The 53,910-nt window shown below is 67.7% G+C and carries 58 protein-coding genes (1 of these 58 running past the window's edge); 24 read left to right on the forward strand and 34 right to left on the reverse strand.

What is annotated here, in order from left to right; translation table 11 throughout:
- Positions 1–56: 56 nt before the first annotated feature.
- A complete protein-coding gene (locus tag DBY63_RS08590; protein ID WP_007160189.1) occupies positions 57–266 on the reverse strand; it encodes a cold-shock protein in 210 nt (69 codons plus the stop codon).
- 268 nt (positions 267–534) lie between these two features.
- Between DBY63_RS08590 and DBY63_RS08595 the strand changes: the two genes are divergently transcribed.
- On the forward strand, positions 535–4,005 hold the full coding sequence (locus tag DBY63_RS08595; RefSeq protein WP_108582234.1) for an acyl-[ACP]--phospholipid O-acyltransferase: 3,471 nt from the start codon (positions 535–537) through the stop codon (positions 4,003–4,005).
- Between the two features lie 93 nt (positions 4,006–4,098).
- The gene (locus DBY63_RS08600; protein ID WP_108582235.1) at positions 4,099–5,730 is read left to right on the forward strand and encodes a methyl-accepting chemotaxis protein; all 1,632 of its coding nucleotides are present in this window, start codon (positions 4,099–4,101) and stop codon (positions 5,728–5,730) included.
- Between the two features lie 13 nt (positions 5,731–5,743).
- Here the strand turns inward: DBY63_RS08600 and DBY63_RS08605 are convergent, their stop codons facing one another.
- From DBY63_RS08605 to DBY63_RS08635, 7 genes are all read right to left on the reverse strand, one after another.
- Positions 5,744–7,162: an MFS transporter gene (locus DBY63_RS08605; RefSeq protein WP_108582236.1), complete on the reverse strand. Its 1,419-nt coding sequence runs from the start codon at positions 7,160–7,162 to the stop codon at positions 5,744–5,746.
- A 139-nt stretch (positions 7,163–7,301) separates the two neighbouring features.
- Positions 7,302–8,252 carry a sugar-binding transcriptional regulator gene (locus DBY63_RS08610; protein WP_027600541.1) on the reverse strand — a complete coding sequence of 317 codons (951 nt, stop codon included), beginning with the start codon at positions 8,250–8,252 and terminating at the stop codon, positions 7,302–7,304.
- 174 nt (positions 8,253–8,426) lie between these two features.
- Positions 8,427–9,227, reverse strand: coding sequence for an SDR family oxidoreductase (locus tag DBY63_RS08615; RefSeq protein ID WP_027600542.1), 801 nt, complete (start codon positions 9,225–9,227; stop codon positions 8,427–8,429).
- Between the two features lie 54 nt (positions 9,228–9,281).
- A complete protein-coding gene (locus DBY63_RS08620) occupies positions 9,282–10,046 on the reverse strand; it encodes an SDR family oxidoreductase (protein ID WP_027600543.1) in 765 nt (254 codons plus the stop codon).
- 14 nt (positions 10,047–10,060) lie between these two features.
- Positions 10,061–11,566 (reverse strand): sugar ABC transporter ATP-binding protein, encoded by a 1,506-nt coding sequence (locus DBY63_RS08625; RefSeq protein WP_027597269.1) that lies wholly within the window; start codon positions 11,564–11,566, stop codon positions 10,061–10,063.
- Positions 11,567–11,785: 219 nt separating this feature from the next.
- Complete coding sequence (locus DBY63_RS08630) at positions 11,786–12,718, reverse strand: sugar ABC transporter substrate-binding protein (RefSeq protein ID WP_027597270.1); 933 nt, start codon at positions 12,716–12,718, stop codon at positions 11,786–11,788.
- A 55-nt stretch (positions 12,719–12,773) separates the two neighbouring features.
- Positions 12,774–13,718 (reverse strand): ABC transporter permease, encoded by a 945-nt coding sequence (locus tag DBY63_RS08635; RefSeq protein ID WP_186353941.1) that lies wholly within the window; start codon positions 13,716–13,718, stop codon positions 12,774–12,776.
- Between the two features lie 387 nt (positions 13,719–14,105).
- On the opposite strand from DBY63_RS08635, the gene DBY63_RS08640 reads away from it, so the two are divergent.
- From DBY63_RS08640 to DBY63_RS08650, 3 genes are read left to right on the forward strand one after another with little or no spacing between them, the layout of a single operon-like run.
- Positions 14,106–14,942: a transketolase gene (locus DBY63_RS08640; protein WP_027600546.1), complete on the forward strand. Its 837-nt coding sequence runs from the start codon at positions 14,106–14,108 to the stop codon at positions 14,940–14,942.
- Entirely contained in the window at positions 14,932–15,888 is a 957-nt protein-coding gene (locus DBY63_RS08645; RefSeq protein WP_108582237.1) for a transketolase C-terminal domain-containing protein, read from the forward strand. Before DBY63_RS08640 ends, DBY63_RS08645 begins: the two co-directional genes overlap by 11 nt.
- Before the next feature lie 38 nt (positions 15,889–15,926).
- Positions 15,927–17,399, forward strand: a complete 1,473-nt coding sequence (locus DBY63_RS08650) for an FGGY-family carbohydrate kinase (protein WP_108582238.1) — start codon at positions 15,927–15,929, stop codon at positions 17,397–17,399.
- 468 nt (positions 17,400–17,867) lie between these two features.
- On the opposite strand, the gene DBY63_RS08655 is transcribed toward DBY63_RS08650, so the two are convergent.
- Both DBY63_RS08655 and algB read right to left on the reverse strand, forming a co-directional pair.
- Entirely contained in the window at positions 17,868–19,658 is a 1,791-nt protein-coding gene (locus tag DBY63_RS08655; RefSeq protein WP_044341215.1) for an ATP-binding protein, read from the reverse strand.
- Positions 19,655–21,004 carry a sigma-54-dependent response regulator transcription factor AlgB gene (algB, locus tag DBY63_RS08660; RefSeq protein ID WP_027597276.1) on the reverse strand — a complete coding sequence of 450 codons (1,350 nt, stop codon included), beginning with the start codon at positions 21,002–21,004 and terminating at the stop codon, positions 19,655–19,657. Before algB ends, DBY63_RS08655 begins: the two co-directional genes overlap by 4 nt.
- A gap of 443 nt (positions 21,005–21,447) precedes the next feature.
- Between algB and DBY63_RS08665 the strand changes: the two genes are divergently transcribed.
- From DBY63_RS08665 to DBY63_RS08675, 3 genes are read left to right on the forward strand one after another with little or no spacing between them, the layout of a single operon-like run.
- Positions 21,448–21,702 (forward strand): hypothetical protein, encoded by a 255-nt coding sequence (locus DBY63_RS08665; RefSeq protein ID WP_108582239.1) that lies wholly within the window; start codon positions 21,448–21,450, stop codon positions 21,700–21,702.
- A gap of 10 nt (positions 21,703–21,712) precedes the next feature.
- Positions 21,713–21,934, forward strand: coding sequence for a hypothetical protein (locus DBY63_RS08670; RefSeq protein WP_177411438.1), 222 nt, complete (start codon positions 21,713–21,715; stop codon positions 21,932–21,934).
- A 29-nt stretch (positions 21,935–21,963) separates the two neighbouring features.
- A complete protein-coding gene (locus tag DBY63_RS08675) occupies positions 21,964–22,125 on the forward strand; it encodes a DUF1328 domain-containing protein (protein WP_007160206.1) in 162 nt (53 codons plus the stop codon).
- Positions 22,126–22,441: 316 nt separating this feature from the next.
- Here the strand turns inward: DBY63_RS08675 and DBY63_RS08680 are convergent, their stop codons facing one another.
- From DBY63_RS08680 to DBY63_RS08695, 4 genes are read right to left on the reverse strand one after another with little or no spacing between them, the layout of a single operon-like run.
- A complete protein-coding gene (locus tag DBY63_RS08680) occupies positions 22,442–23,341 on the reverse strand; it encodes an HlyD family secretion protein (protein WP_077171263.1) in 900 nt (299 codons plus the stop codon).
- Between the two features lie 10 nt (positions 23,342–23,351).
- On the reverse strand, positions 23,352–23,552 hold the full coding sequence (locus DBY63_RS08685; protein WP_007160208.1) for a DUF1656 domain-containing protein: 201 nt from the start codon (positions 23,550–23,552) through the stop codon (positions 23,352–23,354).
- A complete protein-coding gene (locus tag DBY63_RS08690) occupies positions 23,542–25,698 on the reverse strand; it encodes an FUSC family protein (protein ID WP_044341213.1) in 2,157 nt (718 codons plus the stop codon). The genes DBY63_RS08685 and DBY63_RS08690 overlap by 11 nt, the downstream gene beginning before the upstream one ends.
- On the reverse strand, positions 25,695–27,197 hold the full coding sequence (locus DBY63_RS08695) for an efflux transporter outer membrane subunit (RefSeq protein WP_256594364.1): 1,503 nt from the start codon (positions 27,195–27,197) through the stop codon (positions 25,695–25,697). Before DBY63_RS08695 ends, DBY63_RS08690 begins: the two co-directional genes overlap by 4 nt.
- Before the next feature lie 255 nt (positions 27,198–27,452).
- Here DBY63_RS08695 and DBY63_RS08700 point away from each other — a divergent pair, with 255 nt between their 5' ends.
- Together DBY63_RS08700 and DBY63_RS08705 are read left to right on the forward strand one after the other, a co-directional pair.
- On the forward strand, positions 27,453–28,406 hold the full coding sequence (locus DBY63_RS08700; RefSeq protein ID WP_027597281.1) for a LysR family transcriptional regulator: 954 nt from the start codon (positions 27,453–27,455) through the stop codon (positions 28,404–28,406).
- A 386-nt stretch (positions 28,407–28,792) separates the two neighbouring features.
- Complete coding sequence (locus tag DBY63_RS08705) at positions 28,793–29,782, forward strand: DMT family transporter (protein WP_027597282.1); 990 nt, start codon at positions 28,793–28,795, stop codon at positions 29,780–29,782.
- Here DBY63_RS08705 and ubiA read toward each other — a convergent pair.
- The 3 genes from ubiA to DBY63_RS08720 are packed head-to-tail and all read right to left on the reverse strand — an operon-like array spanning position 29,767 to position 31,900.
- The gene (ubiA, locus tag DBY63_RS08710) at positions 29,767–30,714 is read right to left on the reverse strand and encodes a 4-hydroxybenzoate octaprenyltransferase (RefSeq protein WP_037006596.1); all 948 of its coding nucleotides are present in this window, start codon (positions 30,712–30,714) and stop codon (positions 29,767–29,769) included. The two genes, DBY63_RS08705 and ubiA, sit on opposite strands and share 16 nt — an antisense overlap.
- A gap of 30 nt (positions 30,715–30,744) precedes the next feature.
- Entirely contained in the window at positions 30,745–31,347 is a 603-nt protein-coding gene (locus DBY63_RS08715; protein WP_108582242.1) for a chorismate lyase, read from the reverse strand.
- On the reverse strand, positions 31,331–31,900 hold the full coding sequence (locus DBY63_RS08720; protein ID WP_027597285.1) for a DUF2780 domain-containing protein: 570 nt from the start codon (positions 31,898–31,900) through the stop codon (positions 31,331–31,333). Before DBY63_RS08720 ends, DBY63_RS08715 begins: the two co-directional genes overlap by 17 nt.
- 127 nt (positions 31,901–32,027) lie before the next feature.
- Between DBY63_RS08720 and DBY63_RS08725 the strand changes: the two genes are divergently transcribed.
- Positions 32,028–33,257 (forward strand): spore maturation protein, encoded by a 1,230-nt coding sequence (locus tag DBY63_RS08725; RefSeq protein WP_108582243.1) that lies wholly within the window; start codon positions 32,028–32,030, stop codon positions 33,255–33,257.
- Here DBY63_RS08725 and DBY63_RS08730 read toward each other — a convergent pair.
- Positions 33,239–33,907, reverse strand: coding sequence for a hypothetical protein (locus DBY63_RS08730; protein ID WP_042135074.1), 669 nt, complete (start codon positions 33,905–33,907; stop codon positions 33,239–33,241). The genes DBY63_RS08725 and DBY63_RS08730 overlap by 19 nt on opposite strands.
- Before the next feature lie 147 nt (positions 33,908–34,054).
- On the opposite strand from DBY63_RS08730, the gene DBY63_RS08735 reads away from it, so the two are divergent.
- Together DBY63_RS08735 and DBY63_RS24985 are read left to right on the forward strand one after the other, a co-directional pair.
- Entirely contained in the window at positions 34,055–34,285 is a 231-nt protein-coding gene (locus tag DBY63_RS08735) for a DUF1161 domain-containing protein (RefSeq protein WP_027597286.1), read from the forward strand.
- A 103-nt stretch (positions 34,286–34,388) separates the two neighbouring features.
- A complete protein-coding gene (locus tag DBY63_RS24985; protein ID WP_007160219.1) occupies positions 34,389–34,565 on the forward strand; it encodes a hypothetical protein in 177 nt (58 codons plus the stop codon).
- Positions 34,566–34,607: 42 nt separating this feature from the next.
- Here the strand turns inward: DBY63_RS24985 and DBY63_RS08740 are convergent, their stop codons facing one another.
- A complete protein-coding gene (locus DBY63_RS08740; protein ID WP_027600560.1) occupies positions 34,608–35,042 on the reverse strand; it encodes a hypothetical protein in 435 nt (144 codons plus the stop codon).
- Positions 35,043–35,076: 34 nt separating this feature from the next.
- A complete protein-coding gene (locus DBY63_RS08745; protein ID WP_007160221.1) occupies positions 35,077–35,499 on the reverse strand; it encodes a hypothetical protein in 423 nt (140 codons plus the stop codon).
- Between DBY63_RS08745 and DBY63_RS08750 the strand changes: the two genes are divergently transcribed.
- Entirely contained in the window at positions 35,498–36,622 is a 1,125-nt protein-coding gene (locus DBY63_RS08750) for an aminopeptidase (protein ID WP_108582244.1), read from the forward strand. The genes DBY63_RS08745 and DBY63_RS08750 overlap by 2 nt on opposite strands.
- Here DBY63_RS08750 and DBY63_RS08755 read toward each other — a convergent pair.
- Entirely contained in the window at positions 36,619–37,965 is a 1,347-nt protein-coding gene (locus tag DBY63_RS08755; RefSeq protein ID WP_108582245.1) for an MFS transporter, read from the reverse strand. The genes DBY63_RS08750 and DBY63_RS08755 overlap by 4 nt on opposite strands.
- A complete protein-coding gene (locus DBY63_RS08760) occupies positions 37,962–38,756 on the reverse strand; it encodes a siderophore-interacting protein (protein WP_108582268.1) in 795 nt (264 codons plus the stop codon). Before DBY63_RS08760 ends, DBY63_RS08755 begins: the two co-directional genes overlap by 4 nt.
- 54 nt (positions 38,757–38,810) lie before the next feature.
- Here DBY63_RS08760 and DBY63_RS08765 point away from each other — a divergent pair, with 54 nt between their 5' ends.
- The 3 genes from DBY63_RS08765 to DBY63_RS08775 all read left to right on the forward strand — a co-directional run bounded on the left by DBY63_RS08765 (position 38,811) and on the right by DBY63_RS08775 (position 39,962).
- Positions 38,811–39,227, forward strand: a complete 417-nt coding sequence (locus DBY63_RS08765; protein ID WP_044341206.1) for a MarR family transcriptional regulator — start codon at positions 38,811–38,813, stop codon at positions 39,225–39,227.
- Between the two features lie 65 nt (positions 39,228–39,292).
- On the forward strand, positions 39,293–39,526 hold the full coding sequence (locus tag DBY63_RS08770) for a hypothetical protein (protein WP_044341205.1): 234 nt from the start codon (positions 39,293–39,295) through the stop codon (positions 39,524–39,526).
- 163 nt (positions 39,527–39,689) lie between these two features.
- On the forward strand, positions 39,690–39,962 hold the full coding sequence (locus tag DBY63_RS08775) for a cupin (RefSeq protein WP_108582246.1): 273 nt from the start codon (positions 39,690–39,692) through the stop codon (positions 39,960–39,962).
- On the opposite strand, the gene DBY63_RS25185 is transcribed toward DBY63_RS08775, so the two are convergent.
- Both DBY63_RS25185 and DBY63_RS08780 read right to left on the reverse strand, forming a co-directional pair.
- On the reverse strand, positions 39,959–40,087 hold the full coding sequence (locus tag DBY63_RS25185; RefSeq protein WP_256594365.1) for a hypothetical protein: 129 nt from the start codon (positions 40,085–40,087) through the stop codon (positions 39,959–39,961). The genes DBY63_RS08775 and DBY63_RS25185 overlap by 4 nt on opposite strands.
- Before the next feature lie 114 nt (positions 40,088–40,201).
- Entirely contained in the window at positions 40,202–40,630 is a 429-nt protein-coding gene (locus DBY63_RS08780; RefSeq protein WP_007160229.1) for an OsmC family protein, read from the reverse strand.
- A gap of 118 nt (positions 40,631–40,748) precedes the next feature.
- On the opposite strand from DBY63_RS08780, the gene DBY63_RS08785 reads away from it, so the two are divergent.
- Entirely contained in the window at positions 40,749–41,729 is a 981-nt protein-coding gene (locus tag DBY63_RS08785; protein ID WP_058791826.1) for an aldo/keto reductase, read from the forward strand.
- A 262-nt stretch (positions 41,730–41,991) separates the two neighbouring features.
- Here the strand turns inward: DBY63_RS08785 and DBY63_RS08790 are convergent, their stop codons facing one another.
- Positions 41,992–42,594: an NAD(P)H-dependent oxidoreductase gene (locus tag DBY63_RS08790; RefSeq protein WP_027597294.1), complete on the reverse strand. Its 603-nt coding sequence runs from the start codon at positions 42,592–42,594 to the stop codon at positions 41,992–41,994.
- Positions 42,595–42,705: 111 nt separating this feature from the next.
- Here DBY63_RS08790 and DBY63_RS08795 point away from each other — a divergent pair, with 111 nt between their 5' ends.
- From DBY63_RS08795 to DBY63_RS08805, 3 genes are all read left to right on the forward strand, one after another.
- Positions 42,706–43,614: a LysR substrate-binding domain-containing protein gene (locus DBY63_RS08795; protein ID WP_074583265.1), complete on the forward strand. Its 909-nt coding sequence runs from the start codon at positions 42,706–42,708 to the stop codon at positions 43,612–43,614.
- A gap of 133 nt (positions 43,615–43,747) precedes the next feature.
- On the forward strand, positions 43,748–43,996 hold the full coding sequence (locus DBY63_RS08800; RefSeq protein WP_027597296.1) for a type II toxin-antitoxin system Phd/YefM family antitoxin: 249 nt from the start codon (positions 43,748–43,750) through the stop codon (positions 43,994–43,996).
- Positions 43,997–44,332, forward strand: coding sequence for a type II toxin-antitoxin system RelE/ParE family toxin (locus tag DBY63_RS08805; protein ID WP_108582247.1), 336 nt, complete (start codon positions 43,997–43,999; stop codon positions 44,330–44,332).
- Here DBY63_RS08805 and DBY63_RS08810 read toward each other — a convergent pair.
- From DBY63_RS08810 to DBY63_RS08820, 3 genes are all read right to left on the reverse strand, one after another.
- On the reverse strand, positions 44,329–44,913 hold the full coding sequence (locus DBY63_RS08810) for a LysE family translocator (protein ID WP_108582248.1): 585 nt from the start codon (positions 44,911–44,913) through the stop codon (positions 44,329–44,331). The two genes, DBY63_RS08805 and DBY63_RS08810, sit on opposite strands and share 4 nt — an antisense overlap.
- Positions 44,914–44,960: 47 nt before the next feature.
- Complete coding sequence (locus DBY63_RS08815) at positions 44,961–45,800, reverse strand: AraC family transcriptional regulator (protein ID WP_027600567.1); 840 nt, start codon at positions 45,798–45,800, stop codon at positions 44,961–44,963.
- Between the two features lie 74 nt (positions 45,801–45,874).
- A complete protein-coding gene (locus DBY63_RS08820; RefSeq protein ID WP_027600568.1) occupies positions 45,875–46,771 on the reverse strand; it encodes a LysR family transcriptional regulator in 897 nt (298 codons plus the stop codon).
- A 105-nt stretch (positions 46,772–46,876) separates the two neighbouring features.
- Here DBY63_RS08820 and DBY63_RS08825 point away from each other — a divergent pair, with 105 nt between their 5' ends.
- The 3 genes from DBY63_RS08825 to DBY63_RS08835 all read left to right on the forward strand — a co-directional run bounded on the left by DBY63_RS08825 (position 46,877) and on the right by DBY63_RS08835 (position 49,738).
- Positions 46,877–47,962, forward strand: coding sequence for a tartrate dehydrogenase (locus tag DBY63_RS08825; RefSeq protein ID WP_108582249.1), 1,086 nt, complete (start codon positions 46,877–46,879; stop codon positions 47,960–47,962).
- Between the two features lies 1 nt (position 47,963).
- A complete protein-coding gene (locus DBY63_RS08830; protein WP_108582250.1) occupies positions 47,964–48,842 on the forward strand; it encodes an alpha/beta hydrolase in 879 nt (292 codons plus the stop codon).
- A gap of 104 nt (positions 48,843–48,946) precedes the next feature.
- Entirely contained in the window at positions 48,947–49,738 is a 792-nt protein-coding gene (locus DBY63_RS08835) for a phosphatase PAP2 family protein (RefSeq protein WP_027597303.1), read from the forward strand.
- A 6-nt stretch (positions 49,739–49,744) separates the two neighbouring features.
- Here DBY63_RS08835 and DBY63_RS08840 read toward each other — a convergent pair whose 3' ends face one another.
- The 6 genes from DBY63_RS08840 to DBY63_RS08865 form a co-directional block, all read right to left on the reverse strand.
- A complete protein-coding gene (locus tag DBY63_RS08840; protein WP_007160239.1) occupies positions 49,745–49,996 on the reverse strand; it encodes a hypothetical protein in 252 nt (83 codons plus the stop codon).
- Between the two features lie 267 nt (positions 49,997–50,263).
- Positions 50,264–51,253, reverse strand: a complete 990-nt coding sequence (locus DBY63_RS08845) for an alpha/beta hydrolase (RefSeq protein WP_256594366.1) — start codon at positions 51,251–51,253, stop codon at positions 50,264–50,266.
- Positions 51,250–52,404 (reverse strand): gamma-butyrobetaine dioxygenase, encoded by a 1,155-nt coding sequence (locus DBY63_RS08850; protein ID WP_108582251.1) that lies wholly within the window; start codon positions 52,402–52,404, stop codon positions 51,250–51,252. The genes DBY63_RS08845 and DBY63_RS08850 overlap by 4 nt, the downstream gene beginning before the upstream one ends.
- Before the next feature lie 36 nt (positions 52,405–52,440).
- The gene (locus tag DBY63_RS08855) at positions 52,441–52,911 is read right to left on the reverse strand and encodes a thioesterase family protein (protein ID WP_074583248.1); all 471 of its coding nucleotides are present in this window, start codon (positions 52,909–52,911) and stop codon (positions 52,441–52,443) included.
- Positions 52,912–52,921: 10 nt separating this feature from the next.
- Entirely contained in the window at positions 52,922–53,866 is a 945-nt protein-coding gene (locus DBY63_RS08860; RefSeq protein WP_077171280.1) for an L-carnitine dehydrogenase, read from the reverse strand.
- Positions 53,863–53,910, reverse strand: the 3' end of a protein-coding gene (locus DBY63_RS08865) for a 3-keto-5-aminohexanoate cleavage protein (RefSeq protein ID WP_108582252.1). 840 nt of this gene lie beyond the right edge of the window; the window shows 48 of its 888 coding nt (coding positions 841–888); its start codon lies off the right edge, out of view; its stop codon occupies positions 53,863–53,865. The genes DBY63_RS08860 and DBY63_RS08865 overlap by 4 nt, the downstream gene beginning before the upstream one ends.

The following is a 53,910-nucleotide window of genomic DNA, read 5'->3' on the forward strand; positions in this document are numbered from 1 at the left end:
TCCCAGAAACGAAAAAGCCCCACCGAAGTGGGGCCTTTCTGCAACCGGATCAGTCGTTAGACGACTTGAACCTGGTCAGCTTGCATACCCTTCTGGCCTTTGACAGCCACGAAAGTGACCTTCTGGCCTTCGCTCAGGCTCTTGAAGCCGGCGCTTTCGATGGAGCGGTAGTGCACGAACAGGTCGGCGCCGCTTTCCGGGGTGATGAAGCCGTAGCCTTTCTCATCGTTGAACCACTTGACGGTGCCATTTTCACGATTGGACATGAGTATCTCCAGGATGTAGGGGGAACAACCACGTTAGCGAGACATTCGCTAGCGGGACTGTAATGCGAGAGTGAGACGAGCCAGGAGATGAAAATGAAGCAACATCAAGCAGGTATCGAGTAACTATTGCAGTAGCAGTGCCTACACCATACGCGCTTTCGCGAGCTTGTATAGCCCTGATTCGCATATTTGTTGACCAATGGCGCTGCTTGCGCTGCCTGAGCGTCTCACTCAGGCTACGGACTCCCCTGCTCGAAAGAGACTCCGCATGGACAAGCTGCACCGGATCAAGGGGGCCTGGCCCTACCTGATCGCCGTCTTTCTCAACGCCTTCGTCGATCTTGGCCACAAGATCGTCATCCAGAACACCGTGTTCAAGGTCTATGACGGTTCCACCCAGGTGGTGCTGACCGCGCTGGTCAACGGCATGATGCTGCTGCCCTTCATTCTGCTGTTCAGCCCCTCCGGCCATGTCGCCGATCGCTTCGCCAAGGTGCGGGTGCTGCGCCTCGGCGGCTGGGCGGCGGTGGCCATCACCCTCGGCATCACCCTGGCCTACTACGCCGGGCTGTTCGAGCTGGCCTTTGCCATGACGCTCCTGCTGGCCATCCAGGCGACCTTCTATTCGCCGGCCAAGTACGGCTACATCAAGGCGCTGTTCGGCAAGCAGCGGCTGGCCGAGGGCAATGGCCTGGTGCAGGCCAATTCCATCATCGCCATCCTCGCCGGCACCGTGGTCTTCACCGCCTTCTTCCAGCTGCACCTGGGCGCGGACCAGGCCACGCCTCACGCCATCCTGCAGGACATCGCCCCGCTGGGCTGGCTGCTGGTGCTCTGCAGCCTGGCCGAGGTGGCGCTGCTCTATCGCCTGCCGCTGCTGGAAGAGCCCAGGCCGCGTGCACCCTTCGACTGGCATGCCTATGTGCGGCTGCAGAGCGCCCGGCAGAACCTGGCGGTGATCGGCGAGAATCCGGTGATCCGCCTGTCGATCATCGGCCTCGCGGTGTTCTGGTCGGTGGGCCAGGTGCTGCTGGCGAGCTTTCCGGCCTATGCCAAGGATCACCTGGGCATCGACAACGTGTTGCTGCTGCAGGGCATCCTGGCCTGCGCCGGAATCGGCATCGCCCTCGGCTCGGCGCTGGCCAGCCGGGCCTCGCGCGGGCGCATCGAGACCGGCCTGATCCCGGTGGGCGCGCTGGGCATCGCCCTCGGTCTGTGGTGGCTGCCGGCGCCCAGTTCGGCGCTGGTGCATGCGCTCAACTTCGTCTTCATCGGGCTGATGGGCGGGCTGTTCATCGTTCCGCTCAACGCGCTGATCCAGTTCCATGCCCGGGAAGACCAGCTCGGCACCGTGCTGGCGGCCAACAACTGGGTACAGAACGTCGCCATGCTGAGCTTTCTGGTGCTCACCGCGGTGATCGCCCTGCTCGGCCTGGACAGTCGCTGGCTGCTGCTGCTGATCGCCGCGGTGGCGCTGATCGGCGGCGCCTACACGGTGTGGAAGCTGCCGCAGAGCCTGGTGCGCTTTCTGCTCGGCCTGATGGTCACCCGCCACTACCGCATCCAGGTGCAGGGGCTGCAGAACCTGCCGGCCCAGGGCGGGGTGCTGCTGCTGGGCAATCACATCAGCTGGGTCGACTGGGCCATGGTGCAGATCGCCAGTCCGCGCCCGGTGCGCTTCGTGATGCTGCGCTCCATCTATGAGCGCTGGTACCTGAAACCCTTCCTCAAGGCCATGGGCTGCCTGCCCATCGCCCAGGGCAACGGTGCCGGGGCGGCGCTGGAGCAGTTGGCGGCGTTGCTCAGCGCGGGCGAGGTGGTCTGCCTGTTTCCGGAAGGGGCGATCAGCCGCACCGGGCAACTCGGCGAATTCCGCCGCGGCTACGAAAAGGCCTGCGAGCGGGTCGGGTCCGAGGTGCAGATCGTGCCCTTCTACCTGCGCGGCCTCTGGGGCAGCCAGTTCTCCCGCTCTTCCAGCAAGCTCAAGGAACTGCGCGACAGCCCGCTGCACCGCGAGGTGGTGGTGGCCTTTGGCAAGGCGCTGGCCAAGGACACCCCGGCCGATGTGCTCAAGCGGCGGATCTTCGAGCTGTCGATCCGCTCCTGGGAGCGCTACATGCAGGGCCTGCCGTCGTTGGCCGATGCCTGGGTGGCCAGCGTCAGGCGCCGACCCAATGGCCTGGCGCTGATCGACGACCTGGGCGCTCCGCTCAAGGCCGCCCAGGCGCTCACCGGCGCCGCCTGCCTGGCGCGGCGGATGCGCAAGCGGCCCGAGCCGAATCTTGGGCTGCTGCTGCCCACCAGCAGCGGCGGCATGCTGGCCAACATGGCGGTGCTGCTGGCCGGCAAGACGCTGGTCAATCTCAACTACACGGCCACGCCCGAGGCCCTGGCGTCGGGCCTGGACCAGGCCGGTATCCGCACCGTCTACACCTCGACGCGCTTTCTCGAGCGCCTGCGCACGCGCGGCCTGCCGGTGGACGAGTTGCTCGCCGGGCGCGAGGTGGTGGATCTGGAGGCATTGCGCGCCGGGATCGGCAAGGCCGAGTTGCTGGCCAACTGGCTGGCGGTCTGGCTGCTGCCGACCGCCATGCTGCAGGTGCTGGTGAGTCGCGCCCACGATCCCGAGGCCACCGCCGCCATCCTCTTCTCCAGTGGCAGCGAGGGCACGCCCAAGGGCGTGATGCTCAGTCATCGCAACCTGATGGCCAATCTCAAGCAGACCTCGGACGTGCTCAATACCCAGGACGACGACGTCTTCATGGCCTCGCTGCCGCTGTTCCACGCCTTCGGTCTTACGGTGACCCAGTTCCTGCCGCTGATCGAGGGGGTGCCGGTGGTCTGCCAGGCCGATCCTACCGACGTGGCCGGCATCGCCAAGGCGGTGGCGACCCATCGCGCCACGGTGCTCTGCGGCACCTCGACCTTCCTGCGGCTGTTCGTGCGCAACACCAAGGTGCATCCGCTGATGCTGGAGAGCCTGCGCATCGTGGTGGCCGGCGCCGAACGCCTGGATCCGGCGGTGCGCGAGGCCTTCAAGCTCAAGTTCAACCAGGACATCTACGAGGGCTACGGCGCCACCGAGACCGCCCCGGTGGCCTCGGTCAACCTGCCCGATGCCCTGGACGTCAGCTACCTGCAGGTGCAGCGCGGCGGCAAGCTCGGCACCGTGGGTATGCCGCTGCCGGGGACCGGCTTCAAGATCGTCGACCCCCAGACCTTTGCCGAATTGCCCACCGGCGAGGCCGGCATGGTGCTGATCGGCGGGCCGCAACTGATGCAGGGCTACCTGAACGATCCCGAGCGCACCGCCAAGGCCATCCGCGAGATCGACGGCGAGCGCTGGTACGTGACCGGCGACCAGGGCCGGCTGGACGAGGACGGCTTTCTCACCATCGTCGACCGCTATTCGCGCTTCGCCAAGATCGGCGGCGAGATGGTCAGCCTGGGCGCCGTGGAGCAGGCCCTGGCCAGGGCGGTGGCCGATCCGGAGATCGAGCTGCAGGCGGTCAATCTGCCGGATGCCCGAAAGGGCGAGCGCATCGTGGTGCTGCATACCGGCGCCCTGGACGCGGCGGCGGTGGAGAAGACCCTGCTGGCCCAGGGGGTGGGCGGACTGCTGCTGCCCTCGGCCTGGGTGGCGGTGGACAGCCTGCCGAAACTGGGAACCGGCAAGGCCGACGTGGCCGGGGCGAAACGTCTGGCGCAGACGCGGTTAAACGAGGCGGAGGAGGTTTAGGCGGCATTTCGTCCATCCTGCGCCGGCGAGCCCTAAAGCCTGGCGCCGTTTGGCCGATCATGAGGGGGCTAATCATTTTTCGAGGTCTTCCCGGTGAAGCTACGCTCCCTCAACATCGCCCCGCGGGCCCTGGTCGCCTTTGGTTTCTTTGCTCTGCTGGTGATCGGCCTGGGGCTGTTTTCCCTGGGCCAGAATCGGGTCATCAAGGAGAGCGAGGAGCAGATCGTCGGCAACGTCATCCCCAGCGTCCAGACCATCGGCGAGATCCGCGCCGATCTGCTGAGTCTGCGCATGCAGAACCAGGGGTTGATGCTGGCCAGTTCCAACGCCGAGACCCAGGCGGTGCACAAGGCCATCGACGCGGCCAAGGCCAGCCTGGAACAGCATGTGCGCCAGTTCGACGGCCTGTTGCTCACCGACTCCGGGCGGGAGGTCTACACCCGGATGACCGGCCAGCTAGCCACCTACCTGAACAACCAGAATCGCTATCTCAAGGCGCTGGACGACCAGAACGACGCCGAGTTGCTCAAGCTGGCCGGGCAGGACGGCGAGATGGCCCACAGCGGCAATGCCCTGAGCGCCACCGTCAACGAACTCGCCGGGGTGGTCGATGGCAAGGTCACGCGCCTGGCCGCCGCCTCCATGGCCAGCTACCACAACGCCATCGCCATCACCGTGGCGGTGATGGTGGCGGCCCTGGCCGGTACCCTGCTGCTGGCCTGGCGCTTCACCCGCAGCCTCACCGGGCCGCTGGAAAAGGCCCTGGCGGTGGCCGAGCGCATCGCTGCCAACGATCTCAGCCGGACGATCGAGCCCGACGGGCGCGACGAACCCGGCCGGCTGCTGGCGGCCATGGCGCGAATGCAGGACAACCTGCGCGGCACCCTGGAACGGCTGACCCTGTCGTCCACCACCCTGGCGTCCACCTCCGAAGAGCTGTCGACGGTCACCGAGACCGGCCTGCGCGGCATCCAGCGGCAAAACGACGAGCTGGCCCAGGCGGCCACCGCCGTCAATCAGATGACCGCCGCGGTGGAGGAGGTGGCGCGCAATGCCGCGGCTGCCAGCGCTGCCGCCCAGGACTCGCGCACCTCGGCCGATCTCGGCCAGCGCCGGGTCGAGGAAACCCTCGCCACCATTCATGCCCTGCACAGCGCGGTGGCCTCCAGCAGCGGTGAGATCGACGGCCTGGCGGGCCAGGTGCAGCGCATCAGCGGGGTGCTCGACGTGATCCGCGGCATCGCCGAACAGACCAATCTGCTGGCGCTCAACGCCGCCATCGAAGCGGCGCGCGCCGGGGATGCCGGGCGTGGCTTTGCCGTGGTGGCCGACGAGGTGCGCGCCCTGGCGGCCCGTACCCAGCAGTCCACCGGCGAGATCGAAGACATGATCGGTGCCATCCAGGGCGGCGCCGGCAAGGCGGTGGACGCCATGGCCACCAGCAATCAGCAGGCCGGTGCCTGCCTGACGGTGGCCGCCGCCGCCGGCGAGGCGCTGGCCGAGATCGCTCGCCACATCGTGCAGATCAACGAGCGCAACCTGAGCATTTCCGCGGCCACCGAGGAGCAGGCCCAGGTGGCGCGCGAGGTGGATCGCAACCTCACCAGCATCCGCGACCTCTCCACCCAGAACGCCGCCGGGGCCGAGCAGACCGCCGCCGCCAGCACCGACCTGGCGCGCCTGGCCGGCGACCTGAACGGCGCGGTCCGGCAATTCCGCCTCTGACCGCGGGCCTGCCTCAGCGGGCGATGTCTTCCAGCGCCCGGTTGCGGGTGCGCGGGCCGAACAGGCCGATGGTCAGCACCACGATCAGCATGCTGGCGACGATGAAGGCCAGCACGCCCGGGGTGCCCAGGCGCTCCAGCAGGGTGCCGATCAGCAGGCTGCTGAATACAGTGGACAACCGGCTGAAGGAATAGCAGAAACCCACCGCCCGGGCGCGGATGGCGGTGGGGAACAGCTCCGCCTGGTAGGAGTGGAAGGCAAAGGTCAGCCAGGCGTTGCAGAAGGTGATGCCGACGCCACAGAGGATCAGGCTGAGGGCGCCCTGCTGCAGGGCGAACAGGCTGCCGAAGCCCACCGTCCCCAGGGCGGAGCCGACGATCTGCCACTTGTTCTCGAAGCGGTTGGCGATGCGCACGAACAGCAGCGGCCCCAGCGGATAGGCGAGGGTGATGACGAAGGCATAGCCCAGGCTGTGGGTCAGGCTCACACCCTGGCCGGAGAGCAATGCCGGCAGCCAGTTGCCGAAGCCGAAGAAGCCGATGGCCTGGAACAGGTTGAAGACGATCAGCATGATCACCCGGCGCCGATAGGGCGGTTGCCACAGCGCCGCGAAGCGCGCGCTCACGGCGCGTTCTTCGACGATCGCCGCGGGTGGCGGCAGCGGCTGGCCGCTGTCGGCCTGGCAGGCGGCTTCCAGGCGCTCCACGCCCTGTTCGGCTTCGTCCAGCCGGCCCTGCTGCGCCAGCCAGCGCGGCGATTCGGGCAGGCGCTGGCGCAGCCACCAGATGAACAGGGCGAAGACGGCACTGGACAGCACCACCCAGCGCCAGCCGGAAATGCCCAGCGGCGCCTGGGGCACCAGCCACCAGGACAGCAGCGCCACCGCCGGCACCGAGAGGAACTGGAGGGCGAAGGCAAAGGCGAAGGCCGAGGTGCGCATGGCCTTGGGCACCAGCTCCGACAGATAGGCGTCGATGGTCACCAGCTCCAGGCCCAGGCCGATGCCCACCACGAAGCGCAGGGCGATCAGCCCCAGGGCGGTGGTCTGCAGACCCATGGCCAGGGTCGCCAGGGTGTAGCCGACCAGTGCCCAGGTAAAGATCGCCCGGCGGCCGAAGCGGTCGGCGATGGGGCTGAGCAGGCTGGCGCCGACGAACAGGCCGAGAAAGGTGGCCGCGGCGAAGGCGGCCTGATCGGAGACCCCGAACACCCCGGCCGCGCCGGTCTGGAAGACGCCATCGCGCAGGAGCCCGGGGCTGATGTAGGCGGTCTGGAACAGGTCGTAGAGTTCGAAGAAACCGCCGATGGACAGCAGGGCCACCAGGCGCCACAGGCTGCGGGTGGCCGGCAGGCGATCGAGACGCGCCGAGAGGGCGGCGGCCCGCTGGGAGGCGGGCAGGGCAGTGGCCGAAGCCGAAGACGCTGAGGGCATGGGACGCTATCCAGAGAACAGTCGTCCTACAGCTTACGGATCAGTCCTTGCCGAATGTTGCCAAAGATTTCCGTGCCGGGTGGGCCGTTTGGCAGCAAATCGCGTTTTCCGGCCCGGTTCTGGCAGCCGCTTGCGTGGATCAGGGGACCAGCGCCAGGGCAGTGCGCAGATCAACCACCAGGACATCCAGATAACCGCCCTGCAGCGCGCCGCGGATGGCATTGACCTTGCGCAGGCCCCCGGCCAGACCCACCACGCGGTCGATCTTCAGCAGTTGCGGCAGGTCCACCGCGACCACGGTCTCTTCACTGTCGTCCAGTACCGGTCGGCCTTGGGCGTCGAAGTACCTCAGGCAGATGTCGCCCACCGCGCCGCGGGCGGCGAGCACTTCCAGCATGGCCTCGCCGTGATAGTTGCCGCTGTTGCGCAGGAGCTGCGACGGCTCCAGCTCGCCGATGCCAACCAGGGCCACGGTGAGCCGGGCGAAGCGTTCGGTGACCTCGCGCACCTCGTCCAGCTGCAGGATGCGCTGGCGACTTTCCGGCGACTGCTCGATGCTCTGGGACGGCAGCAGATAGGCCGGGCAACCCAGCAGATTGGCCAGTTGCTGGGTCAGCAGGGTGGCCTCGAAGGCGCCCTTGTTGCCGACCCCGCCGAGCAGCTGCACCACCTCGGTCGCGCCCTGACGACTGCTGCCGCGGTGCATGTGACCGACCATGGCACGGATGGTGGAGCTCCAGGAGGAGATGCCGATGTGGTCCTTTTCGGTGACGCTGGTTTCCAGGTAGTGGGCGGCGGCCGAGCCGATGGCCTGCTTGATGGCCTCTTCGTCGTCACCGGTGGGCTCCACCACGATCGCCTGGCGGATGCCGTAGCGCTGTTGCAGCTGACGCTCCAGCTCCAGGTGGAAGTTGCGCGGGCGCTGCACCGAGATGCGCACGATGCCTTCCTTGAGCGCTCGGCTCAGGGCACGGCTGACAAAGGATTGCGACAGGTCGAGCTGTTCGGAGATCTGCGACTGCTTGAGCCCTTCTTCGTAGTAGAGGGAGGCGATCTTGGTCAGCAGGCGTTGTTCTTCGAGATTACTCATCCAGATTTCCGGTACCGGCGGCTAGGTTGCACCCAGGGCTGCCGGGCCGGGCGGCCGTGACGAACCCTCAAAAAGCAGGCACTTGGCTGTTAGAAAGGCGCATTTTCCCGCTATTTTCCCTCAGCCTCCCGCTGGACGCCAAGGCTTTTGCGGCCTGGCGTCCCCGGGGGTCGATCAGGACATGATCAGGCCACCGTCCACATTGATCGCCTGGCCGGTGATGTAGGCGGCGTCCGCCGAGGCGAGGAAGGCCACCAGGCCGGCCACATCGGCCGGGGTGCCGGCGCGCTTCATGGGGATGTTGCCGACCCATTCCTGCATCAGTTCGCCCTGGCCATAACGCTTTTCCGGGGTGGAAAGGATCTCGCCCCAGACGCGGTCGTTGTAGTCCCACATCTCGCTTTCGATGATGCCGGGGCAGAAGGCGTTGACCGTGATGCCGTGGCGCGCCAGTTCGTGGGCCAGGCTCTGGGTGATGCCGATGACGCCCATCTTGCTCGCCGCATAGTGGGGCGTGTAGATGAAGCCCTGGCGCCCCTGGCCGGAGCTGGTGTTGATCAGGCGTCCGCCACGCCCGGCGGCGACCATGCGCCTGGCCGCCTCGCGGCAGCACAGCCAGACGCCGGTGGTGTTGACCTGCAGGATGCGGTCGAAGTCCTCGCGCGGCATGCGGTCGAAGGCATCGATGGTGATGATCCCGGCGTTCTGCACCGAGACGTCGACCCGGCCGAAGCGCGACTCGGCCTGGGCATAGAGGTCGGCCACCGCCGCCTCGTCGGTGATGTCCACCACCAGCGGCAGCACCTCGGCCCCGGTCTCGGCGGCCAGCCGCGCGGCGGTGTCGTGCACCCGTTCGGCGTTGGAGACCAGCACCAGGTTGGCGCCCTCACGCCCGAAGCGCTCGGCGATACCCTCGCCGATGCCCCGGCAACCGCCGGTGATGACCACGGTTTGACCTGCGAAGCGACGTTCCACGTGAAACCTCCTAGAGCGGTTGGCGACCCGGCGTGCGTGATCGCCAGCGGGTTGTTACCAGCAGACGAAGCCGCCATCGACGATGAGATCCACCCCGGTACAAAAGGATGCGGCCGGGCTGCAGAGGAAGATCGCCGGACCGACCATTTCCTCCACCTCGGCCATGCGGCCCAGCGGGGTGGTCTGCTCGAAGATCTTGACCTGGTCGGCCACCTCGGGACGGGTGTTCATCGGCGTGGCGGTGTAGCCGGGGCTGATGCAGTTGACGCGGATGCCGCGCTCGGCCCACTCCATCGCCAGGCTCTTGGTCAGGTGGATGACCCCGGCCTTGGAGGTGTTGTAGTGGGCCTGCAGGAGGCCGCGGTTGACGATGCTGCCGGACATGGAGGCGATGTTGACGATGGCGCCCTTGCCGCGCGGCAGCATGACCCGCGCCTGGGCCTGGCAACTGAGCATCACCCCGGTGAGGTTGATGTCGAGCATGCGCTGCCAGCGCTCTAGTTCCAGCTCCTCGGCCGGCTGGGCGTTGGCGATGCCGGCGCTGTTGACCGCGAGACTCAGGGGGCCGAGTTCGGCCTCGGTACGGGCCACGGCGGCTTCCAGGTCGGCGGCGCTGGTCACCGACCCTTCCAGGGCCAGGGCGCGGCGGCCATGGGCCTGGATCCGCGCGACGGTACCGGCGAGGTCGCGGCTGCCCGGCAGGTCGAAGCAGGCCACCTGGGCGCCGGCCTCGGCCAGTCCGACGGCGATGGCCTGGCCGATGCCGCTGCCGGCACCGGTGACGAAGGCGGTCTGGCCGCCGAGATCGAAGAGACGCATGGGAAAACTCCTAGTCAGGCGGTCGCCAGTTCCATCACGGCCACCGGAGTGGCCTGTTCACGTTCGAGAATGCCCATCTGCTGGCCACGGCTCATCACCATGACCCGATGCGACAGGCCGAGGACCTCGTCGAGGTCCGAGCTGACCACGATCACCGCCATGCCGGTGGCCGCCAGTTCGGCGATCACCTGGTAGATGGCGGCGCGGGCGCCGACGTCGATGCCGCGGGTGGGCTCGTCGAGGATGAAGACCTTGGGATTGCGCGCCAGCCACTTGGCGATGATCACCTTCTGCTGGTTGCCGCCGGACAGGGCGGCGATGGCCTGCTCCGGCTGGCCCTTGACGCCGAGCCGCGCCACCGCCTTGCGGGCGAAGGCGCGCAGGCCGCCGGGCGAGACCCAGCCGCCACCGGCGAGCAGGTCGGTGTTGCCATAGATGAGGTTTTCCTCGATGGCGTGATCGACCACCACGCCCTGCTGCTTGCGATCCTCGGGCACCAGCACGATGCCGGCATGGATGGCGTCGTAGGGACTGGCGAAGCGACAGGCCTGGCCTTCCAGCACCAGCTCGCCGGTGACCTGCTCGGCCGCGCCGGCGATGGCGCGGACCAGCTCGGTACGCCCGGCGCCGACCACCCCGGCCACGCCAAAGACCTCGCCCGCGCGCACGCTGAAATCGATGTGTTTGAGTGGCATCTCGCGGCAGCTCAGGCCCTTCACCCGCAGCACCTCGCGAGCAGCGGGCGCGGCCATGGCCGGGAAGATGCGCTCCACGCTGCGGCCGACCATCTCTTCCACCAGTTGCCGCACCGGCACCTGGGCGGTGGCGTGCAGGGCGATCTGGCGGCCGTCGCGCAGCACCAGCACCCGGTCGGCGATGCGCGCGATCTCTTCCAGGCGATGGCTGATGTAGATGAAGGAGACGCCCTCGGCCTTGAGTCGCTCGACCTGGGCGAACAGCAACTCGGTCTCTTCGCCGCCCAGGGCCGCGGTAGGTTCGTCGAGGATCAGCAGGCGCGCCTTGAGGGTCAGCGCCTTGGCGATCTCCACCAGTTGCTGGGCGGCCACGCTGAGACCGGCCACGGTGCGCGTGGCGGGTACCTTCAGCCCCAGGCGATCCAGCTGGCGCTGGGCCTCGGTTTCCATGAAGGCGCGATCGATGCGGCCACCGCGCATGGGCAGGCGACCGACGAACATGTTCTCGGCGATGGTCAGTTCCGGCAGCAGGCGGATCTCCTGGTGGATCAGGCCGATGCCGGCGGCCAGGGCGGCGCCGGGGGAGTCCGGGGCATAGTCGCGACCCAGCCAGGTCATGCGCCCGCCCGCTTCGGGCGGCACCAGGCCGGCGATGATCGACGACAGCGTGGACTTGCCGGCGCCGTTCTCGCCGAGCAGGGCCAGGACCTCGCCGGGCTGGATGTCGACGTCCACGCCGCTCAGGACCTCGATGCCGGCGTATTTCTTGCCGATGTTTCTCAGGCTGAGGGCCGCGGGCTGTTCCAGGGGCATGACGGCGGACATGGAGCCTCCGAAGGGGGGAGCTGAAACGGTGCCTCCCTAGGGAGGCACCTTGGGCAGGAGCCAACACGATCTCGCGAGCTAGAGCCAACCAAAGCGAATACAGCTGAGGACGCGGACCGGGCTTGCGCTCAAGTTTACGAGTGGTAAATGAGCAGTCCGACCGGGCTGGCGATCCAGGTTGTATTCAACGCAGGTTGGCCGACGCGCAGCAGATCGTGGTTACGGGTGGTTCTCGATGAAGGGGGCGACGTTATCCTTGGTGGTCAGGATCGCCTCCTGCAGCTGCTCCTTGGGCACCTGCTTGCCCTCCTTGAGCGCCACCGCCGATTCCAGGGCCATGCGCCCCATCTTGCGGGTCTGCTGGGTCATGGTGGCGGACAGGGTGCCGGCGGCCACGGCCTTGAGACCGGCCACGTCGCCGTCGAAGCCGACGATGGTCACCGGATGGTCGAGGTTGGCCACCTTGACCGCCTGGGCCGCGCCCAGGGCCATGGCGTCGGCACGGCCGAAGAAGACGCTGATGTTGGGATCGCGCTGGAGCATGTCCTGGGCCACGGCGAAGCCCTTGTCCTGGGCCCACTCGGCGGGCTGCTGGGCAACCACCTTCAGCTCGGGAAACTTGGCCAGGCCTTCGGCGAAGCCCTTGGCGCGATCGTTTTCCGGCGTGGTGCCGATCTGACCCTGGAGGATGGCGACGCGGCCCTTGCCGTTGGTGACCTTGCCGACGTATTCGGCCAGGGTGCGGGCGGCGGCGACGCTGTCGCTGGCGATGAAGGTGTCACCCGGGGCGTCGGGGGCGTTGCGGTCCACCGCCACCACCGGGATGCCGGCGGCCTTGGCCGCCTTGACCGGGACACCGGCGGCGGTGGCGCCGGCCGGGATGTAGATCAGGGCGTCGACCTGGCGGGTGATCAGGTCCTGGATCTGGTTGACCTGGGTCGCCGAGTTGCCCTGGGCGTCCACGGTGATCACCTTGATGCCCTTGGCCTTGCCCTCGGCCTCGACGGCCTGCTTGATCTGGTTGAAGAAGTCGGCCTGCAGGTTGGCCACGGCCAGGCCCACGGTGAGTTCCTTGGCCTGGGCATTGAGGGCGCCGGTGCAGGTGATGGCGGCGAACAGGGTACTGAGCAACAGCTTCTTGGGGGTCAGCATGGATGGCACTCCGTTGTTATTGTTGTACTGCGGTGACGAGACGAAACCGATCTGACTAGCGCTGCCCGTTACGGCGGCGCAGGGTGTCCAGGGTGACGGCCAGGGCGATGACGATGCCGATGATCACCTGCTGCACGAAGGGCGAGACCCCCAGCAGATTCAGGCCGTTGCGCAGCACGCCGATGATCAGCACCCCCACCAGGGTGCCACCGACGCTGCCGACGCCGCCGCTGAGGCTGGCGCCGCCGATCACCACTGCGGCGATGGCATCCAGCTCCATGGACAGGCCGGCGCTGGGCTGGGACGAATCCAGCCGCGCCGCCATGGCCACCGCGGCCAGGCCCGCCAGGGCGCCGCTCAGGGCATAGATCCAGATGGTGATGGTGCGCACCTTGATGCCCGACAACCGCGCCACCTCGGCGCTACCGCCCATGGCATAGAGGTTGCGGCCACCGGCGCGAAAGCGCAGGAACACCCAGGCCACCAGCAGCATCAGCAGGAACAGCCCGACGGTGACCGAGAGGAAGCCGAAGTGTCGCACCGTGGCCAGGCTGGTGAACCAGTCCGGAAAGCCGACGATCTGGCGACCGTCGGTGAGGATGTTGGCCAGGCCGCGGGCCACCGACATCATGGTCAGGGTGGCGATGAAGGCGGGCAGCCGGGCGCGGGCGATGAGCAGGCCCGAGACCAGGCCGCAGACCAGGCCGCCGAGGATGGCGGCGGGAATCGCCAGACCCAGCGGCCAGCCGATGTCCTGATAGAGCCAGCCCAGCAGCATCATGGAAAAGGCCAGTACCGAGCCCACCGACAGGTCGATGCCGCCGATGACGATGACCAGGGTCATGCCGATGGCCAGGATGCCGAGCACGGTCACCTGGTCGAGGATGTTGAGGGCGTTGCGCACGGAGAAGAAATACTCCGAGGCAAAGGAGAACACGGCGATCAGCAGCGCCAGGCCGATCAGCGGACCGCCGACGTTGCGCGGCAGGCGCAGGGCCAGGCGGGCGAGGGGCTTGGCGGGTGGCGAGGCGGTCGGGGCTTTGGCGTCCACGCACTTCTCCTGAGGTTATTGTTCTTGTGTTCGGCTCGCCTGAATATTTATGCGTGCCTGATTTTTAATTCAGACTCCGCCTGTTCCGGATGGAAGTCAAGCGCCTTTTCATCGCCGCATGCCGAACGCGACGGCCTCGGCAATCCCGCATTCTGGCCCACATTCTACCCGTACACCCGGTCGCCGATGGCCCTTCATGGCTATTGACGGCCTTCCGGATTGAGGTCTAAATGATAAATATATTTTCAGTGACGAATAAATATTCATAAGACGCCCACTGAAACCTCGGCAGGCGTCTGCTCCATTGCAGCTTCGGATACCCGAGGGGGTCGCCTGATGAATCCGTTCCAGTACGACGTCGCGCAGATTCGCGAAAAGGCCCGGCTGATCCGCCGGCGCGTCATCCAGCTCAATGCCGGCTCGCCTGCCGGCGGCCACACCGGGGCGGATCTGTCGGAGACCGACATCCTCGCCACCCTCTACTTCCGCCTGCTCGACGTCGCCCCGGAACGCCTCGCCGATCCCCGGCGCGACATCTACATCCAGAGCAAGGGCCACGGCGTCGGCGGTCTTTACTGCTGCCTGGCCGAAGCCGGCTACTTTCCGCCGGAATGGCTCGACACCTACCAGCACTTCGACTCCCACCTGCCGGGCCACCCGGTGCGGCAGAAGACCCCCGGCATCGAACTCAACACCGGCGCCCTTGGCCACGGCCTGCCCGTGGCCACCGGGATCGCCCTGGCCGCGCAACGCGATGGCAGTCCGCGCCGCGTCTATGTGCTGACCGGTGACGGCGAACTGGGCGAGGGCTCCAACTGGGAGTCGGCGCTGACGGCCGCCAAGTACCGGCTGGACAACCTCACGGTGATCGTCGACCACAACCGCCTGCAACTGGCCGGCCCCACCGCGGAGATCCTGCCGCTGGAGCCCCTGGCCGAGAAATGGCGCGCCTTCGGCTTCCATGTGGTCGAGTGCGACGGCAACGACGTGGCCCAGCTGGTGGAGACCCTGGAAGCCCTGCGCGAACACCGCGGCCAGCCCCAGGTGCTGATCGCCAACACCGTCAAAGGCAAGGGGGTTTCCTTCATCGAAGGCAAACCCGAATGGCACCACCGGGTGCCCAAGGGCGACGAGATCGCCGCTGCTCTGGAGGAGCTCGACCATGGCCACTGATACCCAGACCCCGGGCGAAGCCCATCTCGCCAGCGTCATGGTCGAGGCCTTCATCGCCGCGGTGAACGCCGGCGTCGACCTGGTGCCGGTGGTGAGCGATTCCACCTCCACGGCCAAGATCGGCCCCTTCGTCAAACGCTTCCCGGAGCGCCTGGTCAATGTCGGCATCGCCGAACAGACCCTGGTCGGGGTGGCCGCCGGCCTGGGCCTGGCCGGCAAGGTGGCGGTGACCTGCAACGCCGCGCCCTTCCTGATCTCCCGCGCCAACGAACAGGTCAAGGTGGACGTCTGCTACAACAGGTCCAACGTCAAGATGTTCGGCCTCAACGCCGGGGCCAGCTACGGTCCCCTGGCCAGCACCCACCACAGCCTCGACGACATCGCCGTGATGCGCGGCTTCGGCCACGTGGAAATCTATGCCCCGGCCGATGGCGCCGAGTGCCGGCAGATCGTCGAGCACGCCCTGGCCCATGACGGTCCGGTCTATATCCGCCTGGACGGCAAGGCACTGCCCGATCTGCACGGGCCCGACTATCGCTTCGTGCCCGGCCAGGTCGACGTGCTGCGCCAGGGTCATGACGTCAGCCTGGTGGCCCTGGGCTCGGTGGTCCACGAGGCGGTGGACGCCGCATGCTTGTTGGCCGAGCAGGGCATCAGCGCCCAGGTGATCAACCTGTCGTCGATCCGGCCGCTGCAGCGCGAGGCCTTGCTCGAAGCCCTCTGCGCGGCTCGCGGCGGGGTGGTCACGGTGGAAGAGCACAACGCCAACGGCGGGGTGGGCAGCCTGGTCGCCGAGGTCATGGCCGAGGCCGCGCTGGGCGTGCCGCTGATCCGCCTGGGCATCGCCGACGGCGAGTATGCTGCCGCCGGTGGCCGGGGGCCGACCCGCGCCAAGCACGGCATCGATGCCGCCGGGATCGTCGCCGCGGTGCAGCGCCTGCGCTGAGCTCTGGCGTAGTGAACCGATAAGAACAAGGAGCCGCCATGGCCGCCGAACCGCTGATCCTCGCCCTCGACGAGGGCACCACCAATGCCAAGGCGATCCTGGTGGATCGCGCCGGTCGGGTCGTGGCCCGCGGTTCCCGGCCGCTGACCGTCCAGCATCCCCAGGCGGGCTATGCCGAGCAGGATCCCCTGGCCATCTGGCAGGCCCTGCAGGGCGCCATCGGCGACTGCCTGGCCCAGACGGACGCCTCCCTGGCGGCCATCGCCATCAGCAACCAGCGCGAATCCGCCCTGGCCTGGGAGCGCGGCAGCGGCCAGTTGCTCGGCCCCCTGGTGAGCTGGCAGTGCAAGAGATCCCAGCCGCAGTGCGAAGCCTTGCACGCCACCGGCCACGGCGAGCTGATCCGCGAGCGCAGCGGCCTGGCGCTGGATCCGATGTTTTCCGCCGGCAAATGGCGCTGGCTGCTCGACCAGATTCCCGACGGCCCGGCCCGCGCCGCCGCTGGCGAGATCTGCCTGGGCACCGTGGACAGCTGGCTGCTCTGGCAACTCAGCGGTGGCGCGAGCTTTCTCATCGACGCGGCCAACGCCGCCCGTACCCAGTTGCTCGATCTGCGCGGCGGTGACTGGGATCCGCAGCTGCTGAGTCTGTTCGGGATTCCCCGGGCGGCCCTGCCAGAGATCCGTCCCAGTGCCGGCTGTTTCGGCGAGACCCGCGCCCAGGGTCCGCTGCCGGCCGGTCTGCCGATCCTGGCGATGATCGGCGATTCCCATGCGGCGCTGTTCGGCCAGGGCGGTTTCGTCCCGGGCAAGGTCAAGGCTACCCTGGGCACCGGCTCCTCATTGATGACACCCATTGCTGAACCCGTGGTCTCCGCCCATGGCCTGGCCACCACCCTGGCCTGGCGCCTGGGAGATACGCCGACCTTTGCCCTGGAAGGCAACATCGTCCACACCGGCGCCGCCGTGGGCTGGACGGCGCGGCTGCTGGGCTGCGCCGGAGAGCTGGAGGCCCTGGCCGCCGAAGCCGCGGCGCTACCGGACAACGGCGGCGTCTACTTCGTCCCGGCACTCGGGGGGCTCGGTGCGCCGCATTGGCGCGCCGAGGCGCGGGGGCTGTTCTGCGGTCTCAGCGAGAATTGCGGACGGGCGCACCTGATGCGTGCGGCGCTGGAGGCCATCGCCTACCAGATTCGCGATGTCTTCGACGCCATGCAGCAAGACAGCCCGACGGCCCTGGACGAACTCTGGGTGGACGGCGGCGCCACGCGCAACGAATGGCTACTGCAATTCCAGGCCGATCTCCTGCAGCGCCCGGTGATCTGCAGCCTGTCGCCGGAGGTCTCGGCCCTGGGCGCCGCCCACCTGGCCGGCCACGCCCTGGGCTGGTGGCAGGACGCCGCGGCCCTGGCCGATCTCGAACGGCCACGTCGCCGCTACGAACCCCGCGCCAACGCGGTACCGGAACTCTATGCCGGCTGGCGCCAGGCGCTGGCGCGGACGCTGCGGTAGGATTCCGGTGTTTTGCTGATCGCGGCCATGGGCCGCTCCTACAGGATGTCCGGCTCCTGTAGGAGCGGTCGCTACGGCGCACCGGCATGGCCGCGATTTGGCGGGATCAGCCCCGTAGCCTTTTCCAATGGGACACCGTGGCGAGGGGCGCCCTCACCCCAACCCTCTCCCCGAGGGAGAGGGGGCTAGCCCGTAGGTTGGGTTGAGACGGCTCTATCGTCGAAGCCCAACGTTGGCAAGCGCTGAGGCACCGTCAGGCTTCGCTACGCTCAACCCAACCTACGGGCCACCGTAGCGTGGAAAACGGCGCAGCCTTTTCCACTAGGGCATCGTGACGAAGTGCTGCCCTCACCCCAACCCTCTCCCCGAGGGAGAGGGGGCTGTCCGAGCAGGCGGTTGGCTGCATTCGTCCCGGCAGGAGCGGGGTCGACTAGCGCGGTGCTGCCCGTAAGAGCAGCCCGGGATGACTCAGGTCGGCAGGGTCATGAAGATCTGGGTGCCCTGGCCGGGGCGGGAGACCACGCCGATGCGGCCGCCGTGCTGGCGGATGATTTCCTTGCACAGGGCCAGGCCCAGGCCGGCGCCGCCCTTCTGGCTGCCGATCTGCACGAAGGGTTCGAACACCCGGCCCTGCTGGGCGTAGGCGATGCCCTCGCCGTTGTCCTGCACCGCCATCAGCAGCTGCTCGTTCTGGCGCATGGCCTGGATGACGATGCGGCCGCCGGCCGGGGTATGGCGCAGAGCATTGCTCAGCAGGTTATCGAACACCCGGGCCAGTTGCTTGGGGTCCAGGCTGACCCGTGGCAGCGGCGTATGCAGCAACTCGACGGCCAGCTCGACATCGCGCTCGCGGGCCTCGTCGGCATGGCGGGCGCGGGCTTCTTCCAGCAGGTCGCCGATCTCGCTCGGCAGCTTTTCCGGACGCTGCAGACCGCTCTGGTGGCGCGAATAGTCCAGCAGGTCGTTGATCAGCTGCACCAGGCGATGGGTCTCCTCGTCCACCGTCTGCAGCAGAAAGGCCTCGCGGGATTCCGGCGCCACCTTGAGGCGTTCGCGCAGCAGACCGAAGGCCATGTGCATGCCGGTGACCGGGGTGCGCAATTCGTGGGAGGCGCGCAGGACGAATTCGTTGCGCACCCGATCGAAGGCGCGCTGCTCGGTGACATCGCGCAGCACCATCAGCGCACCCACGCTGCGGCCGTCGGCGTGGTTGACCGGGGTCAGACTCCAGGCCAGCAGCCGCACCTCGTCGTCGACGCGGATCTCCAGGTCTTCGGGCGCCGCGTCCAGGGCGCCGCCGGCCAGCACCCGTTGCACGCTGGTCTCGATTTCCGGCCGTTCCAGGGCGGCGATCAGGGATTCGCCCAGGTGATTCTCGTTCCAGCCCAGCTGGCGGCAGGCCACCGGGTTGGCGTGCTCGATGTTGCCCTGGGGATCGAGGATCACCAGGCCGTAGTCGATACTGTCGAGCACGGCCTGCAGGCGCCGCTGGCCGGCCACTAGGGCCTCGACATTGGTCTGGCTGAGGCGGTGCAGGGCCTGGGCCATGTTGCCGAAGCGGCGGCTGAGCAGGGTGAACTCGGCGATCTGCGAGGTGGGCAGCTGGACGTCGAAGTTGCCCTGGCTGATGCGCTCGGCGGCCTTGGCCAGGCCGTCGATGGGCCCGGTGAAGCGCCGGGCGATGCCGTTGGCGGTGACCACCCCGGTGACCAGGATGGCCACGCCGATCAGCGCCAGCAGCAGGGCGATGATCACCGCCCGGTCATGGGCCTCGTCCTGCATGCGCTCCAGGGTCACCACATAGCTCTTTTGCAGGTCGTAGATACGATTGCGCAGGGCGTCGAGGGTCTGCTGGAAATCCGGATCGGCGCGCAACTGGTTGTAGCCGCCGGGTGGGGAGCGCAGATAGTCGGCGAAGCGCTCGTAGCGGCGCTTGACGTCTTCCAGTACCGCCAGTTGCTCGGGCTTGTGCATCTCGCCCTGGACCATTTGCAGATTCTGTTCGAAGCGCTGCTGGGCAGCGACCAGAACCTGGGGATCCGGGGCACCGTCGAGCATCTGGAACAGGCTGTTGCTCAACTCCTGGCGCATGTTCAGCGTCAGGTTGATGAAGTCCAGGTTGCTGCGGGTCTGGACGCTCTGCTCGCGGGCCAGGTGCAGGACGCTGACCAGGCCCACCAGCAGCCCGATGAGGGCCACGGCGATCAGAGCGGAGATGCTGAGAAAGAGGCGGGTGTGCAACTTGATCGGCAGCTTCATAGCCCGTACTGCTTGCGTTTTCGATAGAGCGTGGAGGCGTCGATGCCCAGCGTCTTGGCGGCCTGGTCGAGGGTCTCGCTGGTGGCCATCACCGCGGCGATGTGGGCGCGCTCCAGGGCTTCCAGACTCAGCGCCTCGCCGACCCGCGGTGCGCTGGCGGCGCCGCTGCTGGCCGGGCTGTCACCCAGGCCCAGGTGGTTGACATCCACCAGGTCCTGGCCGCAGATGATGCTCGCCCGCTCGATGACGTTGCGCAGCTCGCGGACGTTGCCCGGCCAGCCATAGTTGCGCAGGGCCTCCAGGGCCGCCTCGCTGAAGCCGTGGGCGGGTCTGTTGTAGTCCTTGACGAAGCGGGCGAGAAAGCGCTCGGCCAGATCGACGATGTCTTCCTTGCGCTCGCGCAGCGGCGGCAGGTTGAGCACGATGACGTTGAGGCGATAAAGCAGGTCTTCGCGGAATTCGTTTTCCGCCACCATCTGTTCCAGGTTGCGGTTGGTGGCGGCGAGGATGCGCACGTCAGCGCGACGGGTCACCGGATCGCCGACGCGCTCGTATTCCTTGTCCTGGATGAAGCGCAAGAGCTTGGGCTGCAGGGCCAGGGGGAAGTCGCCGATCTCGTCGAGGAAGAGGGTGCCGCCGTCGGCCTGGCTGACCCGGCCGAGGGTGCTCTCGCTGGCCCCGGTGAAGGCGCCGCGGGTATGGCCGAACATCTCGCTTTCCATCAGATCGGCGGACAGCGACGGGCAGTTGATGGTGACGAAGGTCTTCTTGGCGCGGCGACTCCAGGCGTGGATGGCGCGGGCCAGTTCGCCCTTGCCGGAACCGGACTCGCCGAGGATCAGCACGTTGGCATCGGTGGTGGCGACCTGTCGGGCGGTCTCCAGGATGCTCATCATCGCCGGGCTGCGCGAATCGAGACCGGCGCTGGACTTGCGTACCTCGCCCTCGAGGGCCTCCAGGCGCGCCGAGAGCTGGCGGAATTCTAGCTGCTTGGCCGCCGCCATGCGCAGCTGATCGGGACTGCAGGGCTTCACCAGGTAGTCGGCGGCGCCGGCCTGCATGGCGTCCACCGCGGTGTCGATGGCCGAGTGGGCGGTGACGATCACCACCCGCATCCAGGGCGCCTGGATGCGCATCTGCTGCAGCACGTCCAGACCGTTGTCCGCGCCCAGGCGCAGGTCGAGAAAGCAGAGGTCGTAGACCTGGCGCAGGAGCAGGGCCTCGGCCTGGGCCGCGCTGTTGGCCGTGGCCACGCTGTAGCCGGCGTCTTCCAGGCAGAAACGAAAGGTCCGCAGGATGGCGGCTTCGTCATCCACAAGAAGGATACGACCGCTGGTTTGTTCCATGACGGGAGAACTCCAGGCCGCAGGGGCCGAAACGCGCTAAAGGACAGAGCTGGCAGTTAGTCCATCATACATCGTGCAAGTTGCAATCCGCAGGACCATCGGGCAATCCGGGCAGGCCGTCACGGGCATCGTGCAGATCGCAACCCGCCGGGGAGAAAGTGGCAAAAAGCAGATTTTTTGGTGGGCAATGGAAGGTTTCGGGCTCCCTTTCCCCGTTGCGCGGTCGAGCGGACTGGCCCGGTGCCTCCAGATCAGCCCCTGGCCATCATGCAAAACGCAATGGTTCAGGCGTTGCACCTTGCAAGGTGCAAGTGCAGGCGCCTCCGCCAAAAAGCATAAGTTGTTGTTTTTAAAGGAAAAAATAGTTTTCGAAAAGCTGGCACGCAGTCTGCAATCTCCTTGGCAAGCCGGCCTCAGGGCCAACGGATTGCAGGAGATACCCGATGATCAGCCAGACCCTTCGCAAGCACTTGGTAGGTACTGCGCTCTTCGCTTGCTTCGCCAGCGCCGCCGTCGCCGCCCCCCAGGGCCACGACGTCAGCCGCGAACAGGCACTCATCGCATCCACCCGCATTGCTGCCCAGGCCATGGTGCCCGCAGCCAAGCCGCTGGCAAGTCAAGGCCGTGGGGAACTCAAAGCCATCCCGGCACAGTCCAACGGTGACCGTCTGGTGAAGCAGACCCGCTGGGTATTCTGAGGTCATGACCATGATGTTGATGCTGCTGATGATCGTGCTGTTCGTTGCAGCGGTGGTCGTACTCGGGATGTTGCTCAGTGCTTTGATGATGGGTCGTGCGCTCAATCAGACGCACAACCTCAACGGTCTGGATCTCGATCTGACCGATGTGGAACCACGGATGGCGAGTCTGGATACCCAGGATTTCGCTAATAAAACCACTGCTCGCTGGACAGGTGCTGTCGTCCGCTGAGTGCACTTGCAATACATAGGAGAAACACCATGCTGAGCTGGGCTATCACTTTCCTGATCATCGCGATCATCGCAGGCGTCCTGGGTTTCGGTGGCATCGCCGGTACCGCCACCAGTATCGCCAAGATCCTGTTCGTGCTGTTCCTGGTGCTGTTCGTGGTGTCGTTCTTCATGGGTCGCCGTCGTCCCTGACGCTCGGTCCGTGAGCAAGACAGGCAGTCGGTCGTGATGACCGGCTGCTGAGGCTCTGTCATCGGATTGCAGCTTTAAGCCGATTCAATGGACAACCTCTAAGTCGTCTCCTGATCCGAGACGCAAGGGCCACATGGTCGGGACGCTCTGCAGTAGGGGAGGGTTCCAAGAGTACAGGGAGTACTTTCGCACTCGCGGCGGACTGGGCTGGTTACGACCACACCCCTGAATTCGACCGGTTTCGTCTCTAGCGAAACCCGCCGACGTCAGGGGTGTTGTCGTTTGGGAGAGGCAAAAGTCGGACGTTCGGCAGGACTCAACCCTGCCAGAAGGCGTCCCACCAGGAACGTTCGCCGCGAGCGTCTTCCAGGACCACGGTACAGGTGGTGCCTGCCGCCAGCAGCAGGCCCTCGGGCAGCGGGTCCAGGGCGATGCGCACCGGCACCCGCTGGGCCAGGCGTACCCAGTTGAAGGTGGGATTCACATCGGCGGTGAGTTCACGACTCTGGGGGTTGTCCCGGTCATAGATACCGCGGGCGATGCTTTCCACGTGGCCCTGCAGCGTCTGGCCGCTCATCAGGCGCATCTCCGCCACCGCACCCACCCGCACATGGGGCAGCTTGGTCTCTTCGAAGTAGCCATAGACCCAGAACGAATGGGCATCGATGACGGCCAGCTTGGGCGCGCCCGCGGCGGCATAGTCGCCCTTGAACACCGAGAGGTTGGTGACATAGCCATCCACGGGGGCCAGCACCCGGGTGCGCTTGAGGTTGAGGCGCGCCGATTCCAGTTGGGCCTGGGCCTGGCGCAGATCGGCCTCGGCGGCCAGGGCCGCGCTGCTGGCGTCTTCGCGATTCTCGCGGGAGACCACCAGGCTGTCGATGTCGGCGCGGCGGCGGGCGTTCTGCTGACGCATGGCCAGGGTGGCCTTGCGCGCGGCGACCGAGGCCTCGGCCTGATGCACGGCGATCTCGTAGTGTTCCGGATCGATCTGCAGCAGCAGGTCGCCCTTGTTGACCCACTGGTTGTCGCGCACGGCGATCTCGGTCACCAGGCCCGCCACGTCGGGCGCAATGGTGATGACCTCCGCGCGCACTCGGCCGTCGCGGGTCCAGGGATCGTTCATGTAGTGCACCCAGAGCAGCCGACCGAGGATCAGCGCCAGGCAGACCACCAGCAGGGTAAAGAGCACGCCGAAGAGTTTCTTGAGGATCATGGTAGGAGTCCTAGCGATAGACGCACAGCGCCAGGGCGCAGTAGAGGCAGATGAACAGGGCCAGGCGCAGCAGCGCCGGATGCCAGACGACGTGATAGAGACCGACCGCGGCGAGCACCCGGTCCAGCGCCCAGGCGAGCAGGGCGGCGACCAGGAACAGCACCGTCACGGTGGGCAGGTAGAGGCCGTGGAAGGCGATTTCACGTGGCATGGGGGATCTCGAGATAGCGGGCCAGCGGCCCCTGGGGATCGAGCAGGGCGCTGCGGATGAAGTGCAGGTCGCTTTGCACCTGGCGCAGCGGCGACTCGTCATAGGGCAGTTCCGGCGGTTCGGTCACGACCGTCACGGCGGCCAGGGCCGCATCCACCGCCGCCAGCGCCCGGCGCAGATTTTCCGCGCCGGGCTTGAGGAAGAGACGCACCAGGGCGCGTCCGAGCACCCGGATGGCCTGGCGCCAGGCGCTGCCCTCGGCATAGCGTGGCGCGTTCGGCAGGCGCGCCTGCAGCTGGCGCAACTCGATCACCGCATGGCCGATTTCCAGCACCGCGAAGGCCCAGCCGATCAGGCGCCGCTGCGCCTCGCCGCGCCCGGCGCTGACGCCATAGGCCTGGTTGAGCAGATCGCGGGTCTGGCCCTCGAAGGCCGGTGCCAGGTGCGGCAGCGGCGCGCTCACCGCCCGCACCAGCTGTTGGCGCAGGTCCCGTTCCAGCCGGCGCCACAGCCAGGGGCTGTTGGGCGGCAGCAGCACCGCAGAGACCGCCGCGGTGATCACCATCGACAGGACCACGGCGATGCCGTTGTTGATGAAGGCGTAGGCGTCGTAGACCGGCGGATTGTCGGGAATCGAGGTGAAGCAGAAGAACACCAGGCAACCCAGGCCATAGCCCATCCAGCCCGGGCGCAGGGAGATCCAGGTGCCGAGCATGAACACTGGCGCCAGGGTCAGCAGCAGCAGCGGCAGGCCGGTGATCCAGGGAAAGACGAAGAAGGTCAGGAAGAAGCCCAGCACCACGCCGCCACTGGCGCCGACGGCCATCTGCAGCGCGGTGCGCTTGGGATCCGGCGAGGCCGAGGCCAGCGCCGAGACGGCTGCGGCGTTGAGCGCCAGCATGCCGCCGCTGGGATAGGCACTGGCGATCCAGAAGGCGCCCAGCACCAGCACCAGAAAGGCGCTGCGGATACCGGTGACCGCCGCGCCCAGGGCATTGGCCTTGGCCACGAAGCGCGGCTTCCACTGCTCGCGACTGTGCCGCGGCGCGGCCAGGGAAGCGTGGGTCTGCAGATAGCCGTGCCATTCGCCGGTGAAGCGAAAGAGCAGCTCCACGGCGGTCTCGAAGTCGCGCCGGTCGGTTTCGCTCAAGGGCGGCAACTCGGCGCGCAGGGCGCGAATGCGCGGCCGCAGCCCCTGGTGCAGCTGTTCCAGACGCGCCGCCGCCGTCAGGGCCGCGCGGTCGGTGAGCGCCTGGCCGCGCCATTCCTCGAACAGTTCCAGCAGCGGCGCCCAGAGGCGTTCGAGGGCCGTCAGTGGCAGCTGGGCGTCGCGTTCGCGCAGGCGCATCAGCAGGCGGCTGAGGGCATGCAGGCGGGTGGTCAGGCCCATGAATTCGGCGTTCAGCCGGGCCAGGCGGCCGCTGCGCATGCGCATGTGCGGGTCTTCGAAGGCCGAGGCGCTGCGCAGGCTTTCCAGCCCCACCGCTTCGGCGGCCAGGCGCACGCCCGCGGCTTCCAGGGTGGGCCGGTCGAGCCGCCCGCGCAGGACGTCGGCGGCCAGTCCGGCGAAGCCGCCCATGCGCCGATAGAGGGTCGCGCGCATGGCCGTGGCGCTGGTCTGCGGAAAGACCGCCGCGCTCACCGCGCCGCTGCAGAGCACGCCCAGGGTGATGGCCAGCACCCGCATCACCGCCGACATGAAGGCGGTGTCGGCATTGAGCGCGGCAGGGATGCCGATCAGCGCGGCGGTATAGCCTGCCAGCATGCAGGCATAGCTGCGAAAGTCCCGGTAGCGCGCCGAGCCGGCCACGCAGAGGCCGATCCACAGCGCCAGAAAGATCAGGAAGGGCACTCGCTCTTGGGCGAACAGGGCGATCAGCACCAGCATCACCGCCAGTCCCAGCAGGGTCCCCATGACCCGGTAGAAGCTCTTGGCCAGGACCTGGCCGCTCTGCGGCTGCATGACGATGAACACGGTGATCACCGCCGAACTGGGGTGCGGCAGTTGCAGGCGCATGGCCAGCCAGAGGGTCAGGCTGGCGGCGAGCAGCATCTTGGCCTGGTAGAGCCAGAGGCTGCCGTCGCTGCGCGCCCAGGCGCCGAGGGCCTGGCGCAGCGGCGCGCCGGCGGTGGTGCCGGCACTCACCGGGGGGCTCGCTCGACGGCCACGCGCGCCGGCACCAGATCGTGGTCGCCCGGGCCGCGTTCGAGGTCCGCGCCGCCGCCGAGGGCGACCAGGGCAGCGGCCTGGGCGGCCAGGCGCAGGGCATGCACCTGGGCGGTGACCCGCTCCTGGGCGAACAACCGGGTCTGGGCGTCCAGCACGTGCAGGTAGTCGGTCAGGCCGCGGCGAAAGGCCTCGCGGGCGATGTCGTAGGTGCGCTGGGCTTCCTGGCTGGCCTGGTCGGCGAGGGTGGCCTGCCTGGCCGCCGAGTCGGCCTTGATCAGCGCGTCGGAGATGTCCTTGAGGGCGTCCACCAGAGTCTGGTTGTAGGCGCTGACGGCCATGTCGTAGGCCGCCGATTCCGCGCCGAGACGACTGCGCAGGGCGCCGCCGTCATAGATCGGCAGGGAGAACGCGGGGCCGATGAAGGAGCCGGTCTTGGCGTGGGTCAGCATCTCGCTGAGGCGGCCCAGGGTCAGGAACTGGCCGACGTTGGCCACCAGGTCGATGTTGGGATAGAAGCTGGCGCGGGCGACGTCCACGCCCTTGGCCGCGGCGGCGATCTGCCAGCGGCGCGCCACCACGTCGGGACGCTTGCCGACCAATTCCAGGGGCAGGGCGCTAGGCAGGCGTGGCGCCGCGCCCAGGCTCAGGCGCGGCCGCTGCAGGCGGGCGCCGGCGCCCGGGCCCTTGCCGGCCAGGGCGGCGAGCTGGTTGCGATCCAGCGCCAGGGTCTCGTCCAGGGCTTCCAGCTGGCGTTCGGTCTCGGGCAGCAGGGCGCGCGCCTGGCTGACCTCGAACTGGGTGCCGAGGCCACCGTCCAGCTGGCGCTGGGCCAGGTCGGCCAGTTGCCGCTGCTGCTCCAGGGTGGCGGCGAGGATGTCGCGCTGGTCGTGGTGCAGGGCGAAGCCGATGTAGCTGCGGACGATGTTGCCGGTCAGCTCCAGTTCGGCGGCGCGCACCTCGGCAGCGGCCTGATGGGCCTGGTCCAGGGCCTGGGCGCTGGCGTCGCGCTCGCGGCCCCAGAAGTCCAGGGCATAGCTCAGGCCCAGTTCGGCATTGTTGTTCCAGGTGGTGCGATCGGCCAGCTCGCCCGGGCCATAGAAGCCGTCCGTGGGCCAGCTGTAGCGCTTGAAGGCGCCCTTGCCCTCGACCTGCAGGGCTTCCCGGGATTCGGCCAGGCCCGCCAGGGACTCGGCGCGGCGCACCCGGGCGGCGGCCGTGACCAGGCGCGGGTTGTCGGCCAGGGCACTGCCGATCCAGGCATCCAGCTGGGGATCGCCATAGGCGCGCCACCACTGGCGCGCGGGCCAGGCGGCCTGGCCGGCGGCGGCCTGGATGGCGGCGTCGGTGGCCAGCGCCTGATCGTCGAGACGCTGCGCCTGGGGCGCGTTGTGACCGGTACCGATACAGCCGGCCAGCAGGGTCGCGAGGGCGACCACCGTGAGCGCAGGCCAGGCTCTGCTAGAGAAAGGCGACACGTGGGGGTCCGTTGGCAACAAGGCCATACCGGCGTCTGGCTGAGAGGGCGCAGCGCGGTAGGCGAGATGAGCTGGAACTGAAGAGGACGCCGGTAGGAGATGCCCGCGAACCGAGCGGTCAGCGGACATTACCATTAGGCTGCTAACGATTCTATAAAATTCCAGGGTGGCCGATTAGCGCGCGAACCGGCGAATCTTTGTTTCACATACTGAAATAATATGGAGAATGACGCTTTTCCCGACTGTCGAGGCGGCATGGACACCCTGCACAACATGCGCGTTTTCGTCGCCGTGGTGGAGAGCGGCAGCTTCACTGGGGCGGCCCAGACGCTGCAGACCACCACGGCCCACGTCTCCCGGGCGGTGGCCCATCTGGAAACCCATCTGCGCACCCGCCTGCTGCACCGGACCACGAGACGCATCGCCCTGACCGAGGCCGGCCAGCGCTACCTGGCGCGCTGCGAGCAGATCCTCGCCTATGTCGAGGAAGCCGAAGCCGAGGCCGGGCACGCCCAGGCGCGCCCCGAGGGACGGCTGCGGGTGCACAGCATGACCGGCATCGGTCAGCACTACGTGATCCGCGCCATCGCCGGCTATCGCGCCCTGCACCCCGAGGTGCGCTTCGACCTGACCATGGCCAACCGCATTCCCGATCTGCTCGAAGAGGGTTTCGACCTGGCCATCGTGGTGGCGGCCGAGCTACCCGATTCCGGCTTCGTCTCCCAGCAGATCGGCCACACCTACAGCATCCTCTGCGCCTCGCCCGCCTACCTGGCGGAGCATGGTCAGCCACAGACGCCGGCGGAGCTGGCCGACCACGCCTGCCTGAGATTCATCAGTCCGGTGGTGTCCTTCGACCGCTGGCACTTCGAGGGCCCCAACGGCCCTGAGACCTATCGCATCGGCGAGACCCCCTTCCAGGTCAACGTCGGCGACGCCATGACCGAAGCCCTGCGCCAGGGCCTGGGCATCGGCGTGCTGCCGCTCTATTCGGCGGTGGACGGCCTGCGCGACGGCAGCCTGGTGCGGGTGCTGCCGGCCTATCGCCTGCAGCGGCTCAATGCCTATGCCCTCTATGCCTCGCGGCAGTACCTGGATGCCAAGATCCGCACCTGGGTGGCCTATCTGCGCGAACAGATCCCCGGGGCGCTGGAAGCGGACGAGGCGTTTGTGCGGGCCGTCAGCGAAGTCGTCGGCCAAGCGCATTGAGATCGACGGGCCCCTTGGACTAAGCTCGGAAGAGACCGGGCCGCGCGCCGGGCCATAGTTAGTAAGCTATTGAAATATCGCCCGGTATTGCGGTCCTGAGGGCGACAGGATGGGTGCTCGACGGCACACTCCGCCATCGTCGAGGTCCATGTCCCGAGTCGGTGCCCACGCCGACGGACCGCCGTGCAGGACGGCCGGATCACGCAGGCGGTCAGGGACCGCCGTCAGAGCGTGTTCAAGGTCTCGCGAGCTAGCGACAAACAAGGCGAAAAGGCCTGAGGAAGCGGAGTTTACAAAGGGTAAATGAGCATTCCGAAGGCATTTTCAACGACGTTTGGCCGACGCGCAGCAGACTTTGAACAGGCTCCAAGCGCCACGGGAGTCCAATGAGCGCCCCAGCAGGACCCACTCTGAGATTCGCCGACCAGCCGCTCAAGGGCATCGCCCTGATCTGCCTCGCGGTCTGGCTGTTCGCCTCCCACGATGCCCTCTCCAAGTACCTGTCCGGCTTCTATCCGGTAGTCATGGTGGTCTGGGCCCGCTACCTCTCCCACACCCTGCTGATGATGGGCATCTTCATCCCGCGCTCGGGACTGGCGGTGATCCGCACCAAGCGACCCGGCCTGCAGGTGCTCAGGGCGCTGTGCCTAATCGGTTGCAGCCTGTTCTTCACCACCGGGCTGCGCTATCTGCCGATGGCCGAGGCCACGGCGGTCAACTTTCTCGCCCCGCTGATGGTGACGGCGCTGTCGGTGCCGCTGCTCAAGGAAACCGTGACCCGCAGCCAGTGGGCGGCGGTGCTGGCCGGCTTCATCGGGGTGCTGATCATCGTGCGGCCGGGCGGCCAGCTGTTCACCCCGGCGGTGCTGCTACCGGTCTGCTCGGCGGTGTGCTTCGGTCTCTACCAGCTGCTGACCCGCTTGCTCAGCGGCATCGACAGCCCCACCACCAGCAACTTCCTTACCGGCATCATCAACACCCTGGTGCTGAGCAGCGTGGTGCCCTTCTTCTGGGAGATCCCGACCCTGACCCACGGCTTCATGCTGGCCCTGCTCGGCCTCTTCGGCATGTCCGGCCACCTGCTGCTGACCCAGGCCTTCCGCTATGCGCCACCGGCGCTGCTGGCGCCCTTCAGCTACGGCCAGATCGTCACCGCCGGCATCATCGGCTATTTCGTCTTCGGTCATGTGCCGGACAGCGGCGCGCTGATCGGCATCCTCATTATCTGTGCCAGCGGCCTGGCGGTGGCCTGGCAGCAGAGCCGCAAGGCGTCCAAGGCCAAGAAGGCCCGGGCGGTGCCGGCGACGCAACCCGAGGCGCTGCCGGAGGTGGTGGCCGATGCCGCCGCGGGCGCTCCGGCTCAGCGCAGTCCGTAATCGGCGATGATGCCGACGAGGATCGCCAGCCCCGCCCAGTGGTTGTGCAGGAAGGCCTTGAAGCACACCAGGGGATCACGGTCGCGGGTGACGTGGAATTCCCAGGCGAAGCAGCCGGCCGCCACTACCAGGCCCAGGTAGAAGGGCAGGCCCAGGCCGAAGCGGCCGCCGGCCAGCGCCAGGCAGAACAGGGTCAGGCCCTGCAGGGTGGCGATGATCACCCGGTCGGCGTCGCCGAACAGGATGGCGGTGGATTTCACCCCGATCTTGAGATCGTCTTCGCGGTCGGCCATGGCGTAGTAGGTGTCGTAGCCCACCGTCCAGATCACATTGGCGACGAATAGCAGCCAGGCCGCCGCCGGCAACTCGCCGGTCTCGGCGGTGAAGGCCATGGGCATGCCCCAGGAAAAGGCCGCGCCGAGCACCGCCTGGGGGTAGTAGGTGTATCTCTTCATGAAGGGATAGAGCGCCGCCACGCCCAGGGCGCCAAAGGACAGCCAGACGGTGGTGGCATTGGTGCAGAGCACCAGGCCGAAGCTGAGCAGCACCAGCACGGCAAAGAACAGCAGGGCTTCCTTGGGCGAGATGCGCCCGGTGGCCAGGGGGCGGTTCTTGGTGCGGGCGACGTGGCCGTCGAAATTGCGGTCGGCGAAGTCGTTGATCACGCAGCCGGCCGATCTCATCAGCACCACGCCGAGCACGAAGATCAGCAGATTCTTCAGACTCGGCACGCCCTCGGCGGCGATCCACAGCGCCCAGAGGGTGGGCCAGAGCAGCAGATAGATGCCGATGGGACGGTCCAGCCGGGTCAGCTGGACGAAGTCGCGGATGCGCTCGCGGCGGGGGCGCGTGGCGATCACCCGGGCGCTGGGCTCGGGACCGCGGGGCGCGGCGGGACGGCGATCACGGGGACGGGAGGCGTTCTTTTTCATCGGACGGCTGCATGGCGAAGGGCCCGGCGATTATAGGGGCCCTGGGATTTCGCCGCTGCCGTCGTGATGAGTCGACCCGCCCTCGCGCCGCGCGTGCGGCCAGAAGGCCGGCAGGAAGACCTCGCCCACCAGGATCGCCAGGGGACCGCGCCGGAACACCGAGCGCCGGGCCCAGCAGGGCGTGGTGGCCGCCCCTGCGGGCAGCCAGGCCAGCGGATAGCGACAGGCCTCGAGTGGTCCGCGGACAAAGGCCGGCGCCTGGAACAGCCAGTGGCCGAGGGGGCGCTCGCCCAGCGCCGCCAGGTCGAAATCCGCCGCTTCCAGGGCCTCGCGCGCCGCCACGCTGCGGGCGAAGACCCAGGCCTCGCCAGCACCGCGCAGCCAGACCTCGCGCACCCAGCCAGGGCTGGCCGGCGGCACCTCCAGCGCCTGGCACTCGTCCGGCCGCAGCGCTTGCCAGCCTTCGGCGATCACCTCGACGGCGAAGCGCCCGCCACTGAGGGCGGTCAGGCGTTCGGTGAGGGAGCCGCGGTCGGCATAGAGCCAGCCGCACGGCGCCTCGGCATGATCCGACTCCGCGCCGGTCGCCGCCTGGGTCAGCCAGCGCGGGGCGCCGTCAGAGGCCCCAGACATTGCCCAGGGTGCTCAGCAGGGAGGGCTGGGTACCTTGCTTGCCGAGATAGCCAAGGATCACCTGGGCGAACTGGCTGGTCATGCCGCTGTTCATGCCCAGGGCGTTGAAGGTCTTGTCGACGTCCTGGCGGCTGTCGACATTGCCCAGCAGGCTGCCCAGCGGACTCTGCTTGGCGTCCTGACCACCACCGCCGAGCAGACTGCCCAGGCCGCCCAGTTGCGCCAGGCCGCCGGTGGCATTGGCGCCGGCCAGCTGGTCCAGTCCCGGCACGGCCTTGGCCAGCTGGCGGTAGTCGTTGCCCACCAGCTGATTCTTGGCCAGGCCGAGCAGGGCGCCGGTGCCGCCCACCGCCTGTTGCGGGGTGACGTTGAGCTGGCTGGTCAGCGCCTGCAGCAGGCCCTGGGCCTGGGGCGTGGCCGCCGCGGCGGCGGTGGCCTTGGCGTTGTTGTTGCCGTTGGCGCTGTTGTAGGCGTTGACGGCGTCATTGAGGTTGAAGGCGAACACCGGGCTGGCGGCGAGCACCAGTGGCAGGGCGAGAACGGACAGACGCATGGGCGGACTCCAGCGGATTGCGTGAAAGGTCAGAGGATAACCCGGCGGCGATGACCACAGACTGAACGGCGTCCCTGCAGGGAGCGGACGCTGCGGTTATCATCGCCGTTTTGCCGGGAGAACCGCGATGCTCAACGGGTTGTGGCTGGGCTTCTTCATCGTTGCCGGGATCAGCGCCTTCGGCCAATGGCTGGTCGCCGGCAATGCCGGGGTCTTCGCCGCCATGGTGGAGAGTCTGTTCGCCATGGCCAAGCTGTCGGTGGAGGTCATGGTGCTCCTGTTCGGCACCCTGACCCTCTGGCTCGGCATCCTGCGCATCGCCGAAAAGGCCGGGCTGGTGGACGCCCTGGCGCGGCTGCTCGGACCGCTGTTCGCCCGGCTGATGCCCGAGGTGCCGCGCGGTCATCCGGCGCTGGGGCTGATCACCCTCAACTTCGCCGCCAACGGCCTGGGCCTGGACAACGCCGCCACGCCCATCGGTCTCAAGGCCATGCGCGCCCTGCAGGAGCTCAATCCCAGCAGCACCACGGCGAGCAATGCGCAGATCCTCTTCCTGGTGCTCAACGCCTCTTCGCTGACGCTGCTGCCGGTGACGGTGTTCATGTACCGCGCCCAGCAGGGTGCCACCGATCCGACCCTGGTGTTCCTGCCGATCCTGCTAGCCCACACCTGCGCCAATCTGGTGGGGCTGTTCTCGGTGGCCTTCATGCAGCGGCTGAAGTTGTGGGATCCGGTGGTGCTGGCCTGGATCGGCGGCGGCGCCCTGGCCTTCGGCGCCTTCGTCGCCTTTCTCTTCACCCTGACCGCCACCGCGCTGGCCGGATTGTCCTCGCTGCTCGGCAACCTGACGCTGTTCGGCATCATCCTGGCGTTCATGATCCTTGGCGCCCTGCGCAAGGTGCCGGTCTACGAAGCCTTCGTCGAAGGCGCCAAGGAAGGCTTCGACGTCGCCAAGTCGCTGTTGCCCTATCTGGTCGCCATGCTCTGCGCGGTGGGGGTGCTGCGGGCTTCCGGCGCCCTGGAGGCCGTTCTCGAAGGCATCCGCCATGCGGTGACCTTCCTTGGCTGGGACACCCGCTTCGTCGAGGCGCTGCCCACCGCCCTGGTCAAGCCCTTCTCCGGCAGCGCCGCCCGCGCCCTGCTGATCGAGGCCATGCAGACCCACGGCGTGGACAGCTTTCCGGCGCTGGTGGCGGCGACCATCCAGGGCAGTACCGAGACCACCTTCTATGTGCTGGCGGTGTACTTCGGCGCGGTGGGCATCCAGCGCGCCCGCCATGCGGTGGGTTGCGCCCTGCTGGCGGAATTCACCGGGGTCACGGCCTCGATCCTGATCTGCTACTGGTTCTTTGGCTGAGGCTTGGGCTCCAGCTCGACCATCCACTCGTCCTGCACCATGCGCCGCTGACGGCGCGTGGTCAGCTGCTGGGTCTGCCAGTCCTCGGCGATCAGCGCGCAGTAGTGGCCGTCGTGCTGGCCGAGGCGGAAGCGCCGGCGCACCCCGATGGGGTCGTGATCCGAGCCATAGAAGGCCACCGCGCGGATCTCCAGGCCCTCGAACACCCAGCCCTCGGGCGGCCGGTGGTCTTCCAGGGTCAGGCCGTTGTACTCGGCGGCGCGGCGAATCAGGCCCTGGAAGGTGCCGATGTGGGTGAAGTCGCCGGTGTTGAGCGGTCCCTGGTGGGTGGCCTGGCCCAGCACCAGATCGGGATCGACGTCATCCTGGCCGCTCTCGCGGATGTCGGTGACATCCGTGTAGAGCGTCTCGCGATTGGTCTTGAGGATCACCGTGAGCTGGTTGATGAACACCGGCTCGGCGCTCATGTTGGACAGCAGGCAGAGGGCGCCCACGCCCTTGCCGGCGCCGCGGTTGATGATCAGCCGCGGCTGGCGCTGGCGCTTGTAGTTGTTGAGCAGGAGCTGCGCATAGAGCACCCAGACGCCCAGGGTGCAGCACTGGGCGAAGAGCGTGAGGACCTGGGAATTGTCTTTCAACCACTGGAACATGGGAGCACTTCGCTGAACGGAATGACCATCGGAAATACCGTTCGGGTTCCAGGTTCCACCGCTTCGCTGGCCAAAGGGCCGCGCTGAGAACATCGCCACAGCGCGGGCGTCCAAGCCTGAGAGGTCATCACGCCAAGGAAAACCGCCATGCTGCGTCTATCGCTCCTCTGCTGCACCACCCTGCTGAGCACCGCCGTGCTGGCCGAACCCCTGTCCTGCGATCAGCTCAAGGCCGACATCGAGGTCAAGATCCAGTCGGCCGGGGTGACCGCCTATACCCTCGAGGCCGTCCCCAATGCCGAGGTGCGCGATCCCAACATGGTGGTGGGCAGCTGCGCCAACGGCACCTACAAGATCCTCTATCAACGCAACGACTGATCCTCGGACCGGGAGACAGACCGTTCATCCGCTGGATGCTTGTACAGTTCCGCTTGGCTTAGTACTGTTTGCGCATACAGTATTTAGCCAAGAGGGTAATGCCATGTCGCCGTTCGCCCGGATTCGCCAAGCTCTGTCCCTTGCCCAGCCCGCGCCGCGCTGGATGGAACGCGAGGATTTCCTGCGCATGAGTCGCCAGCTGCGCGAGCAGAAGGGCCGCCCGCTGACGGTCCGCACCCAGGATCGCAGCCAGGACGACTGGCTCAGCGTGCCTGCCTAGTAGCCCTTCACCCGACCGTGCCGGCCGCTCTGCCAGCCGTGGTCAGAAGGGCGAGCAGATGCCGCGCTCGGAGCTCATCAGTTCGCGCGGGCCGTCGTAGAGGGTGATCTGGCCCTGGCCAAAGGTGTTCTCGGCCTCCAGGCGATAGCGCCGACCGGCCTGGAAGTCCGGATAGTCCAGTTCCAGATAGCACTGGATCTGCAGCGGTTCGCGCCAGCCGAAGCGCGAACCGAAGCCACCGCCGCCATAGAGTTCGTAGCGATAGCTCACCTTGAGGCTGTGGCTGCCGGGGGTGAGCTGGAAGTAGCGGCCGTCGTCGAGACGCTTGCCGTCCTGGGCCTCGGCCAGCAGCGAGGCGCCCACCGCGGGTTCGCGCAGCACCAGATCGACCCACGCCTGGTGGGGATCCTTGGGGGGTAGCGGCGTGGTGCAGCCACCGAGCAGGAGCAGCAGGGGGACCAGCAGGCGCAGGCGCATGGACGGCGACTCGCGACAGGGAGATCAGCCGAGTCTACACGTCGCCGCAACGACTGGCAGTGCTACGCGCCACTTCCTGGTTGCGCTCGTCATAGAGGCGCGCCCAGGGCCGCCAGCCGGTCTGGCCGGCTTCCAGGCGATAGCGCTCGCCCGCGGCGAAGGCCTTGTAGTTGAGGGTCACCAGGCAGGTGCGCGCCAGCGGATCGGCCACCTGGGCGCCGATGTTGGTGGGCTGCACCTCGAACTGGTAGCGTACCTGCAGATCGTGGCTCCCCGGCCAGACCTGGAAGTAGCGCCTGTCTTCGAGATCCTTGCGGTCGGCGCGCAGGGCTTCCAGCTTGGCCTTGCCGTCGCTGTCCAGATCGATCCAGGCCTGCGCCGGATCCGGCTTGGGCAACGGCCACAGGGAACAACCACCTAGGAACAGCACAGGCAACAGCAGGCACAGTCTACGCATGACGGCTACAACTCCGGGCAGGGAAGGGCGCGCCACCCAGCCAGGCACCCTGCCTGCGCAACGCACGAGCCGTTGGCTGGCGCTGCTGTCCCTCGCGATCGGACTGAGCGGTTGTACCTCGGTCGGGTACTACGGTCAGATGGTACAGGGCCAATGGGCGCTGATCCGTGATCGCGAGCCCATTGCGACGGTCGTCGCAGATCCCGCGCGACCCGCCGTCCTGCGCGAACGCCTGGCTGCCGCGGCGGCGGCCCGCCGCTTCGCCAGTGCCGAGCTGGCCTTGCCCGACAACGCCAGCTATCGCAGTTTCGTTGAACTCAAGCGGCCCTTCGTGCTGTGGAACGTCTTCGCCACCGCCGAATTCTCCACCCGGCCCACCACCCACTGCTTTCCCATCGCCGGTTGCGTGGCCTATCGCGGCTACTACCAGGAAGCCCGGGCGCGGGCCGAGGCGCAGCGGCTGCAGGCCGAGGGCCAGGACACCTATGTCGGTGGCGTGCCGGCCTATTCGACGCTGGGCTGGTTCAGCGATCCCCTGCTCAGCAGCATGCTGCGCTGGGACGACGACCAGGTGGCGGCGACGATCTTCCACGAACTGGCGCACCAGCGCTTCTATCTGCCCGGCGATACCGCCTTCAACGAGTCCTATGCCACCTTCGTCGAGGGCGAAGGCCTGCGGCAATGGCGCGCCAGTCGCGGTCTACCCCCGCCGGACGCGGGGCGCGAAGACCGCTATCAGCAATTCCGCGCCCTGCTGCTGACCACCCGCGCCGACCTCGCCCGGCTCTATGCCCAGCCATTGACGGCCGAGGCCAAGCGCGCGGCCAAGGCCCGCCGCTTCGCACAGTTGCGCAGCGATTACCAGCGGCTGCGCGCCACCCCGGCCTGGCGGGACGACCGCCGCTTCGATGGCTGGATGCAGCAGCCGCTCAACAATGCGCGGCTGGTGCCCTATGGCCTGTACGAACAGTGGGTGCCGGCCTTTGCCGCCCTCTATCGACAGCACCCGGGCAACTGGCCGGCCTTCTTTCATCGGGTCCGGCTGCTGGGCGAGCGCCCGGCGGCCGAGCGCGAGCAGGCGCTCAGGGCGCTGCTCGGGCCGGAGACAGGCCCCCAGTCCTAGCGCGGTGCCCGCCAGTTGGACCAGGCGGCGACCAGACCCAGAGCAGCCGCCAGAGCCAGTCCCAGCCGCGGGGCCAGGCTGCCATCCAGATGCAGCAGCAGCGCCAGGGCCGCGGCGCCCAGGGCCATGCCGGTCTGCCGCGCCGTGGCCTGGACACCGCCGGTGGCGCCGTTGCGACCGGCCGGGGCGGCGGTCAGCATGATCCTGTTGTTGGGCACCTGGAAGAAGCCGAAGCCGATGCCGCCCACGATCAGGCAGGGAATCAGCAGGGCGGTCGAGCGCTCCAGCGGCATGATCGCCGCCGCGGCCAGCCCCAGGGCGATGCCCAGGCCGCCGAGCATGCACAGCCGCTGCGGCGGGTGGCGGTCGGCCAGGCGCCCGGCCACCTGCGCCGAGACGGCTACGGTGAGCGGCCAGGCCAGCATCAGCAGGGCCACCTGCAAGGGCACCAGTCCGAGCTGGTGCTGCAGATAGAAGGGCAGGGCGAGAAAGCAGAGCATCTGCGCGGCAAAGGAGCAGACCGAGGCCAGCACCGAATGGCGCATGGCCGGCAGCCCCAGCAGATCGACCGGCAACAGCGGCGCCGGCAGACCGCGCTCGCGGCGCACCAGCAGCACCAGGCTGGCGGCGGCCAGCAGCAGCAGACCCACGCCCTGCACCGGCGCGGCGCCGAGGCGCCCCAGACCGCCGATGCCGGCGCAGAACAGCAGGGCGTTGAGCAGCACGCTGAGCGGGTCGAGGCGGCGCTGCGCGCGGGGGCTGTTGGGCAGGTTGTGCACCAGCAGCGCGATCAGCACCGCCACGGGCACATTGACGGCGAACAGCCAGGGCCAGCCACCCAGGGCCAGGATGGCGGCGCCCAGGCTGGGTGCGGCAGCCGACCCCAGAGCCACGCAGAGGGCATTGATGGCGATGCCACGCCCGAGGCGGTCGCGCGGATAGGAGAGGCGGACGATACCGGCGCTGACGCACATGATGGCGGCGGCGCCCACCCCCTGTAGCGCCCGCGCAGCCACCAGGCTGGCGAGATCCGGCGCCAGGGCGCAGCCCAGGGAGGCCAGGCCGAAGATCCCGACCCCGGCGGCGAAGACCGGTCGCAGACCGTGACGCTCGGCCACCGCGGCCAGGGGAAACAGCAGGGCCACCAGACTCAGCTGATAGGCGCTGACGATCCAGACCGCCGCCGCCGCCGAGACGTCCAGGGCCTCGGCGATGCTGGGCAGCGCCAAATTGGCGATGCCGCTGTCCAGCACCGTCATGCTGATGGCCAGCAGCAGGGCGGCCACGGCGCGATAGCGGCGGGGCAGGGGCAGGCCGTCGGTGACGGCGGTGGCGGTGCTCAATCCTCGACCTTCACGTGCTGGTCGCTCTCGCCGAGCTTCCAGTAGCCGGCCGCCTTGACCCAGTCCCGTGGCAGTCCCTTGGCCAACAGCGCCTGACGCGCGGCGCGGGCTTGGGTGGCCTCGCCGGCGATCCAGGCATAGCCTTCACCGGGCGGCAGCTCCAGCTGCTCCAGGGCCTGCACCAGGGCCTCGGCCGCGGTCTCGCGATAGACCCAGCGGATCTCGGCGGCCGCGGCCGTCGGCAGGGCGATCTCCAGGCCCGGACGGGCCACTTCGGCAACGACTACTACCCGGACGCCGGCTGCCAGCTGCTCCAGGCGGCGAGCGATGGCGGGTAGGGCGGTCTCGTCGCCGGCCAGCAGGTACCAGTCGAAATCCTCGGGCGGCACCAGGGCGCCCTTGGGTCCACCAATGATCAGCTCGGCACCCGGCTGCGCCTGGCGCGCCCAGGTGGTCAGCACCCCGGCTTCATGCAGGTAGAAGTCGATGGCCAGTTCGCCACGGGCGGCATCGTAGAGGCGCGGCGTGTAGTGGCGGCCCACCAGCTGTTCGGGGCTGGCGGCGCGAATCGGGGTGGTGTCGGCGGGGACGAAGAGCTTCACGTGCTCGTCGAAGGCCGCGCTCTGGAAATCGGCCAGGTCGCTGCCGCCAAAGGTCAGGCGCAGCAGGTCGCCACCGAGTTCTTCGCGGCGGACGACGGTTGCCCAGCGGCGCTTGAGGTCGAAGCGCACGCGCTGGAAAAGGTGAGGGGCACTGGCATCGCCCTCGCGGCTGTGAAAAGATGTCGCCATTGCGGAGGTACCATTCATTGAGGTTCCTCACTATATTCGAGGTAAGCAGCTTTCATGTCAACCGCCGCCGCCATTGCCGAAGCCTTGATGGATCTGAAACGGCAGATGCGCCAACAACTGGATGAGACCCTCAAGGCCTCCGGACTTTCCTTTGCCCGCTACAAGGTGCTCAAGGTGCTGGAACGCCTGGGCCCCTGTCGTCCGGGCGAGGTCGCCGAACAGCTGCGCCATGCGCCGCGCACCCTGACCGATGCCTTCGATGCCCTGGAGCGCGACGGCTTGGTCCGGCGCGAGCCCCATCCTCAGGATCGCCGGGCGCTGCTGGTCCATCTCACCGAGCAGGGCCGCCAGGCGCTGGACCAGGCCCAGGTGCCGCGCACCCAGGCCCTGGAAGCGGTCTTCGCGCCGCTGGACGCCAGCGAGCAGGCGCAGTTGCTGGCCTATCTGGAACGGGTGCGGATCCGCAATTGAGCGGCGGGCGAACTCCGCAGCGGTCGTCGCGCTCGAAAGAAGGACCCTACCTAGGAGAGCCCTTCATGAGCGACCAGCGTTCCGATGCCCATCTGGGCAAGACCCCACCCAACGAACCCGCGCTCGACGAAGCCGGACGGCCGGTGGACGTGGTGAAAAAGGACATGGAACAATCGGAATCGACGCCGACCGATGGCATCGACAAGGTCATCACGCCCACCGATATCAAGACCAAGGAGCAGGAAGCCGAGGAGATCAGGCGCAAGACCGCCGAGGTCGAACGCAAGCTGGAACGCTGATGCTCCACGTGGAACCTCGGGCCAGCCGGGGCTGCCACGCGCCAGCGGCCCTGGCCGGTCATAGTCCGTACCAGGGCCCGTCATAGCGATTTTGAACGGGTCAAAAGCAGGTGGGCGCTTTAGCCTGGACGCGGATCATCTCCCTTCAGCGTCAGGAGCACTCTTGGACCCGATCACCTTCATCGAGCAACTCGCCCGCGAGGGCTTCCAGCCGCCGGTACTGGTCGAGCGCGAGGCCTTGGGCCGCCTGGACTCCCATGCTCATCCCTTCGAAGCCAAGGCGCTGGTCGTCCAGGGCGACTTGCACATCCGCACGGCCACGGGCGAGCGCCACTATGGCGTTGGCGAGGTCTTCCACCTGGCCGCCCAGCAGCCGCATTCGGAGCGCTTCGGTGCCGAGGGCGTGCGCTATCTGGCAGGTCGGCGCCTGGCCTAGCCTTCGCTGTCGTTCTTCTCGATGTCCTTGCGCTGGCGATTGAGGATCACGCAGCCGTAGATGCCGCCGCTCAGCAGCAACACGGCGAGGATGGAAAAGAGGGTCATGAAGAGGGAGTCGTTCATCGTGCTCTCCGAAAGCGTGGTCGGAGCAGTCTAGCGATTCGGCCTGTCGCTGCGAACGGCCTTTATGACGCGGTGTTGCCGATGCCAGGCGGCACCGGCAGGCACCTCAAACCCTTAGCCTTCGAGCGTGGCGTTCAGGTTGATCTTGGCGCCCTTGAGCACCTTGGACACCGGGCAGCCTTCCTTCGCCTGGTTGGCGATGGTGGTGAACTGCTCCTGGGTGGCACCGGGGATCTTGGCCTTCATGGTCAGATCGATGGTGGTGATCTCGAAGCCGTCGCCGACCTTGTCCAGGGTCACGTCGGCCTTGGTCTCGATGCGCTCGGGGGTCAGACCGTTCTGGCCCAGCAGCATGGAAAAGGCCATGGAGAAGCAACCGGCATGGGCCGCGCCGATCAGTTCCTCGGGATTGGTACCCGGGGTGTCTTCGAAACGGGTGTTGAAGCCGTAGGCATTGTCCTTGAGCGCGCCGCTCTCGGTGGAGATATGGCCCTTGCCATCCTTCAGACCGCCTTGCCAGACCGCGGAAGCATATTTCTTCATGGAGCGTCTCCGGTTGTGGATGAGAATTCATCTAGAACCAGACGGCAGCCGGTAAGTTCGTTGCAGTCGATCCGGGACCCACGTGGTCAACCCTTTTCGACCATCCCTGGAGGCCCCCATGAACTATCGCAATCTAGGCCGCACCGGTCTGAAGATCTCGCCCCTCTGCCTCGGCTGCATGACCTATGGCGTCCCCGAGCGCGGCAATCACCCCTGGACCCTGCCGGAAGACCAGAGCCAGCCGTTGCTGAAGAAGGCGCTGGATCTCGGCATCAACTTCTTCGACACCGCCAACAGCTACTCCGACGGCACCAGCGAAGAGATCGTCGGCCGCTTTCTCAAGGCCAACGCCGTGCGCGAGGAGATCGTGCTGGCGACCAAGGTGTACTTCCCGCTGCGCGACAAGCCCAATGTCGGCGGCCTGTCGCGCAAGGCGATCTTCGCCGCCATCGACGCCAGCCTGCAGCGGCTGGGCACCGACTATGTCGACCTCTACCAGATCCACCGCTGGGACTATCACACCCCCATCGAGGAGACCCTCGAAGCCTTGCATGACGTGGTCAAGGCGGGCAAGGCGCTGCACATCGGTGCGAGCAGCATGTACGCCTGGCAATTCGCCAAGGCGCTGCATACCGCCGAACGCCACGGCTGGACGCGTTTCGCTACCATGCAGAACCATGTGAATCTGCTCAATCGCGAAGAGGAGCGGGAGATGCTGCCGCTGTGCCGCGACGCCGGCATTGGCGTGATCCCCTGGAGTCCGCTGGCCCGCGGCCGCCTGACCCGCGACTGGGACGCCAGCACCGCGCGCACCGAAAGCGATGCCTTCGGCAAGACGCTCTATACCGCCAGTGAGGAATCCGATCGGCAGATCGTCGCCGCCGTGGCGCGCATCGCCGAAGCCCGTGGCGTACCTCGTGCCCAGGTGGCCCTGGCCTGGCTGCTGCAGAAGCCAGGGATCGACGCACCCATCGTCGGGGCGTCCAAGCCGCAGCATCTGGAGGATGCGGTGGCGGCGCTGGAGCTGCGCCTGAGCGAAGAAGAGATCGGTGCCCTGGAAGCGCCCTATGTGCCGCATCCGGTGGTGGGGTTCAGCTGAGGCGGGGGCTTGCCCTCACCCCGGCCCTCTCCCGGAGGGAGAGAGGGAAGAGCGGGATGGCGCGAGGAATGAGTTCCGGCGCTCAGGCCGTCACGAAGCTTGATCTCTGGGCTCTAGCTCCCCTCTCCCTCAAGGAGAGGGGCCGGGGGTGGGGGCCCCTTCACTCCGACCTCGACTTTTCAGACTGCCCCTGCCCACGCGCGAGGAGTCGCGAGCTCCCCTCTCCCCGAGGGAGAGGGGCCGTGGGTGAGGGCGTTCGGACTCAGGCGAACTGCTCGGCGATCTGGCGTTCGGCGCTGGCCAGGGCCGCGCTCTTGGCTTCGTCGCCATAGGCCAGGCCTTCGGCATACACGGTCTGAACATCGGTGATGCCGAGAAAGCTCAAAACCAGCTTCAGATAGTCCGCATGGGCCAGTCCAGTCGGCTTGCCGGCATGGATGCCGCCCGCGGTGGCGACGATGATCGCCTTCTTGCCTTCACAGAGACCCACCGGACCGGCTTCGCTGTAGCGGAAGGTGGTGCCGGCCACGGTGATGCGGTCGATCCAGGCCTTGAGCTGGGTCGGGATGGTGAAGTTGTACATGGGCGCGCCCAGTACCAGGACATCGGCGGCGAGGAATTCCTGCAGGGCGCGGGCGTTGCGCTCGGCTTCGTCGCGCTGTTCGGCGCTGCGCTGCTCGGCCGGGGTAGCGCCGGCGGTCAGGCTGGCGGCGGAGAAGTCGCCCAGGGCATCGTGGGCGAGGTCATGGTAGCTGACCTCCAGTCCGGGCGTAGCGGCCTTGAGGGCGGCGACTACCTTGGCGGTCAGGGCACGGGAGGCGGAATGATCACCGAGGATGCTGGAATCGATGTGCAAGAGTTTCATGTGCGGTAGTCCTGTAGGGTTCGACGCGATGAGCCCAGACTACCGATAAGACGATCGGCTGATTAGTCGCCTAGAATGCGATGCTTCGTCCCATGGATAGGACAATCGTCCATGCAAGACCTCAATGATCTCGCCTACTTCGCCAAGGTGGTGGAAGCCGGTGGCTTCGCCGCCGCCGGGCGGCTGCTGGGCATTCCCAAGTCGCGGCTGTCCCGGCGCATCGCCGAGCTGGAGACGCGCCTGGGCGCGCGGCTGCTGCAGCGCACCACCCGTACCCTGACCCTGACCACCCTTGGCGAGCGCTACCTGGTGCACTGCCAGGCGCTGCTGCGCGAGGCGGAGAGCGCCGCCGAGACGGCGGCCAGCCTGTCCAGCGAACCGCGCGGCCCGCTGCGCGTGTCTTGCCCGGTGGCCCTGGCGCAGCAGTACCTGCCGGAGGTGGTGACGCAGTTCCTCGCGCGTTATCCCCAGGTGCAGCTGGACATGCTGCTGGTCAATCGGCGGGTGGACATCATCAACGAAGGGGTGGACGTCGCCCTGCGCGTGCGGGACCTCGCCGACGAGGAGCCGGGGCTGGTGGTGCGGCGGTTGCGTCAGGCCGCGGTGGTGCTGGTGGCGACTCCCGAATTGCTCGCCGGCCGGTCCCTGGATACACCGGAAGCCCTGCTGGGCCTGCCGCTGCTCGGCGCGCTCGAAGTGGATCGCAAGGTGCATCTGCGTCTGGTGGGCCCCCAGGGCGAACGGCGCGAACTGGTCCTGGAGGCCCGGTTGGGCATCGACGACTTCGGTGTCCGCAAGACCGCCGCCCTGGCCGGTCTCGGCTACACGGTGCTGCCGCTGATCTACTGCCAGGCCGAGCTGGCCGAAGGCCGCCTGCAGCGCCTGTTGCCGGACTGGTCCATCCCCGGTGGCCATCTGCAGGCCGCCTACGCCCACCGTCGCGGCCAACTGCCGGCCGTGCGAGCCTGGCTGGAGCATCTGGAGGCCAGTCTCCAGACGCACGACGGGGCGCCGGTCTAGCTTAGGACTGTCCAGTCCTTATTCGGTCTGTATTTGGTTCTCTGGTGTGCCACTGGTAGTCTGATGGGCGATCTATTACTGCCTGGGTCATCTCCGTCGGGAAACCCAGGCATTCGGCCCCAGAGGACATCCGATGAAAACCGAAACCATCAGCTACTTGAAGCGCCATGCGGCCAATCTGGATCTCGACGAGCCCATGATCGTTACTCAGAACGGGGTACCGGCCTATGTCGTCGAGTCCTATGCGGAGCGCCAGCGCCGCGACGAGGCCATTGCCCTGGTCAAGTTGCTGGCCATGAGCTCGCGTGAGGATGACGAGGGACAGCATCAAACCGCTGCGCAGATCAAGGATCGCCTGGCTGGGCGTTTCTCAGGAGCGTGAATGAGCGTGACGCTACGGTTTACCGAGTGCGCCACCCTGAGTCTGGAAGATCAGATCCATCATCTGGCCGATCACACCAGCCAGCAGAAGGCGCTCGCCAGGGTTATCGGGCTGATCGAAGCCGTCGAGAGCCAGCTGCCAGCAGCGCCCATGGCTTTTCCCGTCAGCCGCCAGGCCAGTGAATTGGGCGTACTGCATTACCGTGAATTCAGTCATGACGGTTTCCGGGTCTTCTACGAGATCAAGGCTGCGGAACAGGCGGTGGTCGTGCTGCTGGTACTCAGGCAGAAGCAGAGCGTGGAAAAGGCGCTGATCCGCTACTGCCTGTTGCGCTAGACCACCGTCGCCCAGGCCGAGGCGAGCAGCAGCGCCGCCATCCCCAGGTTGAAGCCGCGCCAGGCGCGGGTCGATTTCAGACCATGCGCCGCGACCCGGCCGAGCAGGGCCCAGAGGCCCAGGCAGGGTACGGACACCAGCAGGAACACCAGGGCCAGCACCAGCACCTGGTGCCAGAGATCGGCACTGGGTTCGGCATAGACGGTCACCACCGCCAGCGCCATGCTCCAGCTCTTGGGGTTGAGCACCTGCAATCCGGCTGTGCCGCCGAAACCGAGGCGGGCACTGTCGTCCGCCACCGCGGGCGCCCCGGCGCGGGCCAGTTGCCAGGCCAGCCAGCTCAGCCAGAGCACCCCGGCCCAGGCCAGGGCGCGCTGCCAGTCGGGGTGTTGCGCCAGGGTCTGGCCGAGTCCGAAACCCACCACCAGCACCAGGACCACCGCGCCCAGGCTGCCGCCCAGCACCAGCGGCAGGCTGGCTCGGGCGCCATGGCGCGCGCTGTGGCCGAGGATGAGCACATTGGTCGGCCCCGGGGTGATGGAGGCGACCAGGGCGAACAGCAGAAAGGGCAGCAGGGACATGGGGGACTCCCGAGAGGACTGAGCCACCAGGGTCGCAAGCCTTGCCGCTAGCGGTCTGGAAGATTCGAGCAGCGCGCGCGATAGGCCGCCGGGGTCAGGCCATAGGCGCGGCGGAACCAGCGCCCCAGGTGACTCTGGTCGGCGAAGCCCAGGGCGGCCGCGGTCTCCGCCGGCGACAGACCATCGGCCAGCAGGCGGCGTGCACGCGACAGGCGCAGCTGTACCAGATAGGCATGGGGCGCCAGGCCGAAGGCGGCCTTGAAGGCGCGGGTCAGGCGGAATCTGTCCACCCCGGCGGCCCTGGCCAGCTCCTCAAGGCCGATGTCTTCATGGTGATGGGCATGCAGGAAGTCGCGAGCGCGCAGGGCCACCTGGGGCAGCCGCGGATCGCCGGCCTGGGGCGCGCGCCATTGCAGTTGCGGCAGGAGGCGCAGTAGCAGGGCGTCCAGCGCGCTCTGGCGGACGATGCGCAATTCCGGACGACTCAGGACCTCATGGGCCCAGGCCACGGCGCGATGCAGCTCGGCCTGCGCCACCAGGGTCCGGGCAAAGCCGGGTTCGCCCAGGGGTCGGCCGTCGCCATGCAAGCCCTGCAGCTCGCGCGCCAGCCACTGCGGATCGAGATAGAGCATGGAATAGGTGAAGCCCTCGGCTTCCGGCGCCTGGCCGTCGTGCAGTTCGCCGGGCTCCAGCAGAAAGACCTGGCCGGGGGTGCTCAGGTGGCGCTGGCCGCGGCAGTGGAATTGCTGCAGGCCCTGCTCGGTGTAGCCCACCAGATAGGCGTCGTGCCAGTGCGGGTCATAGGCATGGCCCTCGAAATGGGCGCGCAGGGTCTCGATGCCGGTCTCGGCGTCCTGCTGCAGCTGGATCCAGTGATCGTCGGCCATGGCGAGAGAAGGGGGCTTTCGGGCCTTTCAGTCTAGTTACTGACCTGATGTCGGTCTGGAAGATTCGTGCAGCCCTAGCGTCCCAACCGCGCGGGCAGCTCCCGTGCCAGGTGGCGGATCAGTTCCGACAGTCGGCGCGGCACGTGGCGCTGCTGGCGGTGCACCGCATAGATGGCCGCCGCCGATGCCTCGTGATCGGTCAGCAGCGGCACCAGGGCGCCGCTGGCGATCAGCTCGGCCACGTCCCATTCCGATCTCAGGATCAGCCCGTGGCCCTCCAGCGCCAGGCGCACCACCACCTCGCCATCGTTGCTGCTCAGGCTGCCGCGGACCTTCTGGGCGAAATGCTGGCCGCCCTTGGTGAAGCGCCAGACGGCGTAGTCGCCGGCGTCCTGGCGCAGCACCAGGCAGTTGTGGTGCGCCAGGTCGGCCACGCTTTCCGGCACGCCGGCCCGGGCCAGGTAGCTGGGGGCGGCGCAGAGCAGGCGGCGGTTGTCCAGCAGGCGATGGGCGATGACCCGGGCGTCCGGCGGCTCGCCGACGCGGATGTCCAGGTCGAAGGGGCCGTCCAGCAGATTCACCGGATGACTGGAAAGGTGCAGGTTGAGCTCCAGCTCGGGATGACGGCGGGCGAAGTCCGACAGCAACGGCGCCAGGTGGCGGCGGCCAAAGCCAAAGGTGGCGTTGAGATTGAGCGTGCCACTCAGGGGCGCATCGGGTCGGCCAACCGCGGCCTCAAGATCCTCCAGCTGAGTCAGCAGCGGACGGGCGCCTTCCAGATAGCGCAGGCCTTCCGGGGTCAGGTCCAGGCGTCGCGTGGTGCGGCGGATCAGCTGCACGCCCAGCCGGCGCTCCAGGGCGGTGAGTCTCTTGCTGACGGCCGCCAGCGACAGGCCCAGTTCCCGGGCGGCGGCGGTCAGGCTGGGGTGGCCAGCCAGGCGGACAAAGAAGGCGAGGTCATCGGCGGACAAGATTCTTGATCCCAGGTTAAGAATGGCTTTCCCTGTGGCGGGATTGTACGCCCCTGGCGCAGGACTACACTGGGTCCATCTCACCCAGACTGCCGGAGAACGTCCATGCAAGCGTCCAAGCCCCACAAGATCGCGGTCATCGCCGGAGACGGCATCGGCAAGGAAGTCATGCCCGAAGGCATCCGCGTGCTGGACGCCGCCGCCCGCCGCTTCGGCCTCTCGCTGCAGTGGGACCACTTCGACTTCGCCAGCGCCGAGTACTACCAGGCCCATGGCAAGATGCTGCCGGACGACTGGTTCGAGACGCTCAAGGACTACGACGCCCTCTATTTTGGCGCCGTCGGCTGGCCGGACGTGGTGCCCGACCACATCTCCCTCTGGGGCTCGCTGCTGCAATTTCGCCGCCGCTTCGACCAGTACGTCAACCTGCGGCCCTGCCGGCTGATGCCCGGGGTCAAGGCGCCCCTGGCCAATCGTCAGCCGGGCGACATCGACTTCTATGTGGTGCGCGAGAACACCGAAGGGGAGTATTCCAGCGTCGGCGGCATCATGTTCGAGGGCACCGAACGCGAGGTGGTGATCCAGGAAACGGTGATGACCCGTCACGGCACCGACCGCATCCTCAAGTTCGCCTTCGACCTGGCCCAGCAGCGGCCGCGCAAGAAGCTGACCTCGGCCACCAAATCCAACGGCATCGCCATCACCATGCCCTGGTGGGACAGGCGCGTGGAAGAGATGGGCAAGGCCTATCCGGAGGTGGCGGTGGACAAGTTCCACATCGACATCCTCACCGCCAACTTCGTCCTGCACCCGGACTGGTTCGACGTGGTGGTGGCCAGCAACCTGTTCGGCGACATCCTCTCCGACCTGGGTCCGGCCTGCACCGGCACCATCGGCATCGCGCCCTCGGCCAACATCAATCCGGAACGCACCTTCCCCAGCCTGTTCGAGCCGGTGCACGGCTCGGCGCCGGACATCGCCGGGCGGGGTATCGCCAATCCCATCGGCCAGATCTGGTGCGGCGCCATGATGCTGGAGCACCTCGGCCATGCCGAAGCCGGCGCTGCCGTGGTGGCGGCCATCGAGGCGGTGCTGCGCCAGGGTCCCGAGCAGGCGCCCCTGACCCGCGACCTGGGCGGCCAGGGCACCACCGAAAGCCTGGGGCAGGCCATCGCCGCGGCCCTGGCCTGAGATGGACGGCCTCTTCGCGGGATTCGAACAGCGGCGGCTGAGCGTCAACGGCGTCGAGCTCAATTGCCGCGTCGGCGGCCAGGGCCCGGCGCTGCTGCTGCTCCACGGTCATCCCCAAACACTGGTCATGTGGCACAAGGTAGCGCCGCGGCTGGCCGAGCGTTTCACCCTGGTGGCCGCCGATCTGCGCGGCTATGGCGACAGCGCTAAGCCGGAGGCGGGTGCCGAGGCGTACAGCAAGCGCACCCTGGCGCGGGACAACGTCGAGCTGATGCGCCTGCTGGGCCATGAGCGCTTCGCCGTGCTGGCCCACGACCGCGGCGCCCGGGTCGCTCATCGCCTGGCGCTGGATCATCCCGCGGCGGTGGAGCGACTGCTGCTGCTGGATATCGCGCCGACCCTGGCCATGTATCGGCAGACCGACGAGGCCTTCGCCCGCGCCTACTGGCACTGGTTCTTTCTGATCCGCCCGGCGCCGCTGCCGGAGCGGTTGATCGAAGCCGATCCGGAAGGCTATCTCAAGGGCGTGATGGGTACCCGCAGCGCTGGCCTGGCGCCCTTTCCGCCGGAGGTGCTGGCCGAATACCTGCGCTGCCTGAGCCTGCCCGGCACTGCCCGTGGTATCTGCGAGGACTATCGCGCCAGCGCCGGGATCGACCTGGCGCATGACCAGGCCGATCTGGATGCCGGGCGCCGGCTGGAATTGCCGTTACGCATACTCTGGGGTGCGGAAGGCACCGTGGGGCGCTGCTTCGATCCCCTCGCCGAATGGCGCCAGGTGGCCACCCAGGTCAGCGGCCGCGCCTTGCCGGGCGGGCATTACCTGGCGGAAGAGCTACCGGATCTGGTGGTAGAGGAGGCCCTGGCCTTCTTTGGTTGACGCGGTGACTGCAAAGGAGTGTTGCATCATCTGGCTGTAACAAAGTGTGACGTTATCGAGGTCGAGCGGGTCTATTCGTGAAATTTTCGTGAAAAGAGACCTTGATGAACGCTCCACTCTTCGCTTCCACCTGGCAGTGGCGCCGCCTGGCGCTGTGCCAGGGACTGGCTCTGGGCCTGTTGCTGCTCTGGCTGATTCCGGGTGTGCGCAGCCAGCTGCTGGCCTTCGACGCCGGGTTGTTCCATGCCCTCAACGCGCCCCTGGCCCAGTCCACCGCCTGGCTCTACCTCTGGACCTTCTTCAGCCTGAGACCGGTGGATGCCCTCGTTGGCCTGGTGCTGCTGGCGCTCCTGGTCCGTGGCGGCTGGGCCTATCCGGCCCGGCAGGTGCGCCCGGCGCTGGCGGCCTTCATCGGCCTGCTGGTGATCCTGCTGATCGTGCGAACGCTGTTGACCAAGGGCATCGAAGCCTGGGGTTTGCAGCATTCCAGTCCGTCCGATGTGCTCTCGGGCGCCTATCTGCTCAGCGATCGCTTTCCCGGACTGGAGCACGGCTGGGAATTGAAGGACAGATCCGGCGCCAGCTTTCCCGGCGACCATGCCTCGGTGCTGCTGCTCTGGGCGCTGTTCATGGCGCATTTCACCCGCGGCGGACGCCGGTTGATGGTGGCCGCGCTGGCCGTGCTGTTCATGCTGCCGCGCCTGGTGGCCGGCGCCCACTGGGGCTCGGATGACTATATCGGCGGTCTGGCGCTAGCCCTGGCCGTCATCAGCCTGGGCCTGCATACGCCGCTGGCGGCCATCTTCGCCCGCCAGGGTGAGCGCCTGCTGACGCCGCCGTTGCGGAGTCTGGGCCGGTTGCCGCTGCTGGGTCGGCTGAGTCTGCTGCGGCCCTAGCGCCTGCTAGCCGCGCGGCTGGGCCAGGGCTGGCAGCAATTGCTGGTCGATGGCCTGGCGCACCGCCGGCAGCAGCGCCGCGCTGCCGGACAGCAATTCCTGGATCAGTTGCCGCAAGGCCTGGGCGCGCTCCTGGTTGAGTCCCGTCACCGCCTGGCGGCAGGCCTCGTCCGCGGTGGCCGCGGGCGTCACGTTGAAACCCAGCGCACGCAGGCGGTCGCGGAAGTCGTCCTGGTCGATCAAGTCGGCGATCATCATGGTGCTGCCCTCTCCGGTGGAATGCCTGGATTCTCCCATCGGCGTCGCAGACGGCAAGCCGGGCTGGCGTCGCCGCATAGCCGGATGTCGTTTTTGGAAAGCACCGCGCCCGCCAGCCAGGCAATGTAGGTTTATTACGACGTCATGCCCGGACAATCTGCCGCAGGGTCAAGAGCGACGTTCGCGGTTAGAATGGCGCCTATCAACGACATTTTCCGGTTGTTCGCCACCAGAGCCGAGCAACCCCCGGTTACACACTGAGGCCCATCAGGGCGTTTGAACCTCTTCCGTCTCCAGCGGTTGAGGTTTTTTTTTGTCTTTTGCCAGGTCAGCAGGGGGCAGGGCGCCCAGTTCGCCCGCGAGAAAGCGCTCCAGGGCCTCGCGCAGCGCCTCGGCCCGCCGACCCTGGGCGCGCAGGGCGCCGTGCAGCAGACCGGCGCCTTGCCACAGGCGACCGGGCGTTCCGCCGGCACGCAGGGCGGCGATATAGGCGCGGCCATGGTCGGCCAGGGGATCGCGCCGGGCCACGGCGACAAAGGCCGGCGCCAGTCCACTGCAATCGCTAGCCTCCAGGGGCAGGGCGAGAGACTCCCGGCGCTGCGCCTGGCGAGGCAGATAGACCTCCAGACACGCCCGCCAGTCGGCCGCGCTCAGCAACGGCGCCGCGGCCTGCCGGCGTTCGCTGGGCAGCACCCGCGCGGTCAGCGCCGGATAGATTAGCGCCTGGGCCCGGGGCTGGGCACGCCCCTGCTGCCGCAGCGCCAGGCACAGGGCGGCGGCAAGATTGCCGCCAGCACTGTCACCGGCCACCGCCAGCCGGGTCGGGTCCAGCCCCAGGGTCGAGGCTTCCCGCTGCAACCAGTCCCAGGCCTGGCGGGCATCGTCCAGGGCGGCGGGATAGGGATGCTCCGGCGCCAGGCGATAGTCCACCAGCAGCACCGCCAGCCCCAGGCGCCGCGCCAGGCGCGCGGCGAGAAAGCCGTGGGAATCCAGGTCACCGAGCATCCAGCCGCCGCCATGCAGATAGAGCAGGGCGGGACGGTCAGCGGTGGGCTCCCGCGGCGCCACCAACCGCAATGGCACGTCGCCGGCGCGGTGATCGCTGACCGCCAGGCCCTGATAGTCCGCCGGTGCCAGGGCGGCGCAGAGGCGCGTATAGGCCTGGCGTTGGGCCTGGATATCCGGGTCGGCCGTGGCGAAGGCCTGGCTGGCCGCGACGAAGGCGGCCATGTCCGCCGACAGCGGTGGCTGGCTCATCGTTGCAGCACGCGAATCCGGGAGTGCAATTCGTCTCTGTCGACATAGCAGCCCTGGAAGTGACGTGCGCCGCTGGCAGGGTCGAATTCATCCCTGGCATGCAGGGCGCGTCTGTTGTCGAAACACCACAGCTGACCCGCTTCGAGTCGCTGTCGATAGCGGAAGCGATCGTCCCGCGTCAGGGCGATGAAGCGACGGTAGGCGCGGTAGAGCAGCGGCATGGTGGCGGGCGGGGTACTGAAGGGGCCACGCAGGAAATTCGCCATGCGGATTTCCGTCACCTCCTGGTTTTCGTCTAGGGCAATGATGGGCGCCTGGTAGCGATAGTCAGAAGACCTGCCCCGATTGCGGAATTCGATGGGCAGGCTGGTGAGGATCTCGAAGGACTGCGGGTCTTCTTCCCTGAGCACTTCCGCCAGTTTGAAACCATCGACGAAGGTGCTGCTGCCGCCGCGTGCGTCGTTGACCAGGCAGTGCAGGAATTGCAGACCGGGTTGCAACTCGCGGGTCGGCAGATCGGTATGCAGCGGGAGGTTGAAGGCGGTATAGGCGTTGCTGTCCGCATCGACCTTGGACTGGACATCGAAGAGCGTGCCGAAATTGCTTTCCCGGATGAAGGAGATGCGTTTCGCCACGGGGACGAGCGCGCCGCTTTCGGTAGGCACGCCGTGGATCAGGGACAGGCCGGTATCTCTCACTGCCAGCAGCCAGGCCAGCAGCGCGGCGTCGTCGGCCATTACGTCGGTGTAATGGAAGGCTGGAACAGCCAGGCTGCTGCCCCAGAGCCTTTTCTTCGGCTTCAGCCGTTCCCGTTCAGCGAGGGATTCCTCGTCATAGGCGTGGGCGCGCAACCAACCCGCGTCGTAGGTACTGGCATGCCCGTCTTGCCAGAGGATGTCCAGATTGCCGTCATCCGTGAGGGTCACCCGGGCGGCCTGAATGTCTTCGGGAATATCCAGGATCTCGACGACCTGCTCGCGGGTAACGGAATAGACACAGCGCGAGCAGGGACAGTTGTCCCTGAGCCAGAGCAGATGGTAAGGACTGGTTCGGCCATCCAGCCAGTGAACGGTGACATGAGTATCGTCGCCTCGGGCACTGCCTATCGGGCTGATGACTTTATAGGTACTGAAGTCGGCGATGGCGCTCATGTCAGGGTGACTCCGCTGGATCCTTGGGGTCGTTGGTCATTTTCTCGCGGGCGGCAGGCCGATGACCCGCCCAACGTGCTCCGGCCAGGGCGCGTCCCGCTGCGCCGCCAGCCGGGTCGCCAGCCAGTCGTGTACCGCGGGGGCGAAGGGCGCCGATTTAGGACCCGCTAGGTCCACGTGCAGCAGCAACTGCTCGGAGGCCGCCAGCAGCTCGGCCTCGTCTTCGCGATACAGCCCGAAGTGCAGGTGCAGGCGCTTGGCATCCAGCGCCAGGAATCTCGCCCGCACCTCCAGTTGGGCGTCCGCCTTCACCTCATGGAGGAAGTTGAGATGGCACTCCAGGGTGAATAGCGAGTGCCCGCTGGCGGCGCGGCCGGCGGCGTCCAGGCCCATGGCGTCCATCAGGGCGTCGGTGGCGTGGCTGAAGATCAGCAGGTAGTAGGCGTCGCGCAGATGGCCGTTGTAGTCGACCCACTCGGGGGCGACGGTGGTGCTGTGGATCAGCATGACCCTTCTCCTAGTCCCGAATCCCGTGGCGTGTCTTGCAGTCGGCGATGGCCGCCTGCACCGCCAGCAGGCAGTCGTCGCGATAGCGCTCCAGCGCCGCCAGTTCCAGGTCGCCCTGCTGGGCCTGGGTGCCCTCGACCACGGCGTCGATCAGGCCGTCGGTCAGCTCCGGGGCTTCCAGGTAGGTCCAGGGCAGCTTCAGTGCCGGGCCGAATTGCTGCATGAAGTGGCGCATGCCCGCCGGGCCGCCGGCCAGGGTGTAGGTGAGGAAGGTGCCCATGAACGACCAGCGCAGGCCGGCGCCATAGCGGATGGCGTCGTCGATCTCGCCGGTGGTGGCGACGCCGTCGTTGACCAGGTGCAGCGCCTCGCGCCACAGGGCTTCGAGCAGGCGGTCGGCAATGAAGCCGGGCACCTCCTTGCGCACCCGCAGCGGCCGCATGCCCAGCTCGCGATAGAAGGCCTCGGCGCGCTCCAGGTTGGCCGTCGAGGTCTGGCTGCCACCCACCACCTCCACCAGCGGCAGCAGGTAGACGGGGTTGAAGGGATGGCCCACCAGGCAGCGCTCGGGGTGCTGGGCGTCGGCATAGAAGTCACTGGGCAGCAGCCCCGAGGTGCTGGAGCAGATCAGGGCGTCGGGCCGCGCCGCCCGGCTGACCCGGGCATGCAGGTCGCGCTTGAGGTCCAGACGCTCGGGCGCGCTTTCCTGGATGACGTCGGCAGTGGCCACCGCGGCTTCCAGGTCGGTATGGAAGCTCAGGCGCTCCAGGCTGGCGCCGGGCGCCAGGCCCTGGGCCTCCAGCGCCGGCCAGGCATTGGCCAGGCGCTCGCGCAGGGCGGCCTCGGCACCGGGTGCCGGGTCCCAGGCACGGACGTCCAGGCCGCGGGCCAGGGCCCGGGCGATCCAGCCGGCACCGATCACGCCGGTGCCGAGGGCGGCGAAGACGGCGCTCATCGGGCACCTCCCAGCTGCATCCGGTCCCGCCCTTCGGCCGGGCT

The sequence above is a fragment of the Pseudomonas sp. RIT411 genome (genome assembly GCF_003057735.2).
In the GTDB taxonomy this organism is placed as follows: domain Bacteria; phylum Pseudomonadota; class Gammaproteobacteria; order Pseudomonadales; family Pseudomonadaceae; genus Chryseomonas; species Chryseomonas oryzihabitans.

Excerpts from the sequence above, each read along its gene's own strand:
- DBY63_RS08590 (WP_007160189.1), bottom strand. The coding sequence starts at position 266 with ATGTCCAATCGTGAAAATGGCACCGTCAAGTGGTTCAACGATGAGAAA.
- DBY63_RS08595 (WP_108582234.1), top strand. The coding sequence starts at position 535 with ATGGACAAGCTGCACCGGATCAAGGGGGCCTGGCCCTACCTGATCGCC.
- DBY63_RS08605 (WP_108582236.1), bottom strand. The coding sequence starts at position 7,162 with ATGCCCTCAGCGTCTTCGGCTTCGGCCACTGCCCTGCCCGCCTCCCAG.
- DBY63_RS08610 (WP_027600541.1), bottom strand. The coding sequence starts at position 8,252 with ATGAGTAATCTCGAAGAACAACGCCTGCTGACCAAGATCGCCTCCCTC.
- DBY63_RS08620 (WP_027600543.1), bottom strand. The coding sequence starts at position 10,046 with ATGCGTCTCTTCGATCTCGGCGGCCAGACCGCCTTCGTCACCGGTGCC.
- DBY63_RS08625 (WP_027597269.1), bottom strand. The coding sequence starts at position 11,566 with ATGTCCGCCGTCATGCCCCTGGAACAGCCCGCGGCCCTCAGCCTGAGA.
- DBY63_RS08630 (WP_027597270.1), bottom strand. The coding sequence starts at position 12,718 with ATGCTGACCCCCAAGAAGCTGTTGCTCAGTACCCTGTTCGCCGCCATC.
- DBY63_RS08640 (WP_027600546.1), top strand. The coding sequence starts at position 14,106 with ATGAATCCGTTCCAGTACGACGTCGCGCAGATTCGCGAAAAGGCCCGG.
- DBY63_RS08645 (WP_108582237.1), top strand. The coding sequence starts at position 14,932 with ATGGCCACTGATACCCAGACCCCGGGCGAAGCCCATCTCGCCAGCGTC.
- DBY63_RS08650 (WP_108582238.1), top strand. The coding sequence starts at position 15,927 with ATGGCCGCCGAACCGCTGATCCTCGCCCTCGACGAGGGCACCACCAAT.
- DBY63_RS08655 (WP_044341215.1), bottom strand. The coding sequence starts at position 19,658 with ATGAAGCTGCCGATCAAGTTGCACACCCGCCTCTTTCTCAGCATCTCC.
- algB (WP_027597276.1), bottom strand. The coding sequence starts at position 21,004 with ATGGAACAAACCAGCGGTCGTATCCTTCTTGTGGATGACGAAGCCGCC.
- DBY63_RS08665 (WP_108582239.1), top strand. The coding sequence starts at position 21,448 with ATGATCAGCCAGACCCTTCGCAAGCACTTGGTAGGTACTGCGCTCTTC.
- DBY63_RS08670 (WP_177411438.1), top strand. The coding sequence starts at position 21,713 with ATGATGTTGATGCTGCTGATGATCGTGCTGTTCGTTGCAGCGGTGGTC.
- DBY63_RS08675 (WP_007160206.1), top strand. The coding sequence starts at position 21,964 with ATGCTGAGCTGGGCTATCACTTTCCTGATCATCGCGATCATCGCAGGC.
- DBY63_RS08680 (WP_077171263.1), bottom strand. The coding sequence starts at position 23,341 with ATGATCCTCAAGAAACTCTTCGGCGTGCTCTTTACCCTGCTGGTGGTC.
- DBY63_RS08685 (WP_007160208.1), bottom strand. The coding sequence starts at position 23,552 with ATGCCACGTGAAATCGCCTTCCACGGCCTCTACCTGCCCACCGTGACG.
- DBY63_RS08700 (WP_027597281.1), top strand. The coding sequence starts at position 27,453 with ATGGACACCCTGCACAACATGCGCGTTTTCGTCGCCGTGGTGGAGAGC.
- DBY63_RS08705 (WP_027597282.1), top strand. The coding sequence starts at position 28,793 with ATGAGCGCCCCAGCAGGACCCACTCTGAGATTCGCCGACCAGCCGCTC.
- ubiA (WP_037006596.1), bottom strand. The coding sequence starts at position 30,714 with ATGAAAAAGAACGCCTCCCGTCCCCGTGATCGCCGTCCCGCCGCGCCC.
- DBY63_RS08715 (WP_108582242.1), bottom strand. The coding sequence starts at position 31,347 with ATGTCTGGGGCCTCTGACGGCGCCCCGCGCTGGCTGACCCAGGCGGCG.
- DBY63_RS08720 (WP_027597285.1), bottom strand. The coding sequence starts at position 31,900 with ATGCGTCTGTCCGTTCTCGCCCTGCCACTGGTGCTCGCCGCCAGCCCG.
- DBY63_RS08725 (WP_108582243.1), top strand. The coding sequence starts at position 32,028 with ATGCTCAACGGGTTGTGGCTGGGCTTCTTCATCGTTGCCGGGATCAGC.
- DBY63_RS08730 (WP_042135074.1), bottom strand. The coding sequence starts at position 33,907 with ATGTTCCAGTGGTTGAAAGACAATTCCCAGGTCCTCACGCTCTTCGCC.
- DBY63_RS08735 (WP_027597286.1), top strand. The coding sequence starts at position 34,055 with ATGCTGCGTCTATCGCTCCTCTGCTGCACCACCCTGCTGAGCACCGCC.
- DBY63_RS24985 (WP_007160219.1), top strand. The coding sequence starts at position 34,389 with ATGTCGCCGTTCGCCCGGATTCGCCAAGCTCTGTCCCTTGCCCAGCCC.
- DBY63_RS08740 (WP_027600560.1), bottom strand. The coding sequence starts at position 35,042 with ATGCGCCTGCGCCTGCTGGTCCCCCTGCTGCTCCTGCTCGGTGGCTGC.
- DBY63_RS08750 (WP_108582244.1), top strand. The coding sequence starts at position 35,498 with ATGACGGCTACAACTCCGGGCAGGGAAGGGCGCGCCACCCAGCCAGGC.
- DBY63_RS08745 (WP_007160221.1), bottom strand. The coding sequence starts at position 35,499 with ATGCGTAGACTGTGCCTGCTGTTGCCTGTGCTGTTCCTAGGTGGTTGT.
- DBY63_RS08760 (WP_108582268.1), bottom strand. The coding sequence starts at position 38,756 with ATGGCGACATCTTTTCACAGCCGCGAGGGCGATGCCAGTGCCCCTCAC.
- DBY63_RS08765 (WP_044341206.1), top strand. The coding sequence starts at position 38,811 with ATGTCAACCGCCGCCGCCATTGCCGAAGCCTTGATGGATCTGAAACGG.
- DBY63_RS08770 (WP_044341205.1), top strand. The coding sequence starts at position 39,293 with ATGAGCGACCAGCGTTCCGATGCCCATCTGGGCAAGACCCCACCCAAC.
- DBY63_RS25185 (WP_256594365.1), bottom strand. The coding sequence starts at position 40,087 with ATGAACGACTCCCTCTTCATGACCCTCTTTTCCATCCTCGCCGTGTTG.
- DBY63_RS08780 (WP_007160229.1), bottom strand. The coding sequence starts at position 40,630 with ATGAAGAAATATGCTTCCGCGGTCTGGCAAGGCGGTCTGAAGGATGGC.
- DBY63_RS08785 (WP_058791826.1), top strand. The coding sequence starts at position 40,749 with ATGAACTATCGCAATCTAGGCCGCACCGGTCTGAAGATCTCGCCCCTC.
- DBY63_RS08790 (WP_027597294.1), bottom strand. The coding sequence starts at position 42,594 with ATGAAACTCTTGCACATCGATTCCAGCATCCTCGGTGATCATTCCGCC.
- DBY63_RS08795 (WP_074583265.1), top strand. The coding sequence starts at position 42,706 with ATGCAAGACCTCAATGATCTCGCCTACTTCGCCAAGGTGGTGGAAGCC.
- DBY63_RS08800 (WP_027597296.1), top strand. The coding sequence starts at position 43,748 with ATGAAAACCGAAACCATCAGCTACTTGAAGCGCCATGCGGCCAATCTG.
- DBY63_RS08805 (WP_108582247.1), top strand. The coding sequence starts at position 43,997 with ATGAGCGTGACGCTACGGTTTACCGAGTGCGCCACCCTGAGTCTGGAA.
- DBY63_RS08810 (WP_108582248.1), bottom strand. The coding sequence starts at position 44,913 with ATGTCCCTGCTGCCCTTTCTGCTGTTCGCCCTGGTCGCCTCCATCACC.
- DBY63_RS08815 (WP_027600567.1), bottom strand. The coding sequence starts at position 45,800 with ATGGCCGACGATCACTGGATCCAGCTGCAGCAGGACGCCGAGACCGGC.
- DBY63_RS08825 (WP_108582249.1), top strand. The coding sequence starts at position 46,877 with ATGCAAGCGTCCAAGCCCCACAAGATCGCGGTCATCGCCGGAGACGGC.
- DBY63_RS08830 (WP_108582250.1), top strand. The coding sequence starts at position 47,964 with ATGGACGGCCTCTTCGCGGGATTCGAACAGCGGCGGCTGAGCGTCAAC.
- DBY63_RS08835 (WP_027597303.1), top strand. The coding sequence starts at position 48,947 with ATGAACGCTCCACTCTTCGCTTCCACCTGGCAGTGGCGCCGCCTGGCG.
- DBY63_RS08840 (WP_007160239.1), bottom strand. The coding sequence starts at position 49,996 with ATGATGATCGCCGACTTGATCGACCAGGACGACTTCCGCGACCGCCTG.
- DBY63_RS08845 (WP_256594366.1), bottom strand. The coding sequence starts at position 51,253 with ATGAGCCAGCCACCGCTGTCGGCGGACATGGCCGCCTTCGTCGCGGCC.
- DBY63_RS08850 (WP_108582251.1), bottom strand. The coding sequence starts at position 52,404 with ATGAGCGCCATCGCCGACTTCAGTACCTATAAAGTCATCAGCCCGATA.
- DBY63_RS08855 (WP_074583248.1), bottom strand. The coding sequence starts at position 52,911 with ATGCTGATCCACAGCACCACCGTCGCCCCCGAGTGGGTCGACTACAAC.
- DBY63_RS08860 (WP_077171280.1), bottom strand. The coding sequence starts at position 53,866 with ATGAGCGCCGTCTTCGCCGCCCTCGGCACCGGCGTGATCGGTGCCGGC.